At 69.7% G+C, this 51,996-nt stretch carries 44 protein-coding genes and 1 tRNA gene (1 of these 45 cut by a window edge); 28 read left to right on the top strand and 17 right to left on the bottom strand.

Translation table 11 applies throughout. The features are described 5' to 3' along the window. Positions 1-83 precede the first annotated feature (83 nt). The 3 genes from RBS60_RS12720 to RBS60_RS12710 all read right to left on the bottom strand — a co-directional run bounded on the left by RBS60_RS12720 (position 84) and on the right by RBS60_RS12710 (position 1,336). A complete protein-coding gene (locus RBS60_RS12720; protein ID WP_307957932.1) occupies positions 84-398 on the bottom strand; it encodes a hypothetical protein in 315 nt (104 codons plus the stop codon). A gap of 4 nt (positions 399-402) precedes the next feature. Then, entirely contained in the window at positions 403-627 is a 225-nt protein-coding gene (locus RBS60_RS12715; protein ID WP_307957931.1) for a DUF3107 domain-containing protein, read from the bottom strand. An 85-nt stretch (positions 628-712) separates the two neighbouring features. Beyond that, entirely contained in the window at positions 713-1,336 is a 624-nt protein-coding gene (locus RBS60_RS12710) for a TetR/AcrR family transcriptional regulator (protein WP_307957930.1), read from the bottom strand. A gap of 153 nt (positions 1,337-1,489) precedes the next feature. Here RBS60_RS12710 and moeB point away from each other — a divergent pair, with 153 nt between their 5' ends. Continuing rightward, positions 1,490-2,674, top strand: coding sequence for a molybdopterin-synthase adenylyltransferase MoeB (moeB, locus tag RBS60_RS12705; protein WP_307957929.1), 1,185 nt, complete (start codon positions 1,490-1,492; stop codon positions 2,672-2,674). Positions 2,675-2,841: 167 nt separating this feature from the next. On the opposite strand, the gene RBS60_RS12700 is transcribed toward moeB, so the two are convergent. After that, positions 2,842-4,236 carry a glutamyl-tRNA reductase gene (locus RBS60_RS12700; RefSeq protein ID WP_307957928.1) on the bottom strand — a complete coding sequence of 465 codons (1,395 nt, stop codon included), beginning with the start codon at positions 4,234-4,236 and terminating at the stop codon, positions 2,842-2,844. Positions 4,237-4,334: 98 nt separating this feature from the next. Between RBS60_RS12700 and hemE the strand changes: the two genes are divergently transcribed. The 9 genes from hemE (at position 4,335) to hemL (ending at position 14,613) form a co-directional block, all read left to right on the top strand. Beyond that, a complete protein-coding gene (gene hemE, locus RBS60_RS12695) occupies positions 4,335-5,396 on the top strand; it encodes a uroporphyrinogen decarboxylase (RefSeq protein ID WP_307957927.1) in 1,062 nt (353 codons plus the stop codon). Between the two features lie 17 nt (positions 5,397-5,413). Then, positions 5,414-6,928 carry a protoporphyrinogen oxidase gene (hemG, locus tag RBS60_RS12690; RefSeq protein ID WP_307957926.1) on the top strand — a complete coding sequence of 505 codons (1,515 nt, stop codon included), beginning with the start codon at positions 5,414-5,416 and terminating at the stop codon, positions 6,926-6,928. Positions 6,929-7,001: 73 nt separating this feature from the next. Next, positions 7,002-7,721, top strand: a complete 720-nt coding sequence (gene hemQ, locus RBS60_RS12685; protein ID WP_307957925.1) for a hydrogen peroxide-dependent heme synthase — start codon at positions 7,002-7,004, stop codon at positions 7,719-7,721. Positions 7,722-7,750: 29 nt separating this feature from the next. Next, positions 7,751-9,046 carry a ferrochelatase gene (locus RBS60_RS12680; protein WP_374049279.1) on the top strand — a complete coding sequence of 432 codons (1,296 nt, stop codon included), beginning with the start codon at positions 7,751-7,753 and terminating at the stop codon, positions 9,044-9,046. A gap of 2 nt (positions 9,047-9,048) precedes the next feature. Next, entirely contained in the window at positions 9,049-10,047 is a 999-nt protein-coding gene (gene hemC / locus RBS60_RS12675; RefSeq protein WP_307957924.1) for a hydroxymethylbilane synthase, read from the top strand. A 203-nt stretch (positions 10,048-10,250) separates the two neighbouring features. Further along, the gene (locus RBS60_RS12670; RefSeq protein ID WP_307957923.1) at positions 10,251-11,066 is read left to right on the top strand and encodes a uroporphyrinogen-III synthase; all 816 of its coding nucleotides are present in this window, start codon (positions 10,251-10,253) and stop codon (positions 11,064-11,066) included. Positions 11,067-11,092: 26 nt separating this feature from the next. Further along, positions 11,093-12,073: a porphobilinogen synthase gene (gene hemB, locus RBS60_RS12665; RefSeq protein ID WP_307957922.1), complete on the top strand. Its 981-nt coding sequence runs from the start codon at positions 11,093-11,095 to the stop codon at positions 12,071-12,073. Positions 12,074-12,132: 59 nt separating this feature from the next. Next, entirely contained in the window at positions 12,133-13,182 is a 1,050-nt protein-coding gene (locus tag RBS60_RS12660; protein ID WP_307957921.1) for an LLM class flavin-dependent oxidoreductase, read from the top strand. Between the two features lie 117 nt (positions 13,183-13,299). Next, positions 13,300-14,613: a glutamate-1-semialdehyde 2,1-aminomutase gene (gene hemL, locus RBS60_RS12655; RefSeq protein WP_307957920.1), complete on the top strand. Its 1,314-nt coding sequence runs from the start codon at positions 13,300-13,302 to the stop codon at positions 14,611-14,613. Positions 14,614-14,784: 171 nt separating this feature from the next. Here hemL and RBS60_RS12650 read toward each other — a convergent pair whose 3' ends face one another. Next, the gene (locus RBS60_RS12650) at positions 14,785-15,459 is read right to left on the bottom strand and encodes a LysE family translocator (protein ID WP_307957919.1); all 675 of its coding nucleotides are present in this window, start codon (positions 15,457-15,459) and stop codon (positions 14,785-14,787) included. An 80-nt stretch (positions 15,460-15,539) separates the two neighbouring features. On the opposite strand from RBS60_RS12650, the gene RBS60_RS12645 reads away from it, so the two are divergent. Continuing rightward, positions 15,540-15,995 (top strand): Lrp/AsnC family transcriptional regulator, encoded by a 456-nt coding sequence (locus RBS60_RS12645; protein ID WP_307957918.1) that lies wholly within the window; start codon positions 15,540-15,542, stop codon positions 15,993-15,995. A gap of 98 nt (positions 15,996-16,093) precedes the next feature. On the opposite strand, the gene RBS60_RS12640 is transcribed toward RBS60_RS12645, so the two are convergent. The 4 genes from RBS60_RS12640 to RBS60_RS12625 form a co-directional block, all read right to left on the bottom strand. Then, positions 16,094-16,831, bottom strand: coding sequence for an amino acid ABC transporter ATP-binding protein (locus RBS60_RS12640; RefSeq protein WP_307957917.1), 738 nt, complete (start codon positions 16,829-16,831; stop codon positions 16,094-16,096). Beyond that, positions 16,828-17,604 carry an amino acid ABC transporter permease gene (locus tag RBS60_RS12635; RefSeq protein ID WP_307957916.1) on the bottom strand — a complete coding sequence of 259 codons (777 nt, stop codon included), beginning with the start codon at positions 17,602-17,604 and terminating at the stop codon, positions 16,828-16,830. The genes RBS60_RS12640 and RBS60_RS12635 overlap by 4 nt, the downstream gene beginning before the upstream one ends. Before the next feature lie 36 nt (positions 17,605-17,640). Beyond that, entirely contained in the window at positions 17,641-18,594 is a 954-nt protein-coding gene (locus RBS60_RS12630) for an ABC transporter substrate-binding protein (protein WP_307957915.1), read from the bottom strand. A 351-nt stretch (positions 18,595-18,945) separates the two neighbouring features. Next, the gene (locus tag RBS60_RS12625; protein WP_307957914.1) at positions 18,946-19,707 is read right to left on the bottom strand and encodes a 3'-5' exonuclease; all 762 of its coding nucleotides are present in this window, start codon (positions 19,705-19,707) and stop codon (positions 18,946-18,948) included. Positions 19,708-19,800: 93 nt separating this feature from the next. Between RBS60_RS12625 and RBS60_RS12620 the strand changes: the two genes are divergently transcribed. The 3 genes from RBS60_RS12620 to RBS60_RS12610 are packed head-to-tail and all read left to right on the top strand — an operon-like array spanning position 19,801 to position 26,917. Next, positions 19,801-20,220, top strand: a complete 420-nt coding sequence (locus tag RBS60_RS12620) for an MGMT family protein (protein ID WP_307957913.1) — start codon at positions 19,801-19,803, stop codon at positions 20,218-20,220. Next, positions 20,217-23,441, top strand: a complete 3,225-nt coding sequence (locus tag RBS60_RS12615; protein ID WP_307957912.1) for an ATP-dependent DNA helicase — start codon at positions 20,217-20,219, stop codon at positions 23,439-23,441. The genes RBS60_RS12620 and RBS60_RS12615 overlap by 4 nt, the downstream gene beginning before the upstream one ends. Next, positions 23,438-26,917, top strand: coding sequence for an ATP-dependent DNA helicase (locus RBS60_RS12610; RefSeq protein WP_307957911.1), 3,480 nt, complete (start codon positions 23,438-23,440; stop codon positions 26,915-26,917). Before RBS60_RS12615 ends, RBS60_RS12610 begins: the two co-directional genes overlap by 4 nt. 25 nt (positions 26,918-26,942) lie before the next feature. Here RBS60_RS12610 and RBS60_RS12605 read toward each other — a convergent pair whose 3' ends face one another. Further along, positions 26,943-28,088, bottom strand: a complete 1,146-nt coding sequence (locus tag RBS60_RS12605) for a macrolide 2'-phosphotransferase (protein ID WP_307957910.1) — start codon at positions 28,086-28,088, stop codon at positions 26,943-26,945. 167 nt (positions 28,089-28,255) lie between these two features. On the opposite strand from RBS60_RS12605, the gene nudC reads away from it, so the two are divergent. Genes nudC through RBS60_RS12585 form a run of 4 tightly spaced genes read left to right on the top strand, consistent with a single transcriptional unit; the run spans position 28,256 to position 32,308 of the window. After that, positions 28,256-29,353, top strand: coding sequence for an NAD(+) diphosphatase (nudC, locus tag RBS60_RS12600; RefSeq protein ID WP_307957909.1), 1,098 nt, complete (start codon positions 28,256-28,258; stop codon positions 29,351-29,353). Then, the gene (locus tag RBS60_RS12595; RefSeq protein WP_307957908.1) at positions 29,350-31,473 is read left to right on the top strand and encodes an ATP-dependent DNA helicase UvrD2; all 2,124 of its coding nucleotides are present in this window, start codon (positions 29,350-29,352) and stop codon (positions 31,471-31,473) included. The genes nudC and RBS60_RS12595 overlap by 4 nt, the downstream gene beginning before the upstream one ends. 28 nt (positions 31,474-31,501) lie before the next feature. Continuing rightward, positions 31,502-32,101: a M48 family metallopeptidase gene (locus tag RBS60_RS12590; RefSeq protein WP_307958044.1), complete on the top strand. Its 600-nt coding sequence runs from the start codon at positions 31,502-31,504 to the stop codon at positions 32,099-32,101. Between the two features lie 9 nt (positions 32,102-32,110). Beyond that, positions 32,111-32,308 (top strand): hypothetical protein, encoded by a 198-nt coding sequence (locus RBS60_RS12585; RefSeq protein WP_307957907.1) that lies wholly within the window; start codon positions 32,111-32,113, stop codon positions 32,306-32,308. A gap of 70 nt (positions 32,309-32,378) precedes the next feature. Here RBS60_RS12585 and RBS60_RS12580 read toward each other — a convergent pair whose 3' ends face one another. Then, positions 32,379-33,821, bottom strand: coding sequence for a zinc-dependent metalloprotease (locus RBS60_RS12580; RefSeq protein WP_307958043.1), 1,443 nt, complete (start codon positions 33,819-33,821; stop codon positions 32,379-32,381). 184 nt (positions 33,822-34,005) lie between these two features. Here RBS60_RS12580 and RBS60_RS12575 point away from each other — a divergent pair, with 184 nt between their 5' ends. The 3 genes from RBS60_RS12575 to RBS60_RS12565 all read left to right on the top strand — a co-directional run bounded on the left by RBS60_RS12575 (position 34,006) and on the right by RBS60_RS12565 (position 38,579). After that, a complete protein-coding gene (locus tag RBS60_RS12575) occupies positions 34,006-35,235 on the top strand; it encodes a S16 family serine protease (protein ID WP_307957906.1) in 1,230 nt (409 codons plus the stop codon). A gap of 190 nt (positions 35,236-35,425) precedes the next feature. Continuing rightward, positions 35,426-38,410: a UPF0182 family protein gene (locus tag RBS60_RS12570; RefSeq protein ID WP_307957905.1), complete on the top strand. Its 2,985-nt coding sequence runs from the start codon at positions 35,426-35,428 to the stop codon at positions 38,408-38,410. A gap of 92 nt (positions 38,411-38,502) precedes the next feature. Next, a tRNA-Met gene (locus RBS60_RS12565) sits at positions 38,503-38,579 on the top strand. Between the two features lie 106 nt (positions 38,580-38,685). Here the strand turns inward: RBS60_RS12565 and RBS60_RS12560 are convergent. Together RBS60_RS12560 and RBS60_RS12555 are read right to left on the bottom strand one after the other, a co-directional pair. Further along, positions 38,686-39,480: a PspA/IM30 family protein gene (locus tag RBS60_RS12560; protein ID WP_307957904.1), complete on the bottom strand. Its 795-nt coding sequence runs from the start codon at positions 39,478-39,480 to the stop codon at positions 38,686-38,688. A 91-nt stretch (positions 39,481-39,571) separates the two neighbouring features. Next, complete coding sequence (locus RBS60_RS12555; protein ID WP_307957903.1) at positions 39,572-41,623, bottom strand: TPM domain-containing protein; 2,052 nt, start codon at positions 41,621-41,623, stop codon at positions 39,572-39,574. A 252-nt stretch (positions 41,624-41,875) separates the two neighbouring features. Between RBS60_RS12555 and RBS60_RS12550 the strand changes: the two genes are divergently transcribed. The 4 genes from RBS60_RS12550 (at position 41,876) to RBS60_RS12535 (ending at position 46,557) form a co-directional block, all read left to right on the top strand. Next, on the top strand, positions 41,876-43,651 hold the full coding sequence (locus tag RBS60_RS12550) for a trypsin-like peptidase domain-containing protein (RefSeq protein WP_307957902.1): 1,776 nt from the start codon (positions 41,876-41,878) through the stop codon (positions 43,649-43,651). A gap of 316 nt (positions 43,652-43,967) precedes the next feature. Continuing rightward, the gene (locus RBS60_RS12545; protein WP_307957901.1) at positions 43,968-44,768 is read left to right on the top strand and encodes an electron transfer flavoprotein subunit beta/FixA family protein; all 801 of its coding nucleotides are present in this window, start codon (positions 43,968-43,970) and stop codon (positions 44,766-44,768) included. Positions 44,769-44,782: 14 nt separating this feature from the next. Then, positions 44,783-45,796 (top strand): electron transfer flavoprotein subunit alpha/FixB family protein, encoded by a 1,014-nt coding sequence (locus tag RBS60_RS12540; protein WP_307957900.1) that lies wholly within the window; start codon positions 44,783-44,785, stop codon positions 45,794-45,796. Next, positions 45,796-46,557 carry a PIG-L deacetylase family protein gene (locus tag RBS60_RS12535; protein WP_307957899.1) on the top strand — a complete coding sequence of 254 codons (762 nt, stop codon included), beginning with the start codon at positions 45,796-45,798 and terminating at the stop codon, positions 46,555-46,557. Before RBS60_RS12540 ends, RBS60_RS12535 begins: the two co-directional genes overlap by 1 nt. 58 nt (positions 46,558-46,615) lie before the next feature. On the opposite strand, the gene RBS60_RS12530 is transcribed toward RBS60_RS12535, so the two are convergent. Further along, positions 46,616-47,083 (bottom strand): tRNA (cytidine(34)-2'-O)-methyltransferase, encoded by a 468-nt coding sequence (locus RBS60_RS12530; RefSeq protein ID WP_307957898.1) that lies wholly within the window; start codon positions 47,081-47,083, stop codon positions 46,616-46,618. Between the two features lie 79 nt (positions 47,084-47,162). Continuing rightward, entirely contained in the window at positions 47,163-48,092 is a 930-nt protein-coding gene (locus RBS60_RS12525) for a DnaJ domain-containing protein (RefSeq protein WP_307957897.1), read from the bottom strand. A gap of 73 nt (positions 48,093-48,165) precedes the next feature. Here RBS60_RS12525 and RBS60_RS12520 point away from each other — a divergent pair, with 73 nt between their 5' ends. Beyond that, positions 48,166-49,095: a diacylglycerol kinase family protein gene (locus RBS60_RS12520; protein ID WP_307957896.1), complete on the top strand. Its 930-nt coding sequence runs from the start codon at positions 48,166-48,168 to the stop codon at positions 49,093-49,095. Between the two features lie 95 nt (positions 49,096-49,190). Here RBS60_RS12520 and RBS60_RS12515 read toward each other — a convergent pair whose 3' ends face one another. Next, positions 49,191-49,625: a DoxX family membrane protein gene (locus RBS60_RS12515; RefSeq protein ID WP_307957895.1), complete on the bottom strand. Its 435-nt coding sequence runs from the start codon at positions 49,623-49,625 to the stop codon at positions 49,191-49,193. Positions 49,626-49,715: 90 nt separating this feature from the next. Between RBS60_RS12515 and RBS60_RS12510 the strand changes: the two genes are divergently transcribed. Next, complete coding sequence (locus RBS60_RS12510) at positions 49,716-50,402, top strand: transcriptional regulator (protein ID WP_307957894.1); 687 nt, start codon at positions 49,716-49,718, stop codon at positions 50,400-50,402. A 63-nt stretch (positions 50,403-50,465) separates the two neighbouring features. Then, the gene (locus RBS60_RS12505; protein ID WP_307957893.1) at positions 50,466-51,692 is read left to right on the top strand and encodes a cysteine desulfurase family protein; all 1,227 of its coding nucleotides are present in this window, start codon (positions 50,466-50,468) and stop codon (positions 51,690-51,692) included. A 177-nt stretch (positions 51,693-51,869) separates the two neighbouring features. On the opposite strand, the gene RBS60_RS12500 is transcribed toward RBS60_RS12505, so the two are convergent. Continuing rightward, positions 51,870-51,996, bottom strand: partial view of an FAD-dependent oxidoreductase gene (locus RBS60_RS12500; RefSeq protein ID WP_307957892.1) — the end only. The gene runs 1,124 nt beyond the window's last position; only the last 127 of its 1,251 coding nucleotides appear in the window; its start codon lies off the right edge, out of view; it ends in the stop codon at positions 51,870-51,872.

Below are 51,996 nucleotides of genomic sequence, written 5' to 3'. Positions count from 1 at the left end.
GGGGACGCCTGGGGGGGGGCGGGGGGGGGGGGGGGGGGGGCGCCCCCCCCCCCCCCCCCCCCCCCTCCGGCGTCCGAGACGGACTAGCCGCGCTTCAAGAGCTCGGTGAGCAGCGCGACGTCGTGCTTCGTGCGGGGGCGGCCCACGACGATCGGTACCGCCACGGCGGCCACGATCCCGACCGCCATGGGCAGCGCCCACGGCATCCACGTCAGGCCGGCCATGTAGCCGGTCCCGGCGAAGATGAGCACCGTCCACACGAGGCACGCGAGGGCCACGGCCGCCCCCACCGGGAGCACGATGCCGTACACGTCGTGGTGGTGGTCGAGGGACCAGACGATGAAGCCGGCCGCCGCAACCACGAGGACCACGATCACGAGGGACCAGACGGTCTCCACCGGCTCAGAGGGCGCCGAAGCCCACGCGGCGCGTCTCCTGTGCGCCGAGCTCCACATAGCCGATGACGGACGCCGGCACGATCACCTGACGGCCCTTCTCGTCCTCGAGGCGGAGCTCCTTGCCGCCCGAGATCGCCTCGGAGACGAGCTTTGCGACCTCCTCCGCGTCCTTCGTGGACTCGAGGACGAGCTCACGGCCGATGTTCTGGATGCCGATCTTTACTTCCACGTGAAGAGCACTCCTTGCGTTGTGGCGTCTGAAACGAAACGCCCGTCGGGGCTGTGAATCCCCGCCGGCCGAGCCTAGTAGTACCTTAGGCCTCTTTGGGGAACCGTGAGATTCCCTTCCATGCGAGCCGCGAGACGAGATCCGCCGCCACGCCGATGTCGAGCGAGTTCGACGTCTCAAGCCAGTAGCGGGCACTGACCTGCGCGAGGCCCGCAAGCCCGCGGCCGAGGATCTGGGCCTCGACGAGGGGGAGCCTCGTATCGGACGCGATGACCTCCGCGATAGCCTCGGAGAAGCCGCGGTTGAACTTCTCAAGGCGCGAGGCGACGTCTGCATCGTTGACCAGATCGGACTGGAAGACGATCCGGTGGGCCTGATCGTCGGCGGCGATGAAGTCGAAGTACGCGCGGATGACGGCATTCACGCGCTCTCGGTTGTCCGTGGTCGAGGCGAGGGCCGACTTCATGATGTCGGTCAGCGACGCGAGGTGGCTGTCGAGGAGCGCGATGTACAGCTCCCGCTTGGACGGGAAGTGCTGGTAGAGGACAGGCTTGCTGACCTGCGCCGTCTCGGCGATCTCGTCCATGGCGGCACCGTGATAGCCGTGGGCGGCGAAGACCTCGAGCGCCGCCGCAAGGAGCTGTGCCCGCCTCTCGTCGCGGGGGAGTCTGGGGGAGCGCGTTGTGGCGGCTCGCGGTTCGATGCTCACTGGCGGTGCCTTTCAGGGGGTCCGGGCCTATCGAGCGTGACCCAAACGGTAGTTCTACTCTACCCGCGGGTCACGTGCGCGGCGTCTATCTGCGATGTTCCGCGTGGTGGGCGCGGCTGGGTGCATCGGCCGCATCGGGCCTAGATTGGAGGCATGGCCACGTCTCACTCACCGTCCCTCCCGCCCCTCGTGGAGCCGGCCGCGGAGCTGACTCCCGAGGAAGTGCAGCGCTACTCGCGGCACGTGATCATCCCCGAGATCGGCGACATCGGGCAGCGGCGGCTCAAGAATGCCAAGGTCCTCGTGATGGGGGCTGGCGGCCTCGGGTCACCGGCGCTCCTGTACCTTGCGGCGGCCGGTGTCGGCACGCTGGGGATCGTCGACGACGACACGGTCGAGCTGTCCAACCTCCAGCGGCAGGTCATCCACGGAGTTTCGGGCGTGGGCCGGCCGAAGGCCCAATCTGCCCGGGACGCGATCCTCGAGCTCAACCCGCACGTGGACGTGCGGCTCCACGAGGTCCATCTTGACTCGTCCAACGCGCTCGAGATCTTCGAAGGCTACGACCTGATCCTCGACGGCACCGACAACTTCGCCACGAGATACCTCGTCAACGACGCAGCCGCGATCCTGGGCAAGCCCTATGTGTGGGGCTCCATTTTCCGGTTCGACGGCCAGGTCAGTGTGTTCTGGGAGAAGTACGGCCCGACATACCGTGACGTCTTCCCGGAGCCTCCGCCGGCCGGATCGGTTCCCTCGTGCGGGGAGGGCGGCGTGTTCGGCATGCTCTGTGCGGCCATCGGCGCGTCCATGGTCACCGAGGCGGTCAAGCTCATCACGGGCGTCGGCACGACTCTGCTCGGCCGTGTCCAGCTCTACGACGCCCTGACCGCGACGTGGCGCGAAATCAAGGTCTCCAAGGACCCGGAGGCCGCACCGATCACCGCGCTCACCGACTACGAGGCCTTCTGCGGCGTCGCGCCCGCGGCGTCCCCCGGGACCGACCGCACCGTGACGGCCCCGCAGCTGGCCACGATGCTCGCGGCCCGCGATGCTGGCCTGCGCGACTTCGAGCTCATCGACGTGCGTGAGGTGGGGGAAGCCTCGATCGTCTCGATTCCCGGTGCGCGTCTCATCCCGCAGGGGCGCCTGCTCTCCGGAGAGGCGTGGGGCGAAGTGCCGCGCGACCGCGAGGTCGTGTTCCACTGCAAGGGCGGCGTCCGATCGGCGAACGTCCTCGCCGCGGCGCTTGACGCCGGCTTCTCGAACGTCAAGCACCTCGACGGCGGTGTGCTCGCCTGGGTCCGTGACGTGGATCCTGCGCAGCCCGTCTACTGATCTGGGGGTCCCCACCCGTGCCGGGTTCGGGGCGCACGACGGCGAGCACTCGCCGTCGTGCGCGGACGTTCGCCTAGTGCCGAACGAGGGTCCTGGGGCCAAAGCGGATGTGCGCGCGGCTACCCCGGGACACGACCGCAGACGCTCCCGTTGACATTGGGAGAGGGTCAGCCGGTGCGGGTATGGTCGACCGGGCAGTCCTCGGCGTCGGCGCCGTCTGTGGCGCCCCGGCCTTCCCCGGCGGTCGCTCCCGCGGGGCCCGGGGCGACGGAGGACTGCGCGGACTCGTCAGGAGCCGAGATCATCCCGGGGATCGCCACGCTGATGCCGTAGAGCGCCTCGAGGGCCGCGAGGTACTCGCCCTCCCGTCCCTCGGCGGCGAGCTGCCTCGCACGGACGGTCGGAGTGTGGAGCAGCTGCTTGACCATGCGCCGCATGGCGAACTCGACCTCTTCGGCCGCAGCGGTGCAGCCATGACGGGCGCGCACCTTCTCGATCTCGGAGTCCAGAACGGCCATGGTGTGCCGGCGCAGGGCCACGATGGCGGCGTCTGCCTGGCGGGCTTGGCGCTCGGCGTCGAAGTCGGCCGCTGCCGCGGAGACGATCGCGCTGGCCTGGGCAAGGGATTCGGTCTGCTCTTCGGGGGCTGCGAGCCGCACGGACTCGAGGGTGATGAGCTCGACGCCGTCGAGGGAACCGACGGCAGGGTCGAAGTCGTGGGTGAGGGCGAGGTCGATGACGATGAGCTGCTGCGCCGAGTCTTCGCGGATCGCGGCGAGCTCGACGGCCTCCATAGCATTGTCGGAACCGCTGCAGCCGATGAGCACGTCCGCCTCGGCGATGGCTTGAGGCAGGTCGCGGGACGTCACGGCGGAGGCGCCCCGGGCGGCCGCGAACTCCTGTGCACGGCCCGAGGCGGAGTAGACGGAGACCTGCTCGACGCCGCGCTCCTTGAGGAGCGCCATGGTTGCCCCGGCATAGGCGCCAGTGCCGAACAATACGGCCTTCTTGCCGGACCACGCCGGCACCTCTGCGATGTCCGCCGCGAGATCGAGGGCGACCGAGACGATCGAGAGGCCCCGGCTTCCGAGAGCAGTCTGCGTTCCGACCTCCTTGGCCGTCTTCGACGCCGTCTGGAAGAGCCTGACGAGGGACGGGCTTGCGGTGCCGTGCTCCTGGGCGGAAATGAGGGCGCGGCGCACCTGCCCGGCGATCTCGCGTTCGCCCACGACCGCCGAGTCGAGCCCCGAGCTCACGGCGAAGAGATGCCGCGTCACGTCGCGGCCGTGCGCGAGAGCGAAGGCCCCCGAGACAGTCTCGTGCGGCAGGCCGCTTCGGGCGCTGATCTCGGTCAGGAGCGCCGAGCGCGCTGCCTCGAGCTCTTCGGGGCCCCGGGCCTCGGCGTAGATCTCGTAGCGGTTGCAGGTGGCCAGCACCACGGCGCCGTTGAGGGCGGGGGATGCGGTGGCGTCTGCGGCCACGGTGGCAGCACCGGTGCTCAATTGGGCAACGGTCTCAAGGTCAATATCGGCGTGCGTCGCCGAGAGGGAGAAAACAACCACAGCCCTGTCATCATAGCTTTTCGTTCCTGTGTAGAAAACGCGGCTCGCTGTGACACGTTGTCGCCAACGGCGTGGGGGCCGTTTGAGACAATCGGGCCATGACACTCAGCCAGGACCACCCGCTCAAGGACGGACGGACGGCGCAGTCGCCGCTCATCACCGCATACCGCGGGGGCAGGCCGAGCCGGAAGCCTGTGTGGTTCATGCGCCAGGCAGGCCGCTCGCTCCCCGAGTACCGCAAGGCCCGTGAGGGGGTCGGCATGCTCGAGTCGTGCCTCCGCCCCGACCTCGCGGCAGAGATCACGCTCCAGCCCGTGCGCCGCCACGACGTCGATGCGGCCATCTTCTTCTCGGACATCGTCATCCCCCTCAAGCTCGCCGGCGTCGACGTCGACATCGTCCCGGGCGTCGGCCCCGTGCTCGCCAGCCCGATCCGCTCCGAGGCGGACGTGGCCGCGCTCCCGCGCCTCACGGACGCGGCGCTCGAGCCGATCCGCGAGGCCGTCGGCCTCACCATCGCCGAGCTGGGCACGACGCCGCTCATCGGCTTCGCGGGCGCGCCCTTCACGGTTGCTGCCTACATGGTCGAGGGCCGCCCATCGAGGGACCACCTCGGGCCCCGCACGATGATGCACGGCGACCCCGGGACGTGGGCCGCGCTCATGGCCTGGACCGCCGACGCGTCGGGACGGTTCCTGCGGGCCCAGATCGAGGCGGGCGCCTCGGCTGGCCAGCTCTTCGACTCCTGGGCGGGATCGCTCGGCGTCGAGGACTACCGCCGCCATGCCGCGCCGTACTCGTCGCAGGCCCTCGACCACGTGCGCGACCTCGGGGCACCGCTCGTCCACTTCGGCACGGGCACGTCCGAGCTCCTCGGGGCTATGTACGAGGTCGGTGTCGACGCGGTCGGCGTGGACTACCGCCTGCCGCTGCACGAGGCGAACCGCCGGCTTGGCGGGCGCGTGGTGCTGCAGGGGAACATTGACCCTGCCTTCCTCGCGGCCCCGTGGAACGTGCTCGAGGCGCACGTGCGCGACGTCGTCCGCGCGGGTGCCTCGGCGCCGGGCCACGTGGTCAACCTCGGGCACGGCGTCCCTCCGGAGACCGATCCCGAGGTGCTGACGCGAGTGGTCGAGCTCGTCCACTCGATCACCTACTGACGAAAGGGCACGTCCTGATGGAGGGCAACGGAGCCGTCCCTGCGCGGCCCTACAGCGCGATCGTCGTGGGCGGAGGAATCTCGGGGCTTGTCGCCGCGCTCGAGCTCAGACGCGCGGGCCTGGGGGTGACCGTGCTCGAGGCAAGCGGGCGCTGGGGTGGGTGCATCGGCGAGCACGAGGTGGCCGGACTGGTCCTCGACAGCGGCGCAGAGTCCTTCGCGACGCGTACGGACGCGGTCCGGACGCTCGTGGACGAGATTGGGCTCGACGGCGACGTGGTTCCGCCCCACCCGTCCGGCGCGTGGGTTCTGCTTCCCGATGGCCCGCAGGAGCTTCCCAAGACCGGCGTCCTCGGCATCCCCGCCAACCCCTGGGACCCCGAGGTCCGCGCTGCCCTCGGCTTCTGGGGCTCCGCCCGGGCGTCCCTCGACCGCGTGCTTCCCGTGCGCGAGCCGCGGCGGCAGGCGAGCGTCGCCGACCTCGTGCGGGTCCGCATGGGCCGGCGCGTGCTCGAACGGCTCGTGGCCCCGGTGGTGGGAGGCGTCCATTCCGCGGACCCCGCGGCGCTCGACGCCGACATGGTGGCCCCCGGACTCCGCCGGCTCATGGCAGAGAAGGGTTCCCTCGCCGCCGCCGTCTCGGCCCAGCGCGGGGCCTCCCGAGGGCGCAAGGCCGGCTCCGCCGTTGCGGGCATCCGGGGCGGACTGAACCGGATCATCACGGCTCTCGTCGGACGGCTCACGGACGACGGCGTGAGGCTCGTCCCTGACGAACGGGTGGAGCGGCTGGACCGCACCACGGGAGCCGACGGCCGGCCGCTCTGGCGGGTGGGCGCCGTCGTCCGTCCCCAGATCGACACCGAGGAGGCGGCGCCGCTGCCGGAGACGGTGTACGAGGCCGATCTCGTGGTCGTGGCCCTCGACGGGCCCGCGGCCGTCGAACTCCTCTCCGACGCCGTTCCCGCGCTCGCGGGCCACGAGCCGGTGCCCGGACCCGAGGTCAAGCTCGTCACGTTCGTGCTCGACTGTCCCGCGCTGGACGCACGTCCCCGCGGCACGGGGGTCCTCGTAGCCCCGCAGGTGGCCGGCATCGAGGCCAAGGCGCTCACGCACGCGACCGCGAAATGGGAGTGGCTCGCCGAGGCGGCGGGCCCTGGCACGCACGTCGTCCGGCTTTCCTACGGGCGCGCGGGGGATCCGGTCCAGGGCGTGGCCGGCATCGGCCCCGGGCCTGAGACCGACAACGAGCTCTTCGCCGCAGCACTCCGCGACGCCTCGACGCTCTTGAGCGTGGCGCTCTCGGCCGAGGACGTCCTCGGCTGGGACGTGGTGCGCTGGCAGGGGGCCCTTCCCTTCGCGACCGTGGGACACAGGGAACGGGTCACCCAGATCCGGGAGCTCATCGGCGCGCAGCAGGGTCTTGCCGTGGTGGGCGGATGGGCCGCGGGGAACGGCCTCGCCGCCGTTGTCCCAGACGCCCGCGCCCAGGCGATCGGGCTCGCGGGAAGCCTCGATCGAGGAATGCCCGCATGATGTTCGTCACTTCTACACCCTGTAGAACATCTGAATTTCGAAATGCTGTTGCCGAAGGAGCACACTGGTCACCATGAGCCACACTTCTGTCGAATCTGTCACTAAAGCTGCGGGCCAGGACGAGGGTGCCGGAGAGACGCAGTTCTTCACCCTCTGGACCGTGTTCTGCCGCGTCCCGGACGCCGCCGCGCCGAGCGGCAGCGCGGTGACCGACTTCGAGGCGCTCGTTGCCCGCCTTGCCGACGGCGGCGTCACCCTGCGCGGCGCCTACGACGTCTCCGCGATGCGCGCCGATGCGGACATCATGGTCTGGCTGCACGGCCCGGTGCCCGAGGCCCTCCAGCAGGCCGTGCGTGACATCCGCCGCAGCGACCTCTTCGCGGAGACCGAGATCGTCTGGTCCGCGATGGGCGTGCACCGCGAGGCCGAGTTCTCCAAGAGCCACACCCCGGCGTTCTCCCGCGGCGTCGAGCCGAGCACATGGCTCACCGTCTACCCCTTCGTGCGCTCGTACGAGTGGTACCTCCTGCCCGCCGAGGAGCGCTCCCGCATGCTGCGCGACCACGGCATGCTCGGCCGTGACTTCCCGCAGGTCCTCTCCAACACGGTCTCGGCATTCGCCCTCGGCGACTGGGAGTGGCTCCTCGCCCTCGAGGCGCCCGAGCTCGTCGACCTCGTCGACATGATGCGCCACCTGCGCTACACAGACGCCCGCAACCACGTCCGCGAGGAGGTCCCCTTCTACACCGGGCGCCGCATCTCGCCCGCCGAGGTCGCCGAGGTCCTCGCGTGAGCGCCTCGACCTCTGGGGATACCGTCCAGATCACGGTCGACGGCGCCGTCGCACCTATCGCCGTCAGCGTTGCGCCGAATCCGGTCACCGAGGCCGGCCGTGCAGAGCCCGCCGAGTACGACGCGATCCTGCTCGCGTCCTTCGGCGGACCCGAGGGCCAGGACGACGTCCTGCCGTTCCTGCGCAACGTGACCCGCGGCCGCGGCATCCCTGACGAGCGCCTCGAAGCGGTGAGCCACCACTACCGCGCGTTCGGCGGGATCAGCCCCATCAACGCCCAGAACCGCGCCCTCAAGGCCGCGCTCGAGGCCGAACTCGCGGCGCAGGGCATCGACCTGCCTGTGTACTGGGGCAACCGCAACTGGGACCCCTACATCCCCCAGACACTCCAGGACATCTACGACGCCGGGCACCGCAAGGTCCTCATGCTCACCACGAGTGTGTACTCGTGCTACTCGAGCTGCCGCCAGTACCGCGAGGACATCGGCGTCGCGCTGACGGAGACCGGTCTGGCCGGCCGCCTGCGCGTGGACAAGATCCGGCAGTACTTCGACCACCCCGGCTTCGTGGCGCCCTTCGTCGAGGGGACCTCGGCGGGCCTGAAGACCGTGAGGGAGGCGCTCGGCGCCGCCGACGGCTCGCGCGACTCCGAGATCCGCGTGCTCTTCTCGACCCACTCGATCCCGACCCGTGATGCCGAGGCCGCCGGCCGCTCGGAGGGCGAACTCCGCGAATTCGAGGGAGGCTCCGCCTACGTGGCGCAGCACCTCGCGAACGCCCGCGCCATCATGGCCGCCGTGGCTCCCCACGTGGCCTGGGACCTCGTCTACCAGTCCCGCTCGGGTGCCCCGCACATCCCCTGGCTCGAGCCGGACATCAACGACCATCTCGACGCCATCGCTGTGGGCGGCGGGGGGACGCAGGCTGTCAAGGGGACCGTCATCGTTCCGCTCGGCTTCGTGAGCGACCACATGGAGGTCGTCTGGGACCTTGACACCGAGGCGCTCGACAAGTGCCGTGAGCTCGGGATCGAGGCCGTCCGCGTTCCGACGCCGGGCGTCCACCGCGAGTTCGTGAGTGGCCTCGTGAAGCTCATCAGCGAGCGCACCGTGGACCGAAACCTGGCCCAGCGGCCGCACGCGACCGACCTCGGCCCCTGGTACGACGTGTGCCGCCCGGGCTGCTGCGAGAACTTCCGCGGAGCCAAGCCGGTGATCGCGGAAGCGGGCACAGGGGAGAGCACCGTGCTCGGCGCGACCCACGATGCGTACCCGGACGCCACGGCCGAGCGGCAGGGCACAAGCGCACCGGGTACCGAGGCCTGAGCATGTCCGTTCGCATCGGAACGCGCGGGAGCGCGCTCGCCCTGACCCAGTCGCAGCAGACCGCCGACCTGCTCTCAGCCGTGGGAGGCTTCACGACCGAGCTCGTGCGCATCCGCACGGAGGGTGACGTCAAGACCGGATCCCTCGCGTCCCTCGGCGGGACCGGGGTGTTCGTCGCGGCGCTGCGCGAAGCGCTCCTCGCGGACCGGTGTGATGTGGCGATCCACTCGCTCAAGGACCTTCCCACCGCCGGCGCGCCCGGGCTGTCCATCGCGGCTGTCCCGGTCCGTGCCGACCACCGCGACGTGCTGTGCGCCCGCGACGGGCTCACCCTCGCCGAGCTGCCCTCCGGCGCCAGGATCGGCACCGGGTCGCCACGGCGCGCCGCCCAGCTGCGGGCCCTCCGGCCCGACCTCGAGGTCCTCGACATCCGCGGCAATGTCGACACGCGACTGGGCCGGGTTCCCGGACTCCCGGGCAACGCATCTGAGGCGCCAGGCGACCTCGACGCCGTCGTCCTCGCCGGCGCCGGGCTGGCCCGTCTGGGCCGCACGGACGTGGTCACCGAGCACTTCGAGCCCGAAGTCATGCTGCCGGCGCCCGGGCAGGGCGCTCTGGCAGTCGAGTGCCGCATCGAGGACGCCCCCGAACGGCCTGCGCACGGCGGTGCCGCGAGCGGCGCCTCTGCCGCTCAGGGCGTACTCGCGCACGCGCTCGCTGCGATCGAGGACGCCGATACCCGTCTCGCCGTAACGGCCGAACGCGCGCTCCTGGCCCGCCTCGAAGCCGGCTGTGCGGCACCCGTCGGTGCCTTCGCCCGGCGCAAGGGGAGCATGCTCCGACTCGAGGCCGTGGTGTGCGCGGTGGACGGCACGAAGTCGCTGCGCCTCGCGCGGGCCACCGACGGCCTGACCGAGGTCGGCGCGACCCTTCTGGGCATCGAGCTGGCCGAGGAGCTGCTGGCACAGGGCGCCGCGGACCTCGCAGACCTGCGCGCCTGATGGCCGCCAGCGATGCGGGGTCACCTCCCAGCGATGCGGGGTCACCTCCCAGCGATGCGGGGTCAGATCCCAGTGATGGGGGGTCACCCCTCAGCGATGCGGGGTCACGTCTCAGTGGCCGGGGGTCACGTCCCGGCGATGCGGGGTCACCTCTCGCGGGCCGAAGGGTACTGCTGACCCGCAGCCCAGACCGTGCCGGGGCCATGGCAGCGGCGCTGGCTGAGGCGGGCGCGGAGCCGCTGCTGCTGCCCATGATCGACTTCGAGCGTGCCCCGGATCAGGCCCTGCTGTCCGCGGCCCTCGACCGGCTCGCGGCGGGGGAGTACGGGTGGCTCGTCATCTCGAGCATCACGACCGTGCGCGCCCTCAAGGAGGTCGCGGCCACGCGAGGCGTCGGGCTTCCGGCGCTCGTACCGCCAGGGGTGCGGATCGCCACGATCGGCCCCAGTTCGCGCCGCGTGCTGGAGGCCGAGGGCCTCCGCGTGGACCTCGCTCCGGCAGGCAGGCAGTCCGCCGAGGGACTCGTCGAGCTCTGGGCGTACGCGGACGACGCGGGGGCCGCGGGCGGCGACGGTGCGGGCATCACCCGGGTGCTCATTCCGCAGAGCAACCTCGCGGCCCCGACTCTGGCCGAGGGACTGGACGCCCGCGGCTGGTCGGTCGAGACGGTCACGGCATACAGTACGGTGGACTATCCCGCGAACCCCGAACGGCGTCTCGTGACGAGTCTCGCTGCTGGTGAGCAGGCCGGGCAGGAAGCGCGCGCCGTCGTGCTTTCCCCCGACGAGGCCAACGACGAGCTGGCGGCGGGGAGTCTCGACGCGATCCTCGCCGCGTCGCCGAGCGCAGCCCGGCGGATCCACGACGTGCTCCATCCACTCGAGAAGACCCGACTCATCGCGATCGGCGAGCCGACCGCCGCCGAGCTGGAGCGGCTCGGCATTCCGGCTGCGACGACCGCCTCGGCTCCGTCCCCTGCAGGCATCGTGGACGCGATCGCCCGTTCGCTCAATCCCTGACCCACCTCGATCCTGAAAGTCACGCCATGAGCTTCCCGACCCACCGCCCCCGTCGCCTGCGCCAGACCCCTGCCCTGCGCCGACTTGTCGCCGAGACGCGTCTCCACCCCGCCGAGCTCATCCTGCCTGCATTCGTGCGGGAGGGACTCACCGAGCCGCAGCCGATCCAGTCGATGCCCGGCGTCGTCCAGCACACCTCGGACACGCTTCGGCGCGCGGCGGCCGAGGCCGCTGAGCTGGGGCTGGGCGGGATCATGCTGTTCGGCGTGCCCGAGGAGCGCGATGCCGAGGGCACCGCGTCGCTCGACCCCGACGGCGTGCTCAACGCGGGCATCCGCGCCGTGCGTGAAGAGGTCGGGGACTCGCTCGTGATCATGAGCGACGTGTGCCTCGACGAGTTCACCGATCACGGTCACTGCGGCGTCCTTGATGCCGAGGGCCGCGTGGACAACGATGCGACGCTCGAGATCTACGGGCAGATGGCGGTGGCGCAGGCTGAGGCGGGCGCCCACGTGCTCGGGCCGAGCGGCATGATGGACGGCCAGGTTGCCGTGATCCGCCAGGCGCTCGACGCCGCCGGCCGCCATGATGTCTCGATTCTCGCCTACGCCGCCAAGTACGCCTCGGCGTTCTATGGGCCGTTCCGCGAGGCCGTCGATTCGCAGCTGCAGGGCGACCGCCGCACGTACCAGATGGACGCCGCGAACCGCCGCGAGGCGCTCCTCGAGGTTGAGCTGGACCTTGAGGAGGGCGCGGACATGGTCATGGTCAAGCCGGCCATGAGCTACCTCGACATCCTCGCCGACGTCGCCGCCATGAGCCCGGTCCCCGTTGCCGCATACCAGATCTCGGGGGAGTACTCGATGATCGAGGCGGCGGCCGCACGCGGGTGGATCGACCGGAAGGCATCCATCCTGGAGTCCGTCCTGGGGATCCGCCGGGCGGGCGCGAACATGGTCCTCACGTACTGGGCGCCGGAGATCGCAGGCTGGCTCAAGGAGGCCTGAGCGGGGCACCGGTGCAACCGGGAGGGAATGAAGCAGCGAGCCTCGCGGTTTGAATGCATATGCATGCAGATGACGGGCACACCCCGGTCCTTCTCGGCCTCAACACGTTCGGCGACGTCGGGCTCGGCCCCGACGGTGAGCCGAAGCCGCACGCCCAGGTGATCCGCGACGTCGTCGAGGAAGGCGTCCTCGCCGATCAGGTGGGCCTCTACTCGTTCGACGTCGGCGAGCATCACCGCAAGGACTTCGCCGTCTCCGCGCCGGAGGTGGTCCTGTCGGCGATTGCGTCGAAGACGGAGAACATCCGGCTCGGCTCGGCGGTCACTGTCCTCTCCTCGGACGATCCCGTCCGTGTCTTCCAGCGGTTCTCGACGCTTGACGCTGTCTCGAACGGCCGCGCCGAGGTCATCCTCGGCAGGGGCTCGTTCATCGAGTCGTTCCCGCTCTTCGGCTTCGATCTCGAAGACTACGAGACGCTGTTCGAGGAGAAGCTCGAGCTGTTCGACCGCGTCCGTTCCCAGAACCCGGTCCGCTGGGAGGGCCGCCACCGCGGGCCCATCAACGGACTCACGGCCTATCCGCACCTCGAGGACGGGCTCCTGAGGACATGGATCGGCGTGGGCGGCACGCCGCAGTCGGTGGTCCGGGCCGCGCAGTACGGCTACCCCGTGAGCTTCGCGATCATCGGCGGCGAGCCCGCGCGCTTCGCGCCCTACGTCGAGCTGTACAAGCGCTCGCTCGAGAAGTTCAAGCAGGCCTACACGATGCTCGCGACGCACTCGCCCGGGCACATAGCGGACACCGACGAGCAAGCCCGCGAGGAGCTCTTCCCGCACTGGCTTGCGATGCGCAACCGCCTCGGCGAGGAACGCGGGTGGGGCCCCGGCAGCCGTACCGAGTTCAACTCCCAGGCATCGCGTCCGGGGGCCCTGTATGTGGGCTCGCCCGAGACGGTGGCACGCAAGATCGCGGACACGCACAAGGCCCTCGGCACCGAGCGATTCGACCTCAAGTACTCCAACGGGACACTCTCGCACGGCGCCATGATGAAGAGCATCGAGCTCTTCGGCACCAAGGTCGCACCCCTCGTGGCGGACCTGCTCGCGTAGGGCAACGTCGGCCGCGAAGGCGAGGGCCGGCGTCGTGCGCGTTGGGGCGGCACGCACGACGGCGGTCACTCGCCGCGCGCTGCCGTCGCGCCCTCCGCTGGATGGAAGAATGGGGGCATGACCACGTCCGAGGACCTCTTTGCCCGTGCCCGCTTGCTCATGCCGGGAGGGGTGAACTCGCCCGTTCGCGCGTTCGGTTCCGTGGGAGGGACGCCTCGCTTCCTCGTTTCCGCGAAGGGTCCGTACGTGACCGACGCGGACGGACGGGAGTACACGGACCTCGTGTGCTCGTGGGGTCCCGCACTCCTGGGCCATGCCGTGCCGGAGGTCCTCGAGGCCGTCCACGCGGCCGTGGACCGCGGGCTGTCCTTCGGCGCCTCCACGCCGGACGAGGCTGCGCTGGCTGAGCTCCTGATCGGGCGGGTCGGGGCCGTCGAGCGGGTACGTATGGTCTCCACCGGTACCGAGGCGACAATGACCGCGATCCGCCTCGCACGCGGGTATACCGGCCGCGATGTCGTCGTGAAGTTCGCGGGTTGCTACCACGGGCACGTCGACTCGCTGCTCGCAGCGGCGGGCTCCGGAGTCGCGACGCTCGCGCTGCCGGGGTCCGCGGGCGTCACCGCTGCCACCGCCGCCGAGACCCTCGTCCTGCCGTACAACGACCTCGCCGCTGTCGAGGCAGCCTTCGCCGAGCACGGGTCGCGCATCGCGGCGGTCATCACCGAGGCCGCACCGGCAAACATGGGCGTCGTCGCTCCCAGGGAGGGCTTCAACGAGGGCCTGCGCCGGATCACCGCCGAGCACGGCGCGCTCTTCATCATGGACGAGGTCCTCACCGGCTTCCGGGTGGGATCCGCGGGCTACTGGGGCCTCACGGGCCAGCATGAGGGGTGGGCCCCGGACCTGTTCACTTTCGGCAAGGTGATCGGCGGCGGCATGCCCGTCGCGGCCCTCGGCGGCCGCGCATCGATCATGGATTATCTGGCGCCGCTGGGGCCGGTGTACCAGGCCGGCACGCTGTCCGGAAACCCGGTGGCGATGGCTGCGGGTGTCGCGACCCTGCGTCTGGCCACCGATGCCGTGTACGCGCACATCGATGCGCGGGCGGCAGACCTTTCGGCGGCCGTCTCGGCGGCACTGTCTGCCGAGGGGGTCGACCACTCGATCCAGCGGGCCGGCAACCTGTTCTCCGTCGCGTTCGGCACGTCCGAGCGCGGCGTGCACAACTACGCTGACGCGCAGGCCCAGGAGGCGTTCCGCTACGGTCCCTTCTTCCATTCGATGCTCGACTCCGGTGTGTACCTGCCGCCGAGCGTCTTCGAGGCCTGGTTCCTCTCCGCCGCCCACGACGACGCCGCGATGACCCGCATTTTCGATGCGCTCCCGGCCGCGGCCCGGGCTGCCGCGGCGGCCCTCCCGGGCGCGTAGGACCTGACCCCGCGTCGCTGACACGTGACCCCGCGTCGCTGATACGTGACCCCGCATCGCTGATAGGTGACCCCCAGTCGCTGATACGTGACCCCGCGTCGTGCCTACCCGACGCGGGTCACCTTTCGGCGTTGTGGGGTCTCTGGCAGCCGGTTGTGGGGTCTCTGGCGCCTATGCGAGCGTCCCGATCAGGGCCGCGCCCTGCTCGGCGAGCAGCCCGCCGCCGATGCCGAGCATGAGCACCCCACTCACGAGCGTCACGATCTGCGCCCGCTTCGGCTTGGCGGCCAGGAGTCGGCGCGCTGCCACCGCCACGAGGGTGTAGACCACGATGGTGAACGCGAGATGGGTGAGCCCCATCGCCGTGGTCTGGGCGACGACTGGCATCGGCGAGCCGGTGCGCACGAACTGCGGCATGACTGCCGCGAACAGCAGCAGTGCCTTGGGATTGATCCCGCTCGTGCCGAGGCCCTTGAGGAAGTCGACCATGGGACCCGGGGTGCGCACGGCGGCGTCGAGCGCCTCCCCCGAGGGCAGCGTCGCCCCGCCCCCGGTGAATCCTGCCCGACGCCAGCCACGCGTCGTCGTAACTCCTAGCCAGACCAGGTACACCGCCCCGGCGATGGAAAGCATGGAGACCAGATCGGGCCGTGCAGCGAGCAGCATTCCGAGCCCCATCGCGACCAGGGCCGTGTGCACCACGTATCCCGCGCACAGCCCCGCGATCGACGGCGCCGGGGAGCCGGGGCGGAGACCCGCGGCAATGGTGTATGCCCAGTCCGCGCCCGGGGTGAGCGCGAGCGTGAGGGAGATGGCGGCGAAGCCGAGCAGCGGGGTCAGATCCATGCTGCAAGAGTACGAATCTTGCCCCGAGAAGTGCTCACCAATTTCTCGCCTCGGAATCGATCTTGGGATAGATTCCTATCGTGATCGACGCAATCGACAAGAGTATTTTGCGTACCCTCCAGCGTGACGGGCGGATGACGGCGACGGCGTTGGCATCCGAGGTCGGCCTGACCGTGGCACCGTGCCACCGCAGGCTCAAGGACCTCGAGTCGTCTGGGGTGATCCGCAGCTATCGGGCGGAGGTCGATCCCGCGAAGGTCGGGCTAGGGTTCGGGGCGATGGTCTTCGTGACCCTGCGCGAGACCTCCCAGGAGCGCATCCGCGCCTTCGAGGACGCCGTCGTGGCCGAGCCGCAGATCGTCGAGGGGTACCGGCTCTTCGGCGACCCCGACTACCTCCTGCGCTGCGTCGCCGCCGATCTGCCCGCGTACCAGCGCCTCTACGACGAGCACCTCGCCGCTCTGCCGGGCGTCGCGAAGCTCACCTCGACGATTGTCATGCGCGACCTCAAGGGCGCCGGGGGCCTCCCGTTATAGGGCACGGTCCCGCTGGAGCCGGCACGGACGACGGCGGGGTCCCCCGCAAGTGGGGACCCCGCCGTCGTGCGTGGAGCGGAAGCTCCGACGCTGCGCTTCTAGAGCACGTCGGACAGGAAGCGCTTGAGCCGGTCGGTCTGCGGGCTGTCGAAGAGCTTCTCTGGCGCCCCGGACTCGACGACGACGCCGCCGTCCATGAAGGACACCGTGTCCGAGACGTTCCGCGAGAAGCCCATCTCGTGAGTCACAACCACCATGGTCATACCGCCCTTGGCGAGGTCGGTCATGAGCGCGAGGATGCCCTTGACGAGCTCGGGGTCCAGAGCGGACGTGGCCTCGTCGAAGAACATGACCTCCGGCTTCATCGCCAGCGCCCGTGCGATGGCGACCCGCTGCTGCTGGCCACCCGAGAGGGTGGCCGGCCGCACGTCCGCCTTGTGCTTGAGCCCCACGAGGTCAAGCTGGGCGAGCGCCTCGTCGCGAGCCTGCTCCTTGGGCATTCTGCGGAGCTTGCGCAGGGCGAACGCAACGTTCTCTCCCACGCTCTTGTGGGGGAAAAGGTTGAACTGCTGGAAGACCATGCCGATACGCCGGCGCAGCTCGTCGGGGCTGTCCTTCAGCACGGACTTGCCGTCAAGAAGGATGTCCCCGGCATCGGGCTCGATGAGCCGGTTCATCACGCGCAGGAGCGTTGACTTCCCCGAGCCCGAGGGGCCGATGACGGAGGCCGTTGTGCCAGCAGGGACGGTGAGGTCGATGCCACGCAGAACCTTGTTGCTTCCGAACGCGAGGTGGATGCCTTTGGCCTCGAGGGATCCAGAGGAGAACTGGCTCATGACTTGGCTCCCTTCCCGAGGATGGCTGCGGCCTCGTCCGGCTCTGCCTTCTCGGCGCGGTTCTTGGACCTCCCGGTCCGCAGGCGGGCGTCGATCCAGTTCACGAGATGCGTCAACGGGATGGTCATGGCCAGATAGAAAATCGCCGCCGCGACGTAGCCGGAGAGGTTGCCCGTGCGAGCTGCCTCGTCCTGGCCGATCTGGAAGATCTCCCGCTCGGAGGCGAGAAGCCCGAGGGTGAAGACAAGCGAGGAGTCCTTGATCAGGGAGATGAACTGGTTCACCAGTGCCGGCAGCACGCGTCGCACACCCTGCGGCACGACGATCATCCGCATGGACGGCCCGTAGCCGAATCCGAGCGCGCGCGCAGCCTCGAGCTGGCCCTTCTCGACGCTCTGGATGCCCGAGCGGAAGATCTCGCCGATGTATGCCGAGGAGATGAGGGAGAGCGCAGCGACGCCCATCGGATAAGGGCTCGAGATCCCAGTCAGCTCACGGACGATCGGGCCGAAGCCGAGGCCGATAGCGAGGATGGTGAGGATCGCCGGCAGTCCACGGAAGATGTCCGTGTACCCCCGGGCGATCCATCGCGCTACTGGATTTCGCGCGATCCCCATCAGTGCGAGCAGCATGCCGAGCACCGTGCCGATGATCCCTGAGGAGAGTGCGAGCACGAGCGTATTCGGCAGGCCGACCGTGAAGAGGGCAGGCAGGACCTCGCCGATGACCTTCCAGTCAAAGAAGGTCTCTCCGAGTTTGGTCAGGTAATCCATGGGGCGCCTGTCTGTCGGCTAGGTGGGTGCGACCGACTACTTGGCAGTACTGACCTGGACGGCCTTGCTGCCCGGCTTCCAGCCCTCGGGAGTCTGCTCCTTCAGGGTGGGGCGGTCCGAGTACCACTGTGCGGTCAGCTTGGACCACGTGCCATCGGCGATCACCGCATCGAGCGCCGAGTTGAGCGCGTCGATGAGGGGCTGGTTCTCCTTGGCCACAGCGTAAGCAGTGAAGTTCTGGGTGTTGACCTTCTTCTGAGCGATGACCGTGCCGTCACCGGACTTGACCTGGCCCTCGGCCTGCTGCGACGGGGCGACCCACGCGTCGATCTGTCCGCTCTTCACATTGGCGTAGACGGTGTTGTAGTCGGGGAACCGCACGGGCTCGAGCTTAAGCGTGTTCGTGACGAAGTCGTCCTGAACGGTGCCCTGGACAACGCCGATGCGGACGCCCTCCTTGAGGTCGTCGAAAGTCTTCACCTTCGCGCCGTCCTTCGTGACGATGGCCATGTAGCCGAAGTCATATCCGTTGGTGAAGGAAACCGTCTCGCGGCGTGCGTCCGTGGTGGAGATCGACGACGAGCCCATGTCGAACTGCTTCGTCTTGACCTGGGCGAGGAGGCTCTGGAACTTCGTCGAGACGAACTCGACCTTGAGGCCGAGCTTGGCGGCCATGGCCTTCAGGAGCTCGTTGTCGTACCCCGTGAAGTTGCCGTCCTTGTCGATGAAGATGTTCGGCGGCGCGTCGGAGAGCGTGCCGACCTTGATGGTGCCGGGCGTGATGAGGCCGAGCTTCGAGGTGTCGATCTTGTCGACTGGGGTCACCGACGCGGTCGTGTACTTGTCGAGGGCCTGCTGGTCGCTGCCCTGGAGAGCATTGGTCGGAGTGCCGGACGACGACGTCGTTGCGCCGCCGCAGGCGGCCAGCGTGAGGGCGAGTACGGCCGCGACGGGTGCGACCGTGAGCCACTTGGGTGCTTTGAGCTTCATGGAGAGCCATCGCTTTCTGATGTGAATGCAGGACGCGCGCGTGTACCGTGCGATCGGCACGGTGGGACGTCTGGGCTGCATACCATTATGAGCTACTGGCACTTTGGGCATAGACGGAGAACACATTCCGAAATATTGCCACAATCATCGAAGATTCTTCGGCGGCCCATCTCGACCACTCCCTCATCTGAATCAGGCTAGGCGTCGGAACGGAATCCATGAACACGCCTGCAGAATGCGGAAGTTCCCACGCCGCTGTGTGATCTCACTCTCAGTTGATCCTCCGTCGCTGCAGCAGGCTGCAATGCAGCGCGGATGGTGACCGGTCCCGAGCAGCCCGGAGGACGAAGGCTAGAAGCCAGCCTGACCGGCGTCGTGCGGGAGGAGCACCGGCCAGTCACCCTCCACGACGGCGGTGGGCTTGGTCCGGCGGAGGTACGACTGGAAGTCGGCGGCCTGGGCGGCCGACCAATCGATCTGGTTGCGGTGGAGATGGGCCGCAGGCCTGTCGAGCTCGGGGAAGCGCGTGACCATGGCGTCCAACAGCTGCGCTGCGGCGAGCGCGTCCGCGCCCGAGCTGTGTGCGTCCGTGAGGATCACGCCGTACTGCTCGCACAGGGCTCCGAGGGTGCGCTTGCCTTTGCGGAACCTCTCGACCTGCTTGTTGATGACGTACGGATCCAGGACGGGGAATCGCGTGAGCTGGGAGATGCCGTGCCGCGCGCACTCCGCCGCCATGACCGTGAAGTCGTACGAGGCATTGAAGGCCACGACAGGCACCCCGCGATCGAAGAGATCCTGGAGCGTGGAGGCGACCTCGCCCACCACCTCCCCGGCAGGCCGACCCTCCGAACGGGCCTTCTCGGTGGTGATTCCATGGACCTCAGCGGCTTCGGCGGGGATCTCGACGCCGGGATCGGCGAGCCATTCGTGTTCGACCTCGACGCTGCCGTCCGCAGCGAGCACCACGATGCTGGCGGTGACGATTCGAGCCGCACGCGAGTTGCGTCCTGTCGTCTCGAGATCGAAGGCCGCCCTGGCCCCAGCGTTCCACGGCTGGGCATTATGGATTGCGGGGGTCTGGAGCTGGGGGTTCTGGGCTTCGCTCTTCATGCTGCAACGCTATTCGCGGCCTCCGACATTTCTCGTCGGGGCACGCCAGCGCGCTTGGACAATCGTGTGGGCGCCCCCGACTAGGCTGGAGCGATGCGGGAGGAGTACGTCGATGCGGTGCTGGCCGTCATCGAGCTCATCCCGGAAGGGCGTGTCGTTGCCTATGGCGACGTGGCCGAGCTGCTTGGTTCGGGCGGGCCACGCCAGGTGGGGGCCGTCATGTCCCACTACGGCGGTCAGGTGGCGTGGTGGCGCGTCCTCAAGGCAAGCGGCGCGGCTCCAGAATCGCTTGAGGCCCGCGCGCTCGACAACTACCTCGCGGAGGGCACCCCGCTCCGGGGCGAGCCCGGCCGGGGGGCGTGGCGCGTTGACCTTGCCCGGGCCAGATGGGCCCCCACGGACGAAGAGCTCGACGCCGTCGAGGAGATCGCGGACCTCCTCGAGACCCGGCTTCACGGCGCCGGCCGACTGCATCGAGAAATGTCGGACCCCGACGATGGAATCGATCCATGACCGCGCATCCTGCCTCCGCAACCACGCTGGAGCTCCTTGGGCCGGCCGCGCAGCGCCTTGAGCGCAGCTGGGTGCCCTCTCCGGACCAAGAGCAGGTGCTCGCACTCGAGCGGGGAAGCGGTCCGATCCTCGTCTGGGGTGCGCCCGGAACAGGGAAGAGCCGCGTGCTTGTCGAGTCTTCAGTCATGAGAGTGAGGCGGGACGGCGTTGACCCCGCAGGGGTCCTGCTGCTTGCCCCCACGAGAGCTGCTTCGGCTCGGCTCCGCGACGCCTTTACCGCGCGGCTTGACCGCAGCCTGAGCGCGCCCCCGGCGCGAACGTGGCAGTCCTATGCCTTCGACCTCATCCGCCGTGCCCGTGCCGAGGGGCGCCTCGACTGGCTCGCCCGCCCACCGCGGCTCCTCTCGGGCTCCGAGCAGGACCTGATCGTCAAACAGATCCTCGAGGGCCATCGGGCCTCCGGGGTTGGGCCCGCATGGCCGAAGGGGTTCGAGGCGGCTCTGGGCACGCGCGGCTTCAGGCAGGAGGTCCGCGAGCTCTTCGACCGGATCACCGAATACGGCACGACGCCGGACGAGCTCGCCCAGCTCGGGGCCCGGGCAGGGCGCCCCGAATGGGTTGCCGCCTCCCAGCTCTATGCGGAGTACCGCGACATCATTGAGCTCCGCATGCCGGAGGCCTTCGACCCGGCCGGGATCATCACCACCGCCCGCATGATCCTCACGGAGGACGCGGACCTGCTCGCCCAAGAGCGCGCGAGGCTCGAGCTGGTCTGCGTCGACGACGTCCAGGAATCGAGCCCGTCGGTCCTCGAGCTCCTCGCTGTCCTGTGCGAGGGACGCGACGTCATCGCCACTGCGGCCCCCGATGTCGTTGTGCAGGGCTTCCGCGGCGCACGGCCTGAGCTCGTGCCGAGCCTGCGCGTACTCCTCGGGTCCCTTGCGGAGTTCTCCCTGACCACCTCACACCGGCTCCCGGCCGGGATCGCGGCGGCGTGGGAGGGCGTCGCGCAGCGGATCTCCGCCATCCCGGGCGGGCAGGCCGCGCGACGACTCGTGGTGCCGGGCCACCGGGAGCGCCCCGACGCGGCAGCGGACAGCGCCCCCGCCGTCGAGGCCCACGTGCTGCACTCATCGCTCCACGAGCTGCGCTATCTCGCCCACCGGATCCAGGATTCCCGCCTGCTCGGCGGCATCGGGTACGGGCAGATGGCTGTGATCGTCCGCTCAGGGTCCAAGCTCGAGCAGATCCAACGGTTCCTCGCGGGCCAGGGCATCCCCGTCAAGGTGCCCATCGCGGAGACTGCGGTTCGCGACGAGGCCGCCGTCCGGCCGCTGCTCACGGCCTTCAGGCTCGCGCTCCGCCCTGAGGAGCTCACGGCGGAGACCGCGGTGGAGCTCCTCACCTCGCGCATCGGTGGCGCCTCGGCACTCGAGCTGCGCAGGCTGCGGCAGTCGCTCCGCCAGCTTGAGCTGTCCGCGGGAGGCGGCCGGGCCAGCGATGCGCTCCTCGTCGAGGCCCTCGAGATCCCAGGGGCCCTCGACGCGCTCGGCCTCGAGGCCAGCGCCGCGCGGAGGATCTCCCGTATGATCGCCCGCGGCCGGGCCGCCTCCGAGGAGGCCGGCGCCACCGCAGAGACCGTTCTCTGGGCCCTGTGGGACGCCGCCGGGCTCGCCAAGCGCTGGTACGGCCTCGCATTGTCGGGCGGGGTCCTGGGGCTGCGCGCGGACCGCGATCTCGATGCACTCATGGCCCTGTTCCACACGGCAGAGCGGTACGTGGACAGGCTTCCCGGCGCATCGCCGGGCCAGTTCCTCGATTACCTCACCGAGCAGGAGCTGCCCATGGACACCCTTGCGCCGCGCGCACAGGCCGAGGACGCCGTCGAGCTCCTGACGCCCGCGAGCGCGGCTGGACGCGAGTGGAGGCTCGTGTTCGTCGCGGGCCTGCAGGACGGCGCTTGGCCCAACACGCGCCTGCGTGGGGAGCTCCTCGGAAGCACCCTCTTCACCGACTGCCTTGACCTCGGAGTCGTGTCGGCACTTCTCGTCACTGCGCGGGCGCGGGTCCAGGACATCCGCTACGACGAACTGCGCTCATTCTCGGCAGCTGTCTCGCGTGCCTCCGAGCGCCTCGTGTGCACTGGCGCCTCCACCGAAGACGAGGTGCCCTCGCCGTTCCTCGACTACATCGCCCCGCTTCCCGACGACGTGACCGTGCGGCCCTTCACCCTCGTACCGCGCAGTCTGGGGCTTCGGCCCCTCGTGGCTGAGTTGAGGCAGTCGGTGGAAGAGGACGACGACGATGCCCCGTTCGCGGCGAGCCTCCTTGCGGACCTTGTCGCCGCGGGCGCACCCGGTGCCCACCCCGGCGAGTGGTATGGCCTCGCGCCGCTGAGCAGCGCGGGCCCGGTGGTGCCGCCGGAGGGAACCGTCTATGTCTCGCCCTCCAAGGTTGAGACAGCCTCGAAGAATCCCCTCGACTGGTTCGTCTCGGCCGCCGGGGGAGAGGCAACCACGGATTTCGCCCGGAGTCTTGGGACCCTGGTCCACGCCATCGCACAGGACATTCCGGCGGGCACGTCGCCCGAGTATCTGGCCGAACTACGGCGCCGCTGGCCTAGCCTTGGCCTCGGCGATTCGTGGGAGGGAGAGCTCGACTTCGAACGGGCCACGTCGATGGTCCGGAAGCTCGCGGAGTATGTCCGCACGAATGGTCGTGAACTCCTCGGCGTCGAGGTCGACTTCGCCACGTCCTTGGAAGGCATCGGAACAGCGGAGATCGCCGCGCGCACAGTGCTGCGCGGCCAGGTCGACCGGCTCGAGGTCGACGACGCGGGCCGGCTCGTCGTTGTCGACCTCAAGACAGGCAAGCGCAAACCGAAGGCGGTCGAGCTCGACGAGCACGCCCAGCTGGCCTCCTACCAGGTGGCCGTACTGGCCGGCGCCTTCGCTGATGAAGGCGAGGCTCAGCCGGGCAATGGATCCGCCGGAGGAGCCGAACTCGTCCAGCTCGGCGACGGGACGGTCAAGCTCACGGTCCAGCAGCAGACAGCCCTCGACGACGCGGCGTGGGCCATCCAGCTCGTCGAGCGCGCAGCGGAGATCATGGCCGGTGCGACCTTCGAGGCTCGCCATGAGCCCGGCGCCGGGTTTTCGGGCGGATGCAGGCTGCCCGACGTCTGCCCGCTGTGCTCGCGCGGACGGCAGGTGACTGAATGAGCGCAGATGCCGTCGATTTCGGTGTCAGGCAGGGGCCCGGCGAGCCCTCCAACGGGTCTCTCGGCGAGGTTCCCGAACCGCGGTTTACCCCCGAGGAGCTCGCCGAACTCCTCGGACAGCACCGGCCCACTCCGCAGCAGTCCGAGATCATCTCGTCGCCGCTCGAACCTCGCCTCGTCGTCGCGGGAGCAGGCTCCGGCAAGACTGCGACGATGGCGGACCGGGTCGTGTGGCTCGTGGCCAACGGCTGGGTGCGGCCCGACGAGGTGCTCGGGGTGACGTTCACACGTAAGGCTGCTGGCGAGCTCTCAGCGCGCATCCGAACCCAGCTGGGCCGTCTCACCCGTCTCGCCCGCCGCGGCATCGAGGGCATCGCCCCTTCCGCCGCCGATCCCGAGTCGCTCGACCCGACCGTCTCCACCTACCATTCGTTCGCGAACACCGTGGTCCAAGACCACGGACTGCGGCTGGGAGTCGAGCGTGACGCGGTGATCCTCGGCCCGGCGCAGTCGTTCCAGCTTGCCGCCCGCGTCGTGGAGGCCTACGACGGCGGTACGTGGGACGGCTTCCCGGCCAAGAGCACTCTCATCGCCGCCGTCACCCAGATGGCTGGCGAGTGCGCCGAACACCTGCAGGAACCCGAGAGCGTGCGCGAATGGCTCGAGCACGAGGTAGCCCGGCTTGAGAAGCTTCCGCCGGGGGGACGCGGAGGGAAGCAGACTGCCGCTGCGCTGGAGCTGCTCAAGAAGCTGCGCAACAGAGCGCTCGTGGCACGACTTGCCGCGCGCTACGCTGCCGCCAAGCGGGACCGCGGAGTCCTGGACTACGGCGATCTCGTGGCGCTGGCCGCGCGTGTCGCGACGACCGTCCCGGAGGCTGGCCGACTGCTGGCGTCGCAGTACCGCACGGTGCTCCTGGACGAATTCCAGGACACGTCCTACGCCCAGCTGGTGCTGTTCTCCGCCCTGTTCGGGGGCGGGCAGGCCGTGACGGCAGTGGGTGATCCGAACCAGTCGATCTACGGTTTCCGCGGAGCCTCCGCGGGGCAGCTCGAGAGCTTCCCCCGCGTCTTCCCGCGTGTGACGCACGACGGCGCGCTCGCACCTGCGCGGACCTCTCACCTCACCACCGCCTGGCGGAACTCGACGACCGTGCTCGAGACTGCCAACACCGTTGCCGCCCCGCTGGCACGTCCGCCCGCCTACCTCGTGGGAGGCGCGCGTGTCGACGTGCGGGGGCTTGAGCCTCGCCCGTACGCGGACGCAGGCCGCGTACGGATCGGGCGGTTTCCCGATGAACGTGAAGAGGCGACCGCGGTCGCCGACGAACTCGAGGCCTTCATCCGGACTTGGCCGTCACGGGAGGGCAGCGAGTCCCAACACGGTCCGACCCTTGCGGTCCTGTGCCGCAAGCGGTCCCAGTTCGCCGCAATCCGGGGCGAGTTCGAGCGCAGGGGGATGCCCTTCGAGGTCGTCGGATTGGGCGGCCTGCTCGACACGCCTGAGGTCATTGACATCGTCTCGACCCTGAGGGTCATCGCAGACCCAGGCCGCTCCGATGCCCTCATGCGCCTCCTGGCCGGCGCGCGCTGGAGGATCGGTCCGGCGGACCTCATGGCGCTCGCCGACTGGTCACGCCACCTAGCGGCGCTCCGGGCCTACGCCGCCCGGCCCGATGAACAGGATCTCGATGCACCCGGCACGGAGGAGGACGCCTTCATCGAGGGTGATCTTGCCGAGGCCTCAAGCCTCATAGAGGCGATCGACCGGCTGCCGCGGGATGCATGGGCGTCGGGCGCCGGGCGCAGCCTGAGCGCCGAAGGCCTCTGCCGTCTGGGCCGCCTGCGCGACGAACTGCGCACGCTGCGGTCGATGGCCGGGGACGACCTCTCCACCGTCATCTCGCACGTCGAGCGCGCATTGCTCCTCGACATCGAGCTCGCGGCCCGGCCCGGCGTCTCGGTGCACGAGGCGCGGCGCAACCTGGACGCGTTTGCCGAGGCAGCAGCCTCCTTCCTCGCCCAGTCGCACGAGCCTGGGCTGCTCGCATTCCTGACCTGGCTCGAGGCTGCGGCACAGGAGGAGTCCGGGCTCGACATGGCCCCGAGTGATCCGACGCCGGGGGCCATCCAGCTCCTGACCATTCATGCGTCTAAGGGCCTCGAGTGGGACGCTGTCGTGGTTGCCGGCCTCAACCGCGGGATGTTCCCGTCCGGTGGGAACGACAGGTGGACGAGCGGGACATCGGCCCTCCCCTGGCCGCTGCGTGGGGACCGCGAGGACCTTCCGGCCTGGGACACTGACCAGCCCGACCAGAAGGGCTGGGTCGACGCCGATAAGCTCTTCTCCGAGGACGCTTCCGAGCACGCGGAACGTGAGGACCGGCGCCTCGCCTACGTCGCGTTCACCCGAGCCCGTTCGCTGCTCGTGGCCACAGGCTTCGCGTGGAGCAGCACGCGGACCAAGCCCATGGAGGCCTCCCCGTTCCTGGACGAACTGCACGAGGCTGCCGGTGCGCATGGCTTCGAGGTCATCGCGTGGGCCGACGACGCCGACCTGCCGGACGAGAACCCTCTGCAGGCGGAATCCGAACGCGCCCGTTGGCCCTACGACCCGCTCGAAGGGCCGCTCGACGCGGTGACGGGGCTCCGCCGCAGCCTCGCCCCGGGCCGACGCGCCGCCGTCGAAGCCGCTGCCGGGAAGGTCTTGGCCAAGATCCACGGGCCCGGTCCGGGGGAAACCCGAGACACCGGACACCCCGCTGCCCCCCGACACACTGCCGCAGAAGGACATCGCGCCGCCGTCGGACGCGCTGCGGACTGGGCCCGTGAGGCCGAGCTGCTGCTAGCAGAGCAGACCCGGTCCGAGGGCGCCGCAGGAGTCCGGCTTCCCGAGCACGTCTCGGCCTCCACACTCGTAGCCCTCGGCGAGGACCGGGACGCGGTGGTGCGCCAACTCCGGCGGCCGGTCCCGCGAAGGCCCGGGATGGCGGCCCGAAGGGGCACCGCTTTCCACGCCTGGGTCGAGGAGCACTACGGCACGAGCGCCATGCTCGACCTTGAGGGCTTCGACAGCTCGGACGAGTACGTGGACGAGGCCTACGAGCTGGGCACGCTCGTGCGGGCGTTCAAGCGCACGGAATGGGCCGATCGTCGGCCCGCACACGTCGAGGTCCCCATCGAGACCCGGGTGGGGCCCGTCGTCGTACGCGGCCGGATTGATGCCGTGTTCCGGGATGCCGACGGCGGATGGGACCTCGTCGACTGGAAGACCGGGAGGGCGCCGAAGGGTTCCGAGGCGAAGTCCCGCTCGGTCCAGCTGGCGGTCTACCGTCTGGCCTGGTCCCGTCTCACCGGCGCACCGCTCGAGACGATCCGCGCCGCCTTCTGTTACCTCGCGGACGGAACCGTGGTGCGTCCCACCGGGCTCGCGGGGGAGGCAGAGCTCGAGGCACTTGTCGCGAAGGCGCTGCGTTAGCCGGACGGGGCTCTTGGTGCCGGCGCTACGCCTCGGGCAGGCGGTTGGAGACCGACACCACCGGCAGGGCGGTGGTGTCGGTCTCCGTCTGGCCGTCCGCGTCGTCATCCTCGGCTGCGGCGCCCGTCAGTGCCGGGGTGCCGCCGGCTGGGCTGCTCACCGACACCGCGTCGACGGGTACGGCCTCGGCGGGTGCGCCGTCGGGGTCCTCATCCTCGAGGATCGGGCCCGCCGCCGCGGCCTCGGCTTCAGCCGCTTCGCTTGCCTCGATGTCGGCGGCGAGCTCGGCGAGCATGTGCCGTGCGTCCGCCACGGCACCGTCGTCGCCGAGGGCGAGGGCCTTCACGAGGTACTGGGCGAGGGCGAACTCGGCCGCGAGGGCCGCGCGGCGGGCCAGTTGCGGGTCGACCGGCTCCTTGCGCGAGGAATGGTAGGCGGCGAGGACGGACTCGATGAACTTCGGTTCATTGGATGCCACGAGCCAAGCGAAGTCGTCGGCCGGGTCACCGATCCGCAGGTCCGTCCACCCTGTCACGGCGGTGACGCGCTCCTCGTCGACGAGGAGGTTGTCCTCGTGCAGGTCGCCGTGGACAACCGTCGGGTTGAACCGCCACAGTGTCACGTCCTCCATGGCCTGCTCCCATCGGCGCAGGAGCACAGGTGGGATCTTCCCCGTCGTGGCGGCCTGATCGAGCTCGTTGAGGCGTCGTTGGCGGAAGCCGTTGGCTGTGTAGGAGGGCAGATCCGCGCCGTCGACGAGCGACTGGGGAAGGCCATGGATCGCCGCGAGCGTTGCGCCGACTTCCCGAGCGAGGCGTGCGGTGCCAGCAGTGAGTTCGTCGAGCCCACGGACCGTCCCCGTCAAGTTCGTGTACACGCAAGTGGTCAGGCCGTCCATCCGGACGGTCCCCGCGACTGCGGGCATCTGGAACGGCAGCTCCGCGCGCACCGACGGATCGAAAGCCCTCAGCACGGTCATCTCCGTCTCGAGGCGTGCGCTCGCCTCTGTTCCACGCGGGCAGCGGATGCGCCACCGCCGCCCGTCCGCGGTCTCGAGGAGTGCGGCGTCGAAATCGGTCGCGTCGTCCGGGGAAGCCGCGGCAGCGGTCGGCTTCAGTCCGGGGACGGCGGCGGTGGCGATGGCAGCCAGCTCGAACGGAGTGCGTTTCACCTTCTCCACGCTAGCCGGATGCCGGGGCCCGATCACGGTCCCACGCCGAACACCGCCCAGCGGCGCAGGCCACGTGCGCACAGCTACGGCCACAGTTCGCGCTCATCGTCCACATACGGTGTTGGCCCGGTTGTGCGAGTGTCAGAGGGCGTCAGTACCGTAGTGCTATGACTTCCGGTTCGCTCCCACGGGTTAACGACCCAGCCCACCCGTCCGCCGCTGACCGCACAGCACTCACGGCGTTCGACGGCGAAGGCCCCGTGGCCGGATGGCTCACCGACCGCCTGCTCCCGGTAGGCGTGGAGGCCCTCGACCGGCGCTCCGCAGATCGCGCGGACCCGGACTTCCTCCATTCCGTGGTGCACCAACCCGGGGCCGTCGCCGTGCTCTACTCACAGCACCGGGCAGCCCACGCCGGGGAGCACCTCGCCTTCCTCCCCGCCCACAGCCTGCCCGCGGAATGGCTTGACGGGCTCGTCGTATACCTCGGCCAGCTCCCGCAGGAGCGCACGACGCCGCACGCGAACCCCGGTTCCGACGTCGTCCTGGTGATCCTCCCCGAACCCGTGGAACCTGTCTCCGCCGTCATGTCAGAGCCCGCCGAGGAGGGCGCCTCGCTGCTGCCCGAGGACACCAACTGGGCAGGCTTCCGCGAGTCCGGGTCCCGGCTCGACGTCGTCGAGGCGGGGGTCCTTCTCGAGGCGACAGCCATCGCGAACTGGCACGCCGGGCATCCACGGTGCCCGCGCTGCGGCGCACCCACCCAAGTGGTCCACAGCGGCTGGGTGCGCCGCTGCCCGGAGGACGGCTCGGAGCACTTCCCCCGCACAGATCCCGCGATCATCGTCACGGTCGTCGGGCCGGAGGACAGGGTGCTCCTCGGGACCGGGGCGAGGATGCGGTCCACGATGTTCTCGACGCTCGCCGGTTTCGTCGAGCCGGGTGAGTCACTCGAGCAGGCGGTTGTGCGCGAGATCCTCGAGGAGGTCGGGGTGCGGGTGACCGAGTGCCAGTACCTGGGGTCTCAGCCGTGGCCGTTCCCTGCCTCGCTCATGCTCGGCTTCACGGCCCGCACGGAGGACACCGTGGCGCAGCCCGACGGCGCGGAGGTACTGCGCGCGCGCTGGTTCAGCCGCGAGGAGCTTGCCGCGGCGGCGGGCTCAGGCGAGATCACACTCCCCAGCCGTCTGTCGATCTCGAGGGCCCTCATCGAGCATTGGTACGGCGGCGAGATCGCAGAGCCCGGGTCCGCGGTGTCCAAGTGATCGATACCAGCGCGCCGCACGCCGAGCACGGGACCCTCGAGGACAGGCTCCTCGGCGGGCTCGACGACGAACAGCGCGAGGTTGCGACCACTCTCCAGGGCCCGGTCTGCGTTCTCGCCGGCGCGGGAACGGGCAAGACCAGAGCGATCACCCACCGAATCGCGTACGGCGTCCATTCGGGCGTCTACTCTCCCCAGAGCGTGCTCGCGGTCACGTTCACGGCCCGCGCCGCCGCCGAGATGCGCAGCAGACTGCGGGACCTGGGCGTCGGCGGGGTCCAGGCACGCACCTTCCACGCCGCGGCACTGCGCCAGCTCCAGTACTTCTGGCCGCAGGCGGTGGGGGGGACGCTGCCGGCACTCCTTGAGCACAAGGCGCAGGCTATTGCCGAGAGCGCCCGGCGGCTGCGGCTCACCGTGGACCGTGCAGCCATCCGCGACCTGGCGTCCGAGATCGAGTGGGCCAAGGTCTCGATGCTGACCCCTTCCACCTACCTCGAGGGCGCTTCCGGCCGAGGAGAGCCGGGCGGACTGCAGCCGCCCGTCGTCGCACGGCTGTTCGAGGCGTACGAGGACGTCAAGGTGGACCGGAACCTCATCGACTTCGAGGACGTCCTGCTCATCACGGTCGGCATCCTCCAGGAGGACGCCAAGGTCGCGGCCACGGTCCGCGAACAATACCGGCACTTCGTCGTCGACGAGTACCAGGACGTGTCCCCACTCCAGCAACGGCTCCTGGAGCTGTGGTTGGGCGGACGCGAGGAGCTGTGCGTGGTGGGCGATGCGAGCCAGACCATCTACTCGTTCACCGGCGCGACGAGCGCCCACCTGCTCGAGTTCGGCAAGCACCATCCGGGCGCGTCAATCATCCGGCTCGTGAGAGACTACCGCTCGAGCCCGCAGGTGGTCCGGCTCGCGAACCAGCTGCTGGGGTCCCGGCGCAGCGGCGGACCCGCCGCCGATGCGCGGTGGGCGCAGCCCCTGACGCTCCTCGCCCAGCGGCCCGACGGCCCTGAGCCCGAGTTTGCCGAGTGCTCGGACGACGAGTCGGAGGCGGCCGCAGTCGCCCGCCGGATCGCGGCGCTCATGGCGGCCGGGACCCAGGCGAAGGACATCGCGGTCCTCTTCCGCACCAACGGCCAGTCCGAGGCGTTCGAACAGGCTCTCTCTGCCGCCGGGATCGGGTACCAGCTGCGCGGCGGCGAGCGGTTCTTCAACCGGCGCGAAGTCCGCGATGGGCTCCTGCAGCTGCGCGGCGCGGCGCGCGCCGAGGCGGACGACGGCGTGCCGGTAGGCCAGCGCGTGCGCGATGTCCTCTCGTCGCTGGGCTACTCCGAGCAGGCGCCGACGGGCAGCGGCGCGACCCGGGAGCGCTGGGAGTCCCTCGCCGCCCTCGTGGCGCTCGCCGACGAGCTCTCGGCCGCGCGCGGAGAGGGCTTTGGCCTCACGGAGTTCGTCGCCGAGCTCCAGGAGCGGGCCACCTCCCAGCATGCGCCCGCGGTCCAGGGAATTACCCTGGCGTCTCTCCATGCAGCGAAGGGCCTAGAGTGGGATGCCGTGTTCCTCGTGGGCCTGAGCGAGGGTCTCGTGCCGATCTCCTTCGCGGATACTCCGGTGACGATCGACGAGGAGCGCAGGCTCCTCTACGTCGGCATCACCCGAGCCAGGGAGTTCCTCCACCTCTCGTGGTCATTGTCCAGGACGCCAGGCGGCCGCGCCCACCGGCGGCCGTCGCGGTTCCTCGACGGACTCAGGCCGGGCGGCGCCACGTCGTCGCACACCGGCGGTGCCGCACGGAAGCGGCGCGAGCTCAAGGGGCCCACGACCTGCCGGGTGTGCGGGACGATCCTCTCCACCGGCGCCGAGCGAAAGGTGGGCCGCTGCTCCACGTGCCCCCCGAGCTACGAGGAGTCCACGTTCGAGGCCCTTCGGGCCTGGCGCCTCGAGCAGGCCAAAGCATCGGACGTCCCCGCGTTCGTCGTGTTCACCGACGCGACCCTGACGGCGATTGCCGAGGCGAAGCCCGTCAGCCTGGCGGAGCTCTCCCAAGTCGCCGGCGTCGGCCGGGCCAAGCTCGAGCGCTACGGCGAGGCTGTCCTGGAGCTGCTCCGTGACTCATGACAAGGGCCAAGCGCGCGGTCAGCGCTCGCTGCCACTCGATGGATCGGCCGGAGGGAATCCGGGGCCCCCGGTTGAGGTGCGTCGCTCCCCGCGGCGCCGCAAGACGGTCTCCGCCTTCTGGGAAGGCTCCACCGCCGTCGTGGCGATCCCCGCCAGATTCTCCCGTGCCGAGGAGGAACACTGGGTTGAGCGCATGGTCGCGCGCCTCCAACAGGACACGGCTCGCCGCGGCAGGCCCGCCACCGATGAGGCCCTCATGGGCCGCGCGGGGGAGCTGTCCCGGCAGTATCTGGGGGGCCGGGCCTCGCCGGTGTCCATCCGATGGGTGACAAACCAGCGCCGTCGCTGGGGATCGTGCACCCCGAGCCAGCGCACCATACGGATCTCGCACGAGCTCCAGCGCATGCCGGAGTGGGTCGTCGACTACGTGATTGTCCACGAGCTCGCCCACCTGCTCGTCTCGGGTCACGGGCCCGCGTTCTGGCGGCTCGTCGCGGCATACCCGCGGCTGGCGGAGGCCAAGGCGTTCCTCGCGGGCGTTGCGTTCGCCGGTTCTCATCACGGGCCGGGGCAGCCGGACGAAGACGGCGACGACTGGGGCCTTACCGACGACGAGGAACGCGCCTAGAATCTGGCCATGACTGAGCTACCAGCCAGCTACGCGAAGTACCTCCTCGGCCGCGACGAGCTGTTCGTGGACACCATCCGACCGATCCTTCTGCAGTCGGCCGCCGACAAGACGCAGGGAGTCCGGGTCGTGATCGATCCCCACGTGCTCCAGGCACATCTCGATGAGAAGATCCCGTACGGCGAGATCGTGGAGGACATCGACTGACGCCACCGAGCCCGACGGGCCGCCCCGACTCGTCGGGACGGCCCGTTCTCAGCTCTGTGTCCCGGCGGAATCAGGCCCGGGGAGCGCCCGGGGGAGTGCCGCCGTCGTCTGTCGTGTCCGGATCGTCCCCACCGTCTCCGGTGCCCGAGTCCGGGGCCGCCGGCTCGTCGAATCCGCCTGCGAGGAGCTTCTCGAGCGCCTCATCGACCTCGGAGTCCTGCGCCTCGGCCATCGACCGGCGGGTGGAGAATCCCCGCGGATCGTCGAGGTCCTCTGCGGTCGGAAGCAGATCGGGGTGCTTCCAGATGGCGTCCCGGCCGGCAATCCCGCGTTCCTCCGTGAGCGATGCCCAGAGCGTGGCCGCATCGCGCAGGCGACGCGGGCGCAGTTCGAGCCCTACGAGGGAGGCGAAGGCGTGCTCGGCAGGACCGCCGGTGGCGCGGCGGCGTCGCACAGCCTCGCGGAGCGCTGCCGCGGAGGGCAGGACGCCGTCGGTGGCCGCTGCGGTGAGCTCGTCGACCCAGCCCTCGACCAGGGCCAGCGCGGTCTCGAGCTTCGTCAGCGCCGCGTCCTGCTGCGGGGTCCGCTGCGGCATGAAGACCCCGCCCTGGAGTGCTTCCTGGATGGACTCAGGGTTGCTCGGGTCTATCCCGTGGGCGAGCTCCTCGATCTTGGAGACGTCGATGTGGATGCCCCGGGCGTAGTCCTCGATGGCGCCGAGGAGGTGGCCGCGCAGCCACGGTACGTGCATGAAGAGGCGCGCGTGGGCGGCCTCCCGCACCGCGAGGTAGAGGCGCACGTCGCCCTCCGGCAGCCCGAGCCCCTCGCCGAACTTCGTGACATTGGCCGGGAGGAGGGCCATCTCGAGGTCGACGAGCGGCACCCCGATGTCGGAGGAGCTCACAACGTCGCCCGAGAGTGCGCCGATCGCGGCGCCGAGCTGCATGCCGAAGATCGTGCCGCCCATGTTGGTCAGCATCGAGGACGCACCCCCGAGCATGCCCTTCATCTCTTCAGGCATCTGCTCGCTGAGGGCCGTCGAGAGGGCCGTCGCGATGCTGTTGGCCACCGGCTCGGTCAGGCGCCGCCATGTGCCCATCGTGGCTTCGATCCATTCGGCGCGGGACCAGCCGCGCCCGATGATCCCGGTGCTGGGGAACTCCGTGGCCTTGTCGAGCCAGAGTTCGGCGAGGCGCAGGGCCTCGTCCACTTCGCGGTTCTGGGTCGCCGAGACCGAGGGATCGGAGGTTGAGGCGGCGGTCCGGCGCGCGTGCTCGTGGGCCATCCGCCAGTTGACGGGGCCTTCTCCGGGCGCAGCAGACATCATGGCCTGCACCTGTTCGAACATCTGCCGCAGGACGTTCGGATCGCTCGGGAGGCCAGCGGCCTTGGCGATCTCGGTGGGATCGAATCCCTCGGCGCCCGCACCGCCCATGAGCTTGGCGAAGAGCTCGGACAGCGGATCCTCGGGCTCGCCGTCGTGGCCCGAAGGCTTCTCAGGTGTGGTCATCATGCCGCCGATCAGTGCCGCTTCTGCTAGGGACATCCTCACGGTACCGCGGGACAGTAGACGTGTCTTCGGTGCGTGGGGCGCTTTCGCTGTGGGCACAGCGCGCCCCCGCGCGCTATGGATGGATCGCCAGCAGCGCACCGTAGGCTGGGCACTGGTCCAGGCAAGAGGAAGGGGTGAGATCTGGGTGGTCAGCGGTCCCGTGGTCCCCGATGCCGGCAGCGATCCCACGGCTGCCCACGCCGGTGCGCAAGGCGGTGCGCGGGATGGCGCGGACGACGGCGCGGTCTCGCCTTCCGCTGATCCGCCGCACGACGTCGTGCGTCCCTCCGGATCGTCGGCCGGGCAGCGGAAGCGGCAGCAAGGCCGGTCCGGCGGCAGAGGATCCGCGGCCCTGATCTCCGGCCTCGCCGCCCTCATCCTCGGGGCGACAGTCGTGTCAGTTCCCGTGCCGTACATCATCGAGTCCCCGGGTCCCGCGTACAACACGCTCGGGCAGACCGGCGGGAAGGACGTCATCACCGTCACCGGCCATGACTCGTATCCTGCCGCCGGGGCCCTCGATCTCACGACGGTCTACGTCAACGGCGGCCCGAACAGCGACGTCGGGCTCCTGGAGCTCGCCCGCTCGTGGTTCGATCCCACCCGGGCAATCCTCCCGCAGCGGGTGGTGTACCCGCCGGGGACCACAAGCCAGCAGGTGTCCGACGAGAACGCTGCACTCATGCAGGACTCCGAGCAGACCGCCGTGGCAGCGGCGCTCGGCAACCTCGGCATCGCCTACGACCAGCAGCTCAACGTGGGCTCGATCCCGGACGGGTCGCCTTCGACCGGGAAGCTCCTCGTCGGTGACCGCCTCGTGAGCGTCGCCGGCACCAAGGTCACCTCACTCGCGACCGTGCAGCAGACGCTCGCGGCGGGCGGGGGAACTCCGGTGGACGTCGTCGTCGTGCGCGGCGGATCCCCGGAGACGGTGACCGTGACCCCGACGCAGAACCAGGGCAAATGGGTCCTCGGGGTGGGCATCCGCTACACGTACAGCTTCCCGTTCTCGGTGAGCGTCTCGCTCGATCGGGTGGGGGGTCCCAGCGCGGGCATGATGTTCGCGCTCGGGATCGTTGACAAGCTGACGCCCGGGGACCTGACGGGGGGCAGGCAGATCGCAGGGACAGGGACGATCAGCCCTGACGGGACCGTGGGGGCCATCGGCGGCATAGCCCAGAAGCTGTATGGCGCGCGTTCTGCCGGGGCGACACTCTTCCTGGCCCCCGCCTCCAACTGCGATGAGGTTGTTGGACATCTGCCCGAGGGCCTCGACGTGGTCAAGGTGTCGACCCTCTCGGACGCGCGGGCCGCGGTCGAGGCCTACGCCCAGGGCAAGGACCCGGCGTCGATGCCGCAGTGCACGAAGGGCTGACGCTCGTCGATTCGATGCGGCCGGGTGGCCTGCCGCGGCCTTGGAAGGAACCGTCGCCGAATCGTTATCGCGGACCGCTCCGTGCGTGGGAACTGCCGCACCGCGCCACGCGTGCTTGACTTAGACCAATGCTGCTCCTGCGCAGAGCCTGAGCGGCACGAGCAGCCAAGCCCGAGCATCGAGGTACGCCGTGACATCCCGCCCCGAAGGCAGACCGACCGCACTACGACGCCGCCGAGGGGCACTGATCCCCACGCTCGTGATCGTCGCCGTGCTTGCGGTCGCGTTCGTGCTCTTCTCGCAGCTGTACACCGACATCCTCTGGTACCAGCAGTTGGGATACGTCGAGGTCTTCCTGCGGCAGAACCTCGTGCGGACGCTCGTGTTCCTCGTCGCAGCGATCGTGATGGGCGGTGCGATCTATGGGGTGATGCGCGCGGCGTACCGCGCGCGTCCCGTCTACGCGCCGGACCCCGCGAACCCGGACACCATGAGCCGGTACCAGGAACAGCTCGAGCCGATGCGCCGCATCGTCATGGCGGGCGTGCCGATCGTGTTCGGCCTCTTCGCCGGCGCCGCGGCCGCGAGCCAGTGGCAGAAGGCCGCGCTCTTCTTCAACCAGGAGTCGTTCGGGGTCACGGACCCCCAGTTCCACCTCGACATCAGCTTCTACACGATGACGCTGCCATTCCTCGGCACCGTGGTCGGCTTCCTCCTCGGCGTCGTCGTGATTGCCGGAATCGCAGGGCTCCTCACGCACTACCTCTACGGTTCGATCCGCATCAGCGAGAGCGGCATCTACATTGCCCGCGCTGCCCAGCTCCATCTGGCCATCGCCGGCGCGGCGCTGTTGCTCCTTATCGCCGTCAATTTCTGGCTGGACCGCTACAGCTCCGTGTTCAACTCGTCCGGACGCGTCTCGGGCGCCCTCTTCACGGACGTCAACGCGGTGATTCCGACGAAGGCGATCCTCGCGATCGCGGCGGCGATCGTCGCGGTCCTGTTCATCGTGGCGGCAGTGATCGGGCGGTGGCGGTTGCCGCTCATCGGGACCGCGATGCTCGTGATCACCGGCATCCTCGCCGGCGGCGTCTACCCGTGGGTGATCCAGCAGGTCCAGGTGCGCCCGTCCGAGCAGTCCGCCGAGGCGCCCTACATCGAGCGGAACATCGCCTCGACCCGCGCCGCGTACGGCCTGGACAGCGTCGCGGTCCAGGACTACAAGGCCACCACGGACGCAACCCAGGGTGCTCTCCGCCAGGATGCCCAGACCGCCGCAAGCATCCGACTCCTCGACCCGACGCTCGTCTCGCCGACCTTCCAGCAGCTCGAGCAGTACCGTGCCTACTACCAGTTCGCACCGTCCCTCAACGTGGACCGCTACAACGTCAACGGGAAGTCCCAGGACACGGTGATCGCGGTGCGCGAGCTCAACTCGCAGGGGCTCTCCCCGACCCAGCAGTCCTGGTACAACAACCACATCGTGTACACGCACGGGTACGGCGTCGTGGCCGCCTACGGCAATACGGCCACGGTGGACGGCAAGCCCGTCTTCATGGAGTCCGGAATCCCGTCCACTGGAGTTCTCGGCAATGACGACAGCTACCAGCCGCGGATCTACTTCGGCGAGTACTCGCCGGACTACTCGATCGTGGGTGGCCAGGGCGGTGGTCCGGCGCGCGAGCAGGACAAGCCGCAGGGCGGGACGGGGGAGACCCAATACACGTTCACGGGCAACGGCGGCCCCAACGTCGGCGGCTTCTTCAACAAGCTCATGTATGCCATGAAGTTCCAGAGCACGGACCTGCTGTTCTCGGACGGTGTGAACGCGAGCTCGCAGATCCTGTACGACCGCAATCCCCGTGATCGGGTCCAGAAGGTGGCTCCATACCTGACCATCGACGGCAATTCCTACCCGGCAGTGATCGATGGCCGCGTGAAGTGGATCGTGGACGGCTACACGACCACCCAGTACTACCCGTACTCGCAGCAACAGCAGCTCCAGCAGGTCACGGCAGATTCGCAGACTGCCGCGGGCCGGGCGGCACAGCTGCCCCAGGCCACGGTCAACTACATCCGCAACTCGGTGAAGGCCACTGTGGACGCCTACGACGGCTCGGTGACGCTGTACGCCTGGGATGGCCAGGACCCGATGCTCAAGGCGTGGCAGAAGGTCTTCCCTAGCACGATCAAGCCGATCTCGGACATGTCCGCAGGGCTCATGAGCCACGTCCGCTACCCCGAGGACCTCTTCAAGGTCCAGCGGGAGCTCCTCACCCGTTACCACGTGACAGATCCGAACAGCTTCTACCAGAACAACGATGTCTGGAGCGTGCCGAATGATCCGACCGTGAAGACCTCGGGCGTGAAGCAGCCCCCGTACTACATGACGCTCCAGATGCCGGACCAGAAGGCCCCGGCCTTCCAGCTCACCTCGAGCTTCATCCCGCAGACCGTCGAGGGCGGGGCCTCCAGGGAGGTCATGTACGGATATCTCGCGGCGGATTCAGATGCGGGCAACACGGCAGGGGTCAAGGGGGCGGAGTACGGCAAGCTGCGGCTGCTCAAACTGCCCACCGACACTCTGGTTCCCGGCCCTGGCCAGGTCCAGAACAAGTTCAACTCGGATCCGAGCGTCTCACAGGCGCTCAACCTCCTCCGCCAGGGCGCATCGGAGGTCCTCAATGGCAACCTGCTGACCCTCCCGGTTGGCGGGGGCCTGCTGTACGTCCAGCCGGTATACGTGAAGTCGACAGGCACCACCTCCTATCCGACGCTCCAACGCGTCCTCGTGGCCTTCGGGGACAAGATCGGCTTCGCCCCCACGCTGGACAAGGCCCTTGACGGACTGTTCGGCGGCAACTCAGGCGCGCAGGCGGGAGACTCGGGGAACAACGGCCAAGCCGGGCCCACGACGCCGAGCCCGACCCCGTCGGGCGGGCAGACCTCATCTGCTCAGTCCGACCTGCAGACAGCACTCCAGGATGCCAGCCAGGCCATCAAGGACGGTCAGGCGGCGCTGGCGTCGGGCAACTTCGCGGCCTACGGCGATGCGCAGCAGAAGCTCAGTGCGGCGGTGCAACGTGCTATGGACGCAGAGGCGAAGATTGCCGGGGCCGCCGGCGGGGCGGCGGGGACTGCCTCGGCGAGCCCGACTCCGACCCCGAGCAAGTAGGGCCACGCTCCCGCACGCTCCGCTGTGTGGGCCTGTGGCCGTTCACCTCGATTTGGCCCCGCGTTGTCCGGTTGCTAAGGTAGACAGTGCGCCGCGGGGTGGAGCAGTTCGGTAGCTCGCTGGGCTCATAACCCAGAGGTCGCAGGTTCAAATCCTGTCCCCGCAACCACAGCCGAAGACACGAGAGAGTCCGCCCGATGGGCGGACTCTCTCGTTGTTTCCGGCTATCCGCCGTACTCGCCGGCCCCGGGGTTTATCGCTGCCGGCGGAACGGATCAGAGCTTGTCGAAATCAGCCTCGTCGACGGCTGCCCCGGCCGACGCCGCACCAGCAGCACCCGAGCTGAGTGCTGCGGGGGAGGAGCCCTGCTTGAGGGCAGCCAGGCGCGCCTCGACCTCAGTCTGCTCGCCGAGGTCTTCGAGCTGGTTGAACTGGGAGTCGAGGCTCGACGCGGCGAGCTCCTGCTGCCCGCGGACTTTTGCCTCTTCGCGCCGGACCTTCTCCTCGAACCGCGAGACCTCGCTTGTCGGATCCATGATGTCGATGCTCTTGAGGGCGTCGTTGACCTGGGTCTGGGCCGCGGCCGTCTTGGCGCGCGCCACGAGCTCGTTGCGCTTCGAGGTGAGCTCGTTGAGCTTGCCCTTCATCTGGTCGAGGCCGGTCTTGAGGCGGTCGACGACGTCGCTCTGGGTTGCGATCGTCGGCTCCGCAACCTTGGCCTCGTTCTCCGAGGACATCTGGCGCTGGATGGCGACCTTCGCGAGGTTGTCGAACTTCTCAGCGTCGGAGGCGTTGCCGCCCGCGCGGAACTCATCGGCCTTGCGCGAGGCGGCGAGGGCTTTATTGCCCCAGTCCTGAGCTGCCTTGACGTCTTCGGCGTGGTCCTCCTCGAGCATACGGAGATTGCCGATGGTCTGCGCGATCGCGGACTCCGCCTCGGCGATGTTGTTCGTGTAGTCGCGGACCATCTGGTCCAGCATCTTCTGCGGGTCTTCCGCCTGGTCCAGCATGGAATTGATGTTCGCCTTCGCCAGCTGTGCGATGCGACCGAAGATGGACTGCTTTACCATGGTGCTCCCTCTCGTGATGGACATTCGTGCGAAAACAAGCCGTTCAATGCTTCCTTCATCGCGATCTCGCTCGTCATGGCGCCCTGCACGGCTAGAAGCTGCCGCCGTCGCCGCCGAATCCTCCGCCATCGCCGCCGAAGCCGCCTCCGTCGCCGCCCCAGCCTCCCCCGCCCCCACCGAAGCCTCCGCCGTCTCCCCAGCCTCCACCGTCGTGGTGGCCGCCGCGGAGGATCGAGTCGATGATGATTCCGCCGAGGATGGCCCCGCCGATGCCGCCCCCGTTCCGGCGGCCGCCGAACATGCCGCCCGCCCCGGGCCCCCCGCCCCAGCCGGAGAACTGGTCCACGTCCTGCTGCGCGATCTCCGAGGCCTGCGCCGCGAGGGATGCTGCCTGCTGGGCGTACGCGAGAGCCGTCACCGGGTCGCTGCCGGAGATTGACAGGGCGTAATCGAGATTGCGCTGCGCCTCGGCGAGCCGTGTCCGGGCCTCGGTGCCCACGCCGCCGCGCCGGGCCGCGATGTAGTCGCTCGTGGCGCTGATCTGGGCCTGCGCGCTCTGGATCGCCTGTTGGAGCGACGCCTGAGCACGCTGCGCCTGCTGCTGCCTGTCCCGAACGCCGGTGAGGGCTTCGTCGAGCTGGGTGTGCGCCGTCTCGACGCGCTGCAGCAGGCCGATCGGATCGACCCGTCCGGCTCCGAGCTCCTGCCTCACGGCTGCGAGCGCTGCCTCGGCCGCGGCCACCGGGCCGGCGAGTTCGGGATGCTGGCCCTCAACGGCGAGCGCCTTGGCCTGGGCAAGATCCCCCTGCGTATCGGCAAGCGCCGGATCGATGCGGCCCTGTGCGTCGTCGAGCGCCGAACCGGCCTTGTCGATCGCGTCGAGCAGGACGCGCGTCTGGTGGAGCGCCTCCTCGCTCGCGCGGACCGCGATCGCGGCGGGGCTCGTCTGACCTTCGGCGAGCTTCTGCTTCGCCGTCTCCGACGCGTTCGCCACGAACGCGAGGCGGTCCCTGGCCTGGGTGATGTTGTCCGTCACATGCTTGACTGCCGAGTCGGCGTACTTGGTCTGGAGCTGGGTGAGGGAACGCTGCGCGGCGGCGAGCTGGGCTTGGGCGTCTGCCGCTCCCTTGGTGACCTCGTCCAAGGCCTCGGGCGCCTTGCGCTCTAGCTCACGCAGCGCGTCGAAGTCGGCCTTCTGCTCGGCGAGCGAGGAGATCGCGGCCTCCGAGCGGCGGATGATGTCGCCGAGCCACTGGCGCTGCTGGGCCTCAGTGTTCGGTACGTGGTCGTCGAGCTGCTGCTGCAGCTTGAAGGATTCGCTCAAGTGGGCCTTGGCGTCGGTCAGGGCCTTCGTGAAGTTCCCCACGGCCTCGGTGCCGTAGGACGCCTCGGCGAACCCCAGTTCCTGCTCGCTCGAGCGGATGACGTCGTCCGCATGGACGAGGAGCCCGCTGGCCCGTTTGCGGAGCTCGTCCGTGCTCAGTGACGCGAGAGGGTCGAGTTGGTCCTGACCCGGGCCGACCTGCCCCTGAACCGGTCCACCCGCCATCTTCCGTCGCCGCGAGATGAGGTACGCCGCGCCAGCGCCAGCAACCACGACGCCTCCGCCCACGAGCCACGGCGTGGCATCGGCGCCGGACGAGACGTTTCCGCTCCCTCCGCCCGCGGCGTCCCCTACCGCCTTGGCCGTGTCGATGGCTGCCTGTGCATAGTCCTTCTTGCCGCCGGCCAAGTTCGGGGTGATGGCGTTCTGGGCGATGGCCGTCGTCTTCGAGTAGACCTTCGTGTTGAGCGTGTTGGCGACGAGCTGGTACTGCCCGGATGTCGCGACCGCGAGAAGCACGTCAGAGCCGCCCATGCCGGTGTTCGTAGCCACCGCGTGCGCCCAGGCGGCCCGGTCGCTCGGATTGGTGAACGAATCGACGATCACGACGTAGAGGTTCACGCGATGCTGGGACAGGAGGTCCGAGATGGCTTTCTGGACCTCGGCCTTGCGGGAACCGAGGGCGCTCTGGGGATCGACGATGTTGGTACCCGAAGGTACGGTGACGGGGTCGGCCGCCCACGCGGCCGACGTCGCGGGGAAGAGCACCAGGAAGGCTGCCGCCAAGGCAGCAAGCAGAGTCTTCGCCGTCGAACGCATGCGCTGTCCTTCGTTCAGCCCGGGGGCATCGGCCCCGGGTCGCGTGCACCCCCCAAGCGCGTTCCGCTGCTGGCAAGCGTGACACGTACCTTGATTCTAGGGGCGGCGTCACGGGTCCGCACGGACCGCGGATCCGCCCGGAGTGAAACTCTTACGCTTTCGGCGGACTCCCAGCAAGCTTCCAGAGAACAGATGCGCCCAGCACAGCTTGGGGGACCATAGTGGGAGGAGTTCAGGGAAAGGACACCAGAGATGAACGAGAGCGATTCCCGTCCGGCAGACGCCAGTGCGGGAGCCCCCGATACCAACGAGCCTGGGCGAACAGTCCAGTCTCCGACCGTTTCGCCGGCCCAGTCCGGTGGAGCCCAGTCCGATGCAGCACCGTCCGGTGCGGCCCAGCACGATGCGGCCCAGCTCGGTGGAGCCCAGTCCGGCGAGCAGGCACGGACTGCGTCGCAGCCGCAGGCTGCTTCGCCGAAGCCGCAGCCTGCCTCCCAGCCCACGCAGCCGATCCCGGGCTACGGCCAGTCTGCGCCTGCCGAGCCGCAGGCAGCCCCGCAGTATGGCCAGCGGACGCCACAGTACGGCCAGCAGGCCCCGCATCAGGGCCCGAGCCCCCAGCCGGGACAGCCCGGATATGGTCAGCCGCAGTACGGCCATCAGGCCCAGCCGCAGCCGCCGCAGTATGGCCAGCCGCAGTACGGCCAGCACGCATCGCAGGGGCAGCCCCCGTACGGGGCGCCGCAGTACGGCCAGCAGGCTCCGCAGCAGGGAAGCTCGTTCTTCCGCCCGGAAACCCAGAACAACGGCGCTCAGCGCACCGGCCAGAAGGGCCGCTGGGGTACCGGCGTGCTCATCGGCGGCATGCTCGTGGCTGGCCTCGTGGGTGGCGGCGTCGTGGCCGGGACCTCGGGCCTGTGGGCCCCGCGGGTCTCGAGCGCCTCGACGCAGGCACAGAACCCGTCACCGGTCATCGTCAACAACCAGGACAGCGTCAACGCCGTCACGGCCGCCGCCGCGAAGGCGTCCCCGAGCGTCGTCACGATCGGCGTCACGTCGGGCAGCTCCGCGGGCACCGGCTCAGGAGTCGTGCTCGATGACCAGGGCCACATCCTCACCAACACCCATGTGGTCACGCTCGACGGCCAGGTCGCCAACCCGACGATCGAGGTCCGCGCAAACAACGGCGCGGTCTACAAGGGCACCGTTGTGGGCACCGACCCGCTCAGCGACCTCGCGGTCGTGAAGGTCGACGGCGCGAACCTGACCCCGATCACGTTCGGCGATTCGGGCAAGATCAACGTCGGGGACGCCGCGATCGCGATCGGTGCCCCGCTGGGCCTCGAGAACACCGTCACGGACGGCATCGTCTCGACGCTCAACCGCACGATCTCGGTCGCATCCTCGGCCGCACCGCAAGGCGGCGACAGCTCGCAGGGCAACGGCGGCGGGCAGGGCTTCCAGTTCGCTCCTCCGGGGCAGGGCAACACCCAGCGCCAGACGGCGCAGAGCACGGTGAGCCTCAACGTCCTCCAGACTGACGCCCCGATCAACCCGGGAAACTCGGGCGGCGCACTCGTGAACAGCCAGGGCCAGCTGATCGGCATCAACGTGGCGATCGCCTCGACGGGCCAGAGCTCCTCGAGCTCGTCGTCTTCGGGTAATATCGGCGTCGGCTTCAGCATCCCTGCGACCTATGCCCACCGCATCGCGGACGAGATCATCGCCACCGGCAAGGCCACCCACGGCCAGCTCGGCGTGTCGGTGCAGGACTACAGCGCGAACGGTTCGGGCTCGTCCTTCTCGACCGGCGCACAGGTGGCCTCGGTGACCTCGGGTTCAGCTGCTGACAAGGCCGGAATCAAGCAGGGCGACGTCGTCACCCAGTTTGCCGGACTCACGATCACCGATGCTTCGGAGCTGACGGCGGCGGTGCACCAGCAGGCGCCCGGCAGCACGGTCAAGGCCACCATTCAGCGCAACGGCCAGTCGAAGGACGTCGACGTCACGGTCGGCACTGCGCAGTAGGACAGCCGAGACAGCGCAGCAGAGCGCCCACGTTCGCCTTCCTTCCCGAACCACGTACGACGGCGCGTTCCGGCACCCGGCCGGGGCGCGCCGTCGTACGTGTGCGCGCCCTGGCGGCGCCCAACGTGAAGCCATGCGTCGGACAACGAAAGATCTGGGCGGCAGGGGAAGCGCGCCCGGCGCACCGTGTGATTAGCTAGGGCGTGCCCGGATGCGTGCCGCCGGCCGCGAATGCGCGCCCGAACGCCCCCGGGCGGCACCTGCCGCGGACGGCCCCCGCCCGTGGCGCGTACGCGAGTATGGAAGGCCATGGACTGTGGGAGACACCCTCAAGATCGTCGTGCTGGTCAAGCACGTCCCTGATGCTCAATTCGACCGTCACCTCGGCGCACAGGGCCCCCTCGACCGTTCCGAGAGCATCCTCTCCGAGCTGGACGAGTACGCCCTCGAGGCTGCACTGCAGCTCACGGATGCCAGGGGCGGCGACAAGGGCGGCAACGAGGTCGTTGCCCTGACCATGGGCGGCCCGGACGCTGCAAACGCCCTCAAGAAGGCGCTCCAGATCGGTGCGAGCTCGGGCGTCCACGTCAGCGACGAGGCGCTCGCCGGCTCAGACGCGTCGGCGACGTCCCTCGCGCTCGCCGAAGCCATCCGCAGCCTCGGCGATGTCGACATCGTCCTGACCGGCATGGCCTCGACCGACGGCGAGACCTCTCTGGTCCCAGCACAGCTTGCCGAGCGACTCGACCTGCCGCAGCTGACGTTCGCCTCATCCCTCGAGATCTCCGGCAGCACGGCCCGGATCCAGCGCGATGGTGACGGTGTAGCCGAGACCGTCGAGGCCGAGCTTCCGGCGCTCATCTCGGTGACCGATCAGGCGAATGAGCCGCGCTACCCGAACTTCAAGGGAATCCTCGCCGCCAAGAAGAAGAAGATCGCGACCCTGTCGCTTGGCGATCTGGGACTCGAAGCCGACCAGGTCGGGGCCGCGGGCTCCCTCACCGCCGTCGAATCGGCACAGCCGCGCCCGGCGCGTGGCGCTGGCACCATCATCACCGACGAGGGTGACGCCGGGGTCAAGCTCGTCGACTTCCTGGCCGCGCAGAAGCTCATCTGAGGGAGATACAGACAATGACTGCAGAGAATGCCGCCGGCGCGGCGAACGTCCTCGTTGTTCTGAGCGGTGGCCCGGGCGGCGCGGGAGAGTCCCTTACGAAGGCTCAGCTCGAGCTCCTCGCGGCTGGCCGGCTCCTCGGCACCGTCTCCGCCGCGTCCACGGCCCCCGTCTCCGAGGGCGCCCGGGCGCAGCTCGCCGAGAACGGCGTCGCAGCCGTGTACACGCCTGAAGGCGCTGACCTCTCCGCGTACCTCGTGGGCCCGACCGCCGCGTGGCTCGCGGACGTTGTCTCGGCCGCGGGTGCGGATGGCGGCGGGCACGCTGCGTTCGGCGTCATCGTGCTCGACAACTCGTCCGAGGGCAGGGAGGCTGCAGGACGCCTCGGTGTGCGGCTCGGCGCTGGCGTCGTGACGGATGTCGTGGGGCTCGAGACGGACGGGACGGCGCACAAGTCCGTCCTGGCCGGCTCGTATCAGGTCCGGGCCCGCGCGACGAGCCCGGTCGCGATCCTCACGCTCAAGCCGAACAGCGTCGAGGCCGCTCCGGCCGATGCCCCCGGCTTGGCAACCATCACGGCCGTCGCCGTGCCCGAGGCTTCCCTGGCCCGGGCCGCTCGCGTCGTCGCCCGCACGGACAAGCCGGCCTCGGGCCGTCCCGAGCTCACGGAGGCGAACATCGTCGTCTCCGGCGGCCGTGGCACGGACGGCGACTTCGGCCCCGTCGAGGAACTCGCCGACGTGCTCGGTGCGGCAGTCGGGGCCTCGCGCGCCGCTGCCGACGCTGGCTGGGTCAGCCACGACCTCCAGGTCGGCCAGACGGGCAAGACGGTCTCGCCGCAGCTCTACGTCGCAGCAGGGATCTCGGGGGCGATCCAGCACAGGGCGGGAATGCAGACCTCGAAGGTCATCGTCGCTGTCAACTCGGACCCCGACTCGCCGATCTTCGAGATCGCCGACTTCGGCGTGGTGGGCGACGTGTTCAAGGTCCTGCCCCAGGCAGCCGCCGAGATCACGCGGCGCCGCGGCTGATGCCGGACGCTCCCTTCGATCCGGCGAAGCACCAGGTGCGGCGGGTCGTCGCGTTCGGAGCCCACCCGGACGACCTCGACTTCGGGGTCTCGGGCACCGTAGCCGCATGGACCGCAGCAGGTGTCGAGGTCCACTACTGCATCATGACCGACGGGGACGCCGGTGGCTTCGACCCCGCGCACCGGGCGAGCATCGTCGCGATGCGCCACGAGGAGCAGCGCGGCGCCGCGGCCCTCGTCGGTGTCACGGACGTGCACTTCCTGGGCTACCGCGACGGGTACCTCGAGCCCTCGCACGAGGTGATGCGTGACGTCGTCGAGCTCGTGCGCCGCGTGCGGCCCGACGTCGTCATCGCGATGCACCCCGAGCGGAACTGGGACCGGATCCAGAAGTCGCACCCGGACCACCTCGCGTGCGGCGAGGCGGTGACCCGGGCCATGTACCCGGCGGTGGAGAACCCCTTCGCGTACCCCGAGCTCGCTGAGGCCGGGCTCGACGCGTACCGCCTCCCCTGGCTGTGGCTGTATGCGGGACCCAAGGACCGTACCAACTACTACTCGGACATGACGGCCTTCGTCGACACGAAGATCGCCGCCCTCCACGTGCACATCAGCCAGCATCCCGACGTCGCGGCGATGGAGGAGTCGGTGCGTCTGCGTATGCGGGCCTCGGCGCACGACGGCGGGCTGGTCTCCGGGGCGTCGGCCGAGGAGTTCCACATCGTCTCGGTCAACAACCCGGAGACGATCGCGGGCTTCTGAGAGGTCGGGTGCGGCGGTCGGGTGCGGTGGCTGAGCGGCCTCGTAACCGGCAGGGTGACTAGATCTGCGCGCCCGCGTACCCGTTCTGCCGCCAGGCCTCGTAGACCGCGATCGAGGCGGAGTTGGCGAGATTGAGTGAGCGGCGGGACGGCAGCATCGGGAGGCGCACCCGTGCCGTGATCCGCTCGTCGTCGAGGACGTCCTGGGGCAGGCCGACGGACTCGGGCCCGAAGAAGAGGACGTCTCCGGGCGCGTAGGCCACGTCCGCGAACGGCGTGTCGCCATGGGACGTGAACGCGAAGACGCGCGCGGGCAGCAGGGCGGCGAACGCGTCGTCGAGCGTCTTATGGACTGTCATGACCGCGAGGTCATGGTAGTCGAGGCCCGCCCGGCGCAGGTTAGCGTCCTCGAAGTTGAACCCGAGGGGCTCGACGAGGTGCAGCTCGCAGCCCGTCACCGCCGAGAGTCGGATCGCGTTGCCCGTATTGCCGGGGATTTCGGGCGTGTAGAAGAGGATGCGGAACACGCCCTCCATCCTACGGTCACCGGTCGGTCCGGTTTCGTCGGCCGCCGAAGGGCCCAGCCGTGCGCCCTGTCAGCGAAAGTCAGTGGAGGCCCGTGAGCAGGCGCGCGAGGGCAGGGATAAACACGACGTTCGGCTGCGGCCCGGAGGAGAGGAAGAACGTGAGCTCGCGCAGGAACTTGGCGGCGTTGAGGGGCTCGATGAGCCCTTCGGCTCCGCGGCGGACGTCGATGACGGGCTCGTGGAGCGCCTCGTCCGGGGTCTGGACCAGGATGTAGCCCTGAACATTGAGCTCGGGGAACAGGTTCTGGAAGTACCGGACCTGGTCGGCCAGCCGCGGCGGTGCCACGACCCGGCTGCCGTGGATCAGGTGCTCGCCGTCCCACGCGTAGTTGCCGCGCGGGACCAGCATCGAGTCCACGAGGGCGAGCCGGTACCCGGCGAGGACAGCGTGGGCGATGTGGGTCGAGTCTGCGGGAGAGCGGAGGCCGTTCAAGAGCCGCGCGGAGGGGATCGCCGTCAGTACGCGGCGGCGGATGAGCGCCGCGGTCCGCTGTTCGCGCTGGATCCTCGCGTCGGCTCCGAACAGCCCGCGGCGGCGGGGGACCCCATGCTCGGCCCGCGCCGCAATCTCGGCCGGCAGGAGCGGCACGCTGCCCGGCGCAAACGGCGGGACATAGACGGCCGGCTCGCCGGCGAGGTTCCGCTGCCCGCCGCTGCGCGGCGCGGCCCGCGCTGTGAAGGTGCCTGCGCCCGTCGGCGCCGCGCTGCCGGGCTGCGGCGACTCGCGCTGCGGCGCCGAGGTGAAGTAGCTGCGATCGTAGGCGGCGCGGGCCTTCGGATCGGAGAGGACCTCGAACGCGAGGGTCACCCGGCGGAACTCGACGACGTCGCCTCCGTGGTCGGGGTGGTGGGCGCGGGCTGCCCGGCGGTATGCGCGCCGGATCTCGCTCTCGTTCGCGGTGACGGGCACGCCGAGCACCTCGTAGTGGGAAGGGACGTGCACGGGCATGGGTCCATCGTAGGAGTGTGCGCTGACCGTCCGTTGCGCGCCCACCCCTGCGGCGCCTGAGATAATCCTGCGCATGCCCCTTGACCGACCGGCCCGCCTCACCCTTGCCGTGAACCCGGCCGCACACGCGGGACTCGGCGACGCCCGTGCCCGCGAGGCCGCTACGCTATTCCGCGCCCGAGGCGCCGCCGTGACCGAGCTGCGGAGGGAGACTGCCTTGGAGCTTGCCGCGGCCGTCGCCGCGGACCTGTCCGGGCCTGACGCGGTGGTCGTCGTGGGCGGTGACGGTGCCGTGAACCTCGTGGCGAACGTGCTCGCGGGAACGGGTGTTCCCTTGGGTGTGGTCCCGGCCGGGACCGGGAACGACGTCGCACGGCTCCTCGGCGTTCCGCTCGACTCGGTCGCGGGCGCCGTCTCGGCGGTCCTCGCCGCGCTCGACGGCGCGCCCCGCCTCCTCGATCTCGGGCGCATCGACTGGCCGGACGGCCAGCGGCACTACGTGGCGGTGGCCTCGGCGGGCTTCGACGCGCGGGTCAACGAACGCGCCAATACGTGGCGGTGGCCTCGGGGCCAATCCCGGTACACGCTCGCCGTCCTGCGGGAGCTCGTCTCCTTCCGCCCGATTCCGTTCGAGCTCACGGTGGACGGCGTCGGCCGGCGGCAGCGCGCCATGCTCGTCTCGGTGGCGAACGGACCCTCGCTCGGCGGTGGCATGCGGATCGCGCCGGGCGCGCGGGCCGACGACGGGCTCCTTGACCTCTTTGTGGTCCGGCCGCTGTCCATCCCGGCGTTCCTCGCGGTGTTCCCGAAGGTGTTCCGGGGCGAACACGTGGGGCATCCGGCCGTCGAACTCTCAACCGTGCGCAGCGTGTCCATCGGCGGGCCTGGCGTCGTCGTCTATGCGGACGGCGAGCGGGTCACCGACGTTCCGGTGACGATCAGCGTGGTGCCTCGCTCTCTCGCGGTCCTCGCGGCGCCCGGCGGGCTTGAGCCGACCTGCTAGGGACGTGACCCCGGATCCTTGGGACGTGACCCCGGATCCTTGGGACGAGGATGCGGGGTCACGTTCCTCCGATGCGGGGTCACGTTTCGGACCGGTTAGGCCCTGCGGGCGGTGAGCCGGTTGAGCGCGAGCGCCCCGACGAGGAGGCCGAAGTCGCGCAGCGCGACGTCGAATCCGTGCCCGAGCACGAGCAGGTTCACGATGATGCCGAGCAGCCACAGCGCGACGACGAGTGACCCCCACCGCGGCTTCCATGCGACGAGGAGCCCGGCGATGATCTCGACGACGCCCACTATGTACATGAATGACTGCGGGCTCAGGGGGACAACCTGGGTCGCTACAGGGGCGAGATAGTTGGGCCAATACGTGAGGACGTTGAAGAACTTGTCGAGGCCGAAGAGGATCGGGGCCACGATATAGAGGGTCCGCAGCAGGTAGAACGCCTGATCGGCGGGGGTGAGCGCTCGGGCGCCGCTGCGCGCGCCGGAGGAGGTATGAATCCTGCCGTGGTGTGCTGAGGTGGCTGACATGACGAGCTCCTTCCAAAGCTGACATTTCCGATTTTAGAACCGCGCCATGTCTAAAACAACAGATTGGCATTTTGGATCTAGACTTGATCCATGACCGCCAATTCGGCTCCCACGTGGCGCGAACGCCTCGGTGCCCTCGCCTCCCTCGGCGAGGACCGGCGTCGTGCGCTGTACCTGTATGTGCGCGGCGCGGGTCGCCCAGTGGGCCGGGACGAGGCCGCGGACGTCACGGGGATCTCCCGAGCTGCGGCCGCCGCGCACCTCGACCGGCTCGTGGACGACGGCGTGCTGGCAGCTGTCTTCGCCAAGCCGTCCAGCCGCCGCGGGCCGGGCTCGGGGAGGCCGTCGAAGTTCTACGAGACCGTCCTCACGGAGGTGGTCGCGGCGGTCCCCGAGCGCTCCTATGAGCTCGCGGGGGAGCTGCTCGCCGCGGCGGCTGAACGGACCATCGCGGACGGCGGGCCCATGGCTGACGCGATCGCCGCCGTCGGCTACGAGCGTGGCACGGCCCTCGGCGGAGAGCATGGGAGCATCGAAGCCGTCCTCGACGCCACGGGCTACGAGCCAGTCCGCGGAGCCGACGGGGCCATCGATCTCGGCAACTGCCCCTTCCACCGCCTCTCCCGCGGGTACCGCGGCGTGGTGTGCAGCCTCAACGGCGCCCTCCTCGTAGGGGCCCTCGACGGCTGCGGGGACGCGAGCCGACGCGTCGAGCCCGTCGAACCGGGGGACGGCCAGCATGCGTGCTGCGCAAGGATCGTCCCGCGGGAGGCCTGAGCCAAGGACCGACCGAGCGGGCGCCCGGGGAGTAGGGGCGGCCCTGGCGCCTACAGTTGAAGGGTGCCCGTCTACCTTGACCACGCCGCCACGACGCCCGTGACCCCCGCCGCCCTCGCGGCCTACACCGAGCAGATCGCAAGGGGCGGCAATCCTTCCTCGCTCCACGCCGCCGGACAGTCCGCGCGCCGCGTCCTCGAGGACGCCCGCGAGTCTCTCGCGCAGGACCTCGGCGCACACCCAACGGAGATCGTCTTAACGTCCGGGGGCACGGAGGCAGACAACCTGGCCGTGAAGGGCCTGTACTGGTCCCGCCACGCCGAAGATCCGCGGCGCACACGGATCCTGTGCTCGAGTGTCGAGCACCATGCCGTCGGAGACACCGTCGAATGGCTCGAGAATCACGAGGGCGCCGAGGTCGTCTGGCTTCCCTGCGACGCCGCAGGAACGACGAGCATCGACGCCCTCCGCGCCGAGATTGCCCGCGATCCCGGGGGCGTGGCGCTCGTGGCCCTCATGTGGGCCAACAACGAGATCGGTACCGTGCAGCCGGTGGCTGAGGCCGTCGCGGCCGCGGCCGAGTTCGGGATCCCGGTGCACTCTGACGCAGTCCAGGCGTTTGGCCACGTTCCGGTGGACTTCGCGGCGTCAGGGCTCGCGACCATGGCCGTGAGCGGGCACAAGGTGGGCGCGCCAGTAGGCATCGGCGGCCTCGTAGTGCGGCGTGACATCGTGCTCACGCCCGTCCTCCATGGCGGCGGCCAACAGCGCGGGCTGCGCTCGGGCACGCTCGACGCCGCCGGTGCCGCGGCCTTCGCGGTCGCGGCGCACGACGCCGTCACGCACCTTCCGGACGAATCGCGCCGTCTCGCCGGGCTTCGGGACAGGCTCCTGGCGGGCATCGAGCGGGAGGTGCCCGCCGCCGTCGTGAGCGGGCCGACCGCGAGGGGAGAAACGCCCGAGAGGCTCCCGGGCATTGCCCACGCGACATTCCTCGGGTGCGAGGGGGATTCGCTCCTGTTCCTCCTGGACATGGCGGGACTCGAGACGTCGACGGGATCGGCCTGCACGGCCGGAGTCCCGCGCCCCTCCCACGTGCTTCTTGCGATGGGCCGGACGGAAGACGAGGCGCGCGGTTCCCAGCGCTTCAGCCTCGGCTGGAGCACGACGGAAGCCGATGTCGACGCGCTCGTCGCCACGATTGGACCCGCCGTGGCGCAGGCCCGTGCGGCCGGGATGGCAGGGCACGCGAGCCGCATCGAGACGGCAAGCACTCGCGCGCGCGGCTGACTGGCGCCTGACCCCGCATCCCCGGGAGGTGACCCCGGGTAGTCGGGAGGTGACCCCGGGTAGTCGGGAGGTGACCCCGGGTAGTCGGGAGGTGACCCCGGGTAGTCGGGAGGTGACCCCGGGTAGTCGGGAGGTGACCCCGGGTAGTCGGGAGGTGACCCCGCGTCACGGTTGCGGTCAGATGCCCGCGAGCTCCGCGAGCGGGACTGCCGGATCGCCGAGTCGCGCGAGATCCACGGTTGCGCGGGAGGCGATGAGAGCCTTGATGGCCTTCTGCTGCCGCGATGTGTTGACGTTCATGCCG

The sequence above is a fragment of the Sinomonas sp. ASV486 genome (genome assembly GCF_030908215.1).
Taxonomy (GTDB): Bacteria; Actinomycetota; Actinomycetes; order Actinomycetales; family Micrococcaceae; genus Sinomonas; species Sinomonas puerhi.
Note: the sequence above shows the minus strand (reverse complement) of the source record. Positions and strands in the feature narration are given on the sequence as shown.

What these genes read in the sequence shown, in the direction of transcription:
- RBS60_RS12615 (WP_307957912.1), top strand. Translation starts at nt 20,217, where the DNA reads ATGACCGCGCATCCTGCCTCCGCAACCACGCTGGAGCTCCTTGGGCCG.
- hemC (WP_307957924.1), top strand. Translation starts at nt 9,049, where the DNA reads ATGTCCGTTCGCATCGGAACGCGCGGGAGCGCGCTCGCCCTGACCCAG.
- RBS60_RS12640 (WP_307957917.1), bottom strand. Translation starts at nt 16,831, where the DNA reads ATGAGCCAGTTCTCCTCTGGATCCCTCGAGGCCAAAGGCATCCACCTC.
- RBS60_RS12520 (WP_307957896.1), top strand. Translation starts at nt 48,166, where the DNA reads ATGCCCCTTGACCGACCGGCCCGCCTCACCCTTGCCGTGAACCCGGCC.
- hemB (WP_307957922.1), top strand. Translation starts at nt 11,093, where the DNA reads ATGAGCTTCCCGACCCACCGCCCCCGTCGCCTGCGCCAGACCCCTGCC.
- RBS60_RS12515 (WP_307957895.1), bottom strand. Translation starts at nt 49,625, where the DNA reads ATGTCAGCCACCTCAGCACACCACGGCAGGATTCATACCTCCTCCGGC.
- RBS60_RS12560 (WP_307957904.1), bottom strand. Translation starts at nt 39,480, where the DNA reads ATGGTAAAGCAGTCCATCTTCGGTCGCATCGCACAGCTGGCGAAGGCG.
- RBS60_RS12610 (WP_307957911.1), top strand. Translation starts at nt 23,438, where the DNA reads ATGAGCGCAGATGCCGTCGATTTCGGTGTCAGGCAGGGGCCCGGCGAG.
- RBS60_RS12660 (WP_307957921.1), top strand. Translation starts at nt 12,133, where the DNA reads ATGCATGCAGATGACGGGCACACCCCGGTCCTTCTCGGCCTCAACACG.
- RBS60_RS12625 (WP_307957914.1), bottom strand. Translation starts at nt 19,707, where the DNA reads ATGAAGAGCGAAGCCCAGAACCCCCAGCTCCAGACCCCCGCAATCCAT.
- RBS60_RS12535 (WP_307957899.1), top strand. Translation starts at nt 45,796, where the DNA reads ATGCCGGACGCTCCCTTCGATCCGGCGAAGCACCAGGTGCGGCGGGTC.
- RBS60_RS12550 (WP_307957902.1), top strand. Translation starts at nt 41,876, where the DNA reads ATGAACGAGAGCGATTCCCGTCCGGCAGACGCCAGTGCGGGAGCCCCC.
- RBS60_RS12635 (WP_307957916.1), bottom strand. Translation starts at nt 17,604, where the DNA reads ATGGATTACCTGACCAAACTCGGAGAGACCTTCTTTGACTGGAAGGTC.
- hemG (WP_307957926.1), top strand. Translation starts at nt 5,414, where the DNA reads ATGGAGGGCAACGGAGCCGTCCCTGCGCGGCCCTACAGCGCGATCGTC.
- RBS60_RS12650 (WP_307957919.1), bottom strand. Translation starts at nt 15,459, where the DNA reads ATGGATCTGACCCCGCTGCTCGGCTTCGCCGCCATCTCCCTCACGCTC.
- RBS60_RS12620 (WP_307957913.1), top strand. Translation starts at nt 19,801, where the DNA reads ATGCGGGAGGAGTACGTCGATGCGGTGCTGGCCGTCATCGAGCTCATC.
- hemE (WP_307957927.1), top strand. Translation starts at nt 4,335, where the DNA reads ATGACACTCAGCCAGGACCACCCGCTCAAGGACGGACGGACGGCGCAG.
- moeB (WP_307957929.1), top strand. Translation starts at nt 1,490, where the DNA reads ATGGCCACGTCTCACTCACCGTCCCTCCCGCCCCTCGTGGAGCCGGCC.
- RBS60_RS12540 (WP_307957900.1), top strand. Translation starts at nt 44,783, where the DNA reads ATGACTGCAGAGAATGCCGCCGGCGCGGCGAACGTCCTCGTTGTTCTG.
- RBS60_RS12585 (WP_307957907.1), top strand. Translation starts at nt 32,111, where the DNA reads ATGACTGAGCTACCAGCCAGCTACGCGAAGTACCTCCTCGGCCGCGAC.
- RBS60_RS12555 (WP_307957903.1), bottom strand. Translation starts at nt 41,623, where the DNA reads ATGCGTTCGACGGCGAAGACTCTGCTTGCTGCCTTGGCGGCAGCCTTC.
- RBS60_RS12630 (WP_307957915.1), bottom strand. Translation starts at nt 18,594, where the DNA reads ATGAAGCTCAAAGCACCCAAGTGGCTCACGGTCGCACCCGTCGCGGCC.
- RBS60_RS12580 (WP_307958043.1), bottom strand. Translation starts at nt 33,821, where the DNA reads ATGATGACCACACCTGAGAAGCCTTCGGGCCACGACGGCGAGCCCGAG.
- nudC (WP_307957909.1), top strand. Translation starts at nt 28,256, where the DNA reads ATGACTTCCGGTTCGCTCCCACGGGTTAACGACCCAGCCCACCCGTCC.
- hemQ (WP_307957925.1), top strand. Translation starts at nt 7,002, where the DNA reads ATGAGCCACACTTCTGTCGAATCTGTCACTAAAGCTGCGGGCCAGGAC.
- RBS60_RS12670 (WP_307957923.1), top strand. Translation starts at nt 10,251, where the DNA reads ATGGCAGCGGCGCTGGCTGAGGCGGGCGCGGAGCCGCTGCTGCTGCCC.
- RBS60_RS12525 (WP_307957897.1), bottom strand. Translation starts at nt 48,092, where the DNA reads ATGCCCGTGCACGTCCCTTCCCACTACGAGGTGCTCGGCGTGCCCGTC.
- RBS60_RS12510 (WP_307957894.1), top strand. Translation starts at nt 49,716, where the DNA reads ATGACCGCCAATTCGGCTCCCACGTGGCGCGAACGCCTCGGTGCCCTC.
- hemL (WP_307957920.1), top strand. Translation starts at nt 13,300, where the DNA reads ATGACCACGTCCGAGGACCTCTTTGCCCGTGCCCGCTTGCTCATGCCG.